We start from the raw sequence: 56,549 nt of genomic DNA on the forward strand, positions 1-56,549 counted from the left end.
ATGCGGCCGGCGATGTCGCCAAGGGCCTCGATCAGATCAGTCATGCGATGGGGGAAGCCGGCGTCGCGGCGACGACCATTCGAAACGATCTCGCCGCCAAGCAGCCGCTGCTGCGCTGAGCGTGCTCGGCAGTGATGAGTTCGCCCTCGCCGGCATCCCATTCGTTGTGGGGCATGGCGCCGATTTGCCAGCCCCGCTTCTTTTACGACATAACCGCTGGCATCTCTGGCAAAATGCCTAACCGGACAGTTACGTCGGGCGCGAACCAGCAGAAATCAGGCCATAGGCACAGCAGGCCGGGGCCCCTCGCCTGACCTTCGAGCAACTCGATGAGCTAGGTGTCGGGCGCCAGAGATCGCGCGCAGGACGGCCGCCGCATCCTGCAACGCACGCATTGCGGTGTCTACCGCGCGCATTGGACCGGCTAAAAGCGGTCCCGATCACCTCGGCGTCATCCAGCGCCAAACGCCCGAAAAAGAGTTCCGGACAGCAGCACGCAGGATCGGCAGCCGGGCACGGCCATCTTGCTCGCACCCATGAATGCTTCGGAGACATATCGCGAACCAGCGTTGCGGGGACAATCCATGGTTCAAGCAGCTCAAGGGAACAGTCATCGTCGCAGGGCTCGTGCTGAAACACGACAACACTCTGCGCTGCAATGTGGTTCCGTCTATCGCGCTTCTATCCGACTTTGGGGGAATGCTGCGGTGTCGGATTGATCATGCACTGAACTGGTCAGCGGCAGCGCAGAGCCGCCGAGCCGGATTCTGCCGCAATCCTTTCATAAATCTGCGCATCGCGGGCGGCGACTGCCGAAGCCGGCTCCCCGGCCGCCTTGTTGATGAGGTCTGCGCTTGCCTGCGCGAAGCGCGACCATATTGTCGACCGGCCTCGCGCATAGGCGCGTTCCTTCAACTCGGCCAGAGAATATGGGTGATCGAGAAGATCGTTGACCGCCGCCGATATGGCAGATGGTTTTTCTGGCGGGACGAGGCAGCCAACCCCATTGGCGAGAAGCTCGCGGGCGTGGATATACGGGGTGGAAACGACAGCCTTTCCGAGAGCTACAGCGTAGCTCAGCGTGCCGGACGTCGACTGCTGGAGGTTAGGATAGGGGGTAAGATAAATGTCGCAGGCCTCGATCTGATCGAGCAGTTCCTCAGTGTCGACAAAGCGATTGTCCCATTGCACATTGTCTTCGACCCCGAGCTCCGAGACCCGCGTTTCGAGGAGTTTTCGGTATGCCTCGCCCTGCTCGCGGAGGAGATTGGGATGCGTGGCACCGACAATCCGGTAGAGCACATCGGGATGCGCGGCGGTAATCGCCGGCAACGCTTCGATCGCATGCTCGAGGCCCTTGCCCGGCCCCAATAGACCAAATGTCATGAGAACGGGGCGACCTGCTACGCCGAGGCGCGCTTTGAACCCCGCCTCTCGGCCAAAGGGTCGGTCGGGAGCTCCGTGGGGAATCATCGTGATACGATCCGGCGAAAAACCATACAGCTCGGTGAGAAGGCTGCGACCATGCTCTGACATGACCATGGCTTGGTCGGTACGCGCCAGAATATGTCCGAGGACTTCACGCTGACCAGCGGATGGCTGAGAGAGTATCGTATGGAAGGTGACGATGAGTGGTACCTCGATCCGGTCGACCAGTTCGGTCACGAGAATTCCGTCGGGCCCGCCGAAGATGCCGTACTCGTGTTGAAGCCAGACGGCATCGACGCCGGAACGGTTGATCTGCCGGGCCGCTTTCCGGTAGCTCTCCGGTTCGTCAACGTTGATGAGGTTGACGCGATCGCCGTAGAGCGGTGCCGCCTCGTGCAGGTCGAGTGCATAGACGTCGAAACTCGTGCGAGGATAAAAAGTCTCGACTTTCGTCTTGAGGTCCTCGGTAAATGTCGCAATGCCGCATTTACGCGGTGCGTATGTGCCAATCACGGCAACATTGAAGCTTTTGTTGTCGGGTTTCGGCAAGAAAGATTTCTGGGCCAAAGATGTGAATGGGACCAGCTGAGAGAAAGCGTTCTGCGAATTGATCATGCCGTCACCGTGATGGAGGGTTCGAACAATTAACGGATGGGGCAGGCGCGCGTTCCACGATTCCGCCGCGTTTCAAAGTGCGGGAATCTTGGCCTTGTCCGCGAGGCGACGTTGCAGAAAAGCGAGGACCACTGCCTCCTCGGGGCGAAGCCGAGACAATTCGTCCCGCAGCTCTTTTTCCACCGCGTCCCGCGCCTCAAGCACGAGTTCGTCGCTCAAGTAGCTGTCAAACACCTCGGGGTGAATGTAACATTTTCGGCAGACCGTCGGCGTGTTGCCCAGGCGCGAGGCCACCGCTTCTATAGCCGCGCGTACGTTTCGCTTGGCGGCGGCTTCGTTATCCACCTTTTCGTATTCGGCAAGAGCCAGCGCAGCGAGCACCGTGCCATTCCAGGTACGGAAGTCCTTCGCTGTGATGTCTGCCCCTGAGATTTCTTTCAGATAGCTGTTGATATCGTTCGAGGTGACTTCGTACTGCTCGCCGTCCTCGCCGATGTACTGGAAGAGATGCTGGCCCGGCAGGTCCTGGCTAGCCTTCACAATCTTCGCGATGCGCCGGTCCCTGAGCCTTAGCTTCCACTGCTTGCCGCTCTTGCCCTTGAAGTTGAAACGAAGCTCCGCCCCTTCGACCGCGACATGGCGGTCCTGGAGCGTCGTAAGCCCGTAGCTCCTGTTCTGCTTGACATAGTCCGCGTTGCCAACGCGGATCATCGTGGTTTCTAGCAGGTGGACGACCGCAGCCAGAACCTTCTCGCGTGGCAGACCGCGCTTCTGGAGATCGGCGTCAATCCTCTCGCGCACGGCTGGCAGGGCTTTGGCAAAATCGAGCATGTGCTCGTACTTCGTGCTGTCGCGCACCTCGCGAAACTTGGCGTGGTAGCGATACTGCTTGCGGCCCTTGGCGTCGCGGCCGGTCGCCTGGATATGGCCATTGGGTTTGGCGCAAATCCACACATCCGTGTATGCCGGGGGGATTGCCAGCGATGCAATGCGTTTCAGAGTCTTGTCGTCCTTGACGACGTTACCGCGCGGATCGCGGTAGCGAAACCTGCCACGATACGTTTGGCGGCTCATCCCGGGGCTGTCATCAGTGACATAGACAAGGCCCTCGCTTTCCGCCGCCTCCTGCGCATCGACGATAATTCCTGCCTCGCCGGCCTGGGCCAGCGCGTCCTCTCGCGTTTTCATACCGCCTGAATCGCACGAAGCCGGATCGCGTTCCCCGACCTCTGAACGTGCATCTGCTCGTCACGGTCTTTCATAATATTCCCGGCGCCGGAAAATTTATCCTCCTGCCGGCGTGCTCCGGCGCTGATAGACATAAGGCTGCCTTGCCTATGACTGCGCCGATGTGCGGTGATTCAAGCGCACAAAAGAAATCTATACGCAGGTTGACGTTAAGCAGACTGAGTTTTTTTATCGCATCGAGAATACCGCTCATGACCTTGGAGCTCTTGGGCTGGCCGCTTTCCCATGCGGTCTATGTCCCAGCAATTCTCCGGCAGCATGCGGGCCGCTCCATGATGGTGCATCTCCAATCCTCGATGCATCTCGTTTTTCCCAGTTAACAGACTTTACTTGGATGCTGCCCCTGCAGGGATGCAGGCACACATCACTACCGACCGCGGAACGAGAAAATGACCTCGCGCCTCGACCAGCAACTAGGCGATGGCCTGCTGCTGACCAAGGCTCCCGGCGATGTCGAACCAATCAGGATAGCCGACGCATGGCCAGGTGATTGGCCACGCATTTCTCGGCCGAGATACCGCCGGGCGCGTTTTCCCGAGCCGCAGCGGTCACCCCAATAACCCCTCAATTGAGTCTTGAATCGAATCGCGGTTCTGAAGATATTTCATCCGACAGGTCACTCCTGTCGCAACGAGGAGAGTTGGAAGAAAGGAGGCAACGCAATGTCCCTCTCCAAATTTTTTCATCCCTTCGAATTCATGGAACATCCCCAGCTTGAGCCCGAGGTAAAGCGCGCGATCCTTGCATCGTGGGCATCGGATGCCTCTGCCGTGGAAGGTCAACCAGATCTGAGGCGACCGGCAGGCGCTTCGGAACCAGTTCGGTTCGACGACATTATGTCTGCCATGCGCACACTTGATAATCGCGAGGCATGATCATGGCAGACAAACTGTTCAGCCTGCTGCGCAAAGAACGAGAACGCCTCGAGCTCGCTATCCAGCGCGCTGAAGCACGGGGCGAGGCTGGTAAGCCGGACGTGCGCCGGCTAAAGGCTCTGCACCGTGCCGTGAATGATCAAATCCAAAGTTGGATGCGTGATCTTTACGCCGACGATCTCGACTGCTTGCGGACGGCGGCGTAACCGGAAGGGACCGGAAGCGATGCTTCCGGTCCTTTTCTTTGGCTACCCGGCGGCGCCCACGCCCTGGATCGCTTTTGGAATCGCATCGGCCAAGGCCGCGCTCATCCTGTGGTTCTTCATGGAGCTGCGACAAGAGGGCGGTCTGGCCCGACTTGCGGCGATCGCGGGCTTCGTCTGGCTGGCGATCCTCTTCACACTGACGGCGGCGGACTACCTCACCCGGTTCTGGAAAGGGTGATCCTGCCCTCGCGCGAAGCGTTTCGAATTGTCTGCTATCGGGTCGCCGGTGCCACTCGCCAGACGGTGTTGGAAAGATCGTCGGCGACCAGCAACGCATGGCTGACCGGATCATAGGCTACGCCGACAGGCCGGCCCCGGGCGTGGCCATCCTTTATGAACCCGGTCAGGAAATCCTGGGGTTTTCCCGATGGCCGTCCGCCCGCAAAGGGAATCCAGACAACCTTGTAGCCGGCGAGATCCTGACGGTTCCAGCTGCCATGCTCGCCGACGAACGCGCCCTCTGCATATGGGCCGCCAAATCCGCCCTGCGCCACAAATGTCAGGCCCAATGTCGCGACGTGTGAGCCTAGTGCGTAATCGGGGCGTATCGCCTTGCTGACGAGATCGGGGCGTTGGGGATAGACGCGCGGATCGACGTTCTGTCCCCAATAGCTATAGGGCCAACCATAGAAAGCCCCGTCGCGCACCGAAGTGAGATAGTCGGGCACGAGTTGCGGACCCAGTTCATCGCGCTCGTTGGCCACGGCCCAGAGTTGCGCGCTGGCGGGGTTGATCGCAAGCGCTGTGGGATTGCGCACGCCTTGCGCATAAGTCCGATGGGCTCCGGTCTGGCGATCGATCTCCCAGATTTCCGCACGGTCCTGTTCAACGTTCAGACCGCGTTCGCCGATATTGCTGTTGGATCCTATTCCCACGTAGAGTTTCGATCCATCGGCCGAGACTGTCATCGCTTTGGTCCAGTGATGGTTGATGCGCGAGGGCAACTTCACCAATTCCTGGCCCGGCCCCGCCGCGTGGGTCATCCCGTCTCGATAAGGAAACCGGATTACCGCGTCCTGGTTCGCGACATAGATATTCCCGTCGACATAGGCGAGACCATAGGGAGCATTGAGCCCCGTCGCGAACTCCGTGCGCAAGTCCGGTCGGCCGTCGTGGTTCGTGTCACGCAGCAGAGTTATGCGGTTACCGCCCTTCACCGATGTCTTTCCGAGGGATTTTATATAGCCTGCGATAAAATCCTTGGGACGCGACTTGGGCGCATTGGCGCCTCCCATCCCCTCGGCCACCAGAACATCGCCATTGGGGAGCACCAGGATCTGACGCGGAACCTTCAGATCCGTCGCAAAGGCCGTCACCGTAAAACCGGCGGGTGCCTGGGGCGCTTCACGCCCCCACCCTGCCGGTGTCGCGATGTTCATCGGCGGCAGGAGCGTTTGGCGCTGCTTCGGCAGATCGGGCTGGGAACCTGTCTGATCGAGATTGGATTCGCTCCTCCCGCAGGATGCGAGAACGAGCAAGAGTGCTGCCGTGCAGAAGGCAAAACCGTGAAAATTCATGGAGCCGTCTCCATCGTCTCGATCCGAACACCCGAATAGGCGATCCATCCTGCCGCCAGCGCAAGAACGGCGCTGATCACGGAAAGCACGAGGCCGAACGTTCCTACAGACGCCCATCCGTCATGGCTGTGCTGGAACGCGTTGATGAGGCCCGCTAGCCAGGCGAGAGCGAGCAGTAACGCGTGCAAACGATAGCGCCTTTGAGACTGAGATGGCCCCTTCCTCAACGCGGCAATGAGGGCCCAGAGCAATGCAAAAGCGCCGATCATCAGGGCCGCGGTTATCAGCCACGCGGAAAAGTTGCTCCACTGGATGTCTGCCGTCTCGAGATAGGCAATGTCGGTGAGTAACGCGGTAGGAAAAAGGGCGACCGGAAATGCCAGCAAAACCGCCTGGAGCGGATGAAGCGGCATGCGCGTCTGGCGCATGTGCCGGCCAAATGACTGGGGATTGGGCAAATTGGCTCTCCCGTTCGGAGATGAAGTCTTGGTATTCCCAATGCCCGGCCCACCATTTTGTTTCTTGTCTTGTCGGGCGGATTCAACCGGTCGTCGCAACACCTGCTTCTTGCTGCGGGGCGATAAACTGGTCGAGGTCTTCTGCAGGTGTCTTCCATCCAAGCATCTTTCGCGGGCGCGTGTTCATGGCGTGAACAACCGCTTCGAGTTCCCGTACCGAGTACCGGCTGAGATCGGTGCCCTTCGGGAAGTACTGGCGGAGCAGGCCGTGGATGTTTTCATTTGAGCCACGCTGCCACGGGCTTTGCGGATCGCAGAAGTAGATTTCCAGTCCACTATCGACCCGGAGCGTTGCGTGCTGGGCCATCTCGGCGCCTTGGTCCCACGTTAGCGACTGAGGGAGTTTCTCTGGCAGCTCCCGCATGGATTCGGCGATGGCCTTGCGGACGGCTTCGGCTCCATGCCCGGCAAGCGGCGGACCATTCTTGACCCCTTGCCCGCGCTGATACCCTTCCTCGCGCGGCAGGTGCAGCAGCATTGTAAATCGCGAACTGCGTTCGACGAGAGTGCCGATCGCCGAGCTATGCAGGCCCAGGATGAGATCACCTTCCCAGTGTCCGGGAACTGCACGATCTTCCACTTCCGGAGGCCGCTCGCTTATCATGATGGCGTTCCCCACGAAGGATTTTCCACGACCGCGAGTTCGTTCGCAAGGGACGCGAAGAGCTCGCCGGGAACGCAGGCAAGCCGTCAGTTCCCGGCGTAGGGAACCACGTCCCTGGACGTAGAGGGATTGATAAATAGCCTCGTGGCTGATGCGCATGGCGCGATCCTCTGGGTAATCGATCCGCAGCCGATGGGCGATCTGCTCCGGGCGCCATGCAATCGACCAGCTCCGACTTTGTCGAAGCACGGCGCGTCGTTTCTTCCATACCACTTCAGGGCCGGCAAAGCCGATACGATCAGCATTCGTGACCCGACCAGCAAGACGCTCCTCGACATAAGCGCGTAGAGCAGGAATGCTGGCCAGCTGCTCGGACGCGGACCTGCGCGTTCAGCGTGCCACTGCGCGACGCTGGCACGGTAATCCAGATTGCCGCCACGTGTGGCAGCGTTGCGCCGTACTTCGCGCGAGATCGTGCTGGGCCTCACAATCGAACTTGTGCCGGCCGGGCGCATCCGCTGCCAACGTCGTCACGATGTCATCGACTATCAGGCCCTCTGGTTCCCGATAGGTCTAAACGCTGATCGTTCTCAGTCAGATTGGACACCGCAGCGCATCAAACCACTTGTGTCTCTATATGGCTTCTCTGTCACTACCCGTCTCATTACGCAGTCTATTGATAAAACTCTGCTGGCGAAGAGCCGCCTCAAGTTGCCAAAGATCCAAGAATATTCCCGGTGCTGCTTCGTCCATCAGCCTCTGCGATGCATGCTGCATAATCACGAGCGCCTGCCGGAGGCGCTCAACCTCCTGCTTTCCCTCATCGGTCAGCGCGATAATCGACCGCCTGCGGTCGCGAATATCAGTCTGGGTTTCGATAAAGCCCAACGATGTGAGTTGACGGCACCAGTCGATGACCAGCGGATGGGACTGCTTCAGCAACGCCGCGATCTCGGTAACCCCAAGCGGGCCTCGTTCGTCGAGTGCCAGAAGTGTAGAGGACGTCCGCGGCGGCGCCGTTACGCCCACCTCCGGGTACCATTCACTGCCTCCACGCACGAGTTCGTCCGCAAGCCGTCGCAGAAGATGGGCGAGATAGGCAGGCCCCTGCGCGCGGATGAAATCGCGGGAAGGTTCCTTCTTGGAGTGACCGTTTGACATTATATGTAAAGCTTTACATAAATCGGAGCGCAAAGCCACCTGCTTCATGAGGAATGTGCCATGAGGCCCGTATTACTGCCATTTTTGCTCCTCCTCGGGGCAGCCGCTCCCGTGAGCGAGAATTGCGCGATCGGAACTTACAAATTCGCGAATGGCGACTTCATCGTCATTGAACCCGGCACAGGTGAGCATCTGCGTTGGCGACAGCCCGACGGAACGACCGGGGAGCTTTCCAAGACGGCAGGCGAGCGTTGGAAAAGTACATTGGGCTGGACGGGCCGACCGGATGGTCATCGAATTTCGTTCGACTGTGATGACGACGGACTGCGCTTCGACGGTCAACAGGGGGAACGGATCGCGTTCGACGTGACCGAGACCCATTTCGAAGTGGATGGGGCCATTCTCGCGGGGCGCCTCGTGATGCCCAGAAGCAATGGGCCGGTCCCTGTTGTAGTCCTCATACACGGCGCCGAGCACTCTTCCGCGCGTCAGGACTATGCCCTTCAACGAATGTTTCCGGCAGCGGGCATTGGAGTATTTGTCTATGACAAGCGTGGCACAGGCGCATCGGCGGGAGAGTACACGCAGGATTACGCCACGCTGGCAACGGACGCCGTCGCCGCCCTTCATGAGGCTCGGCGGATTGGCGGCCCCAGGATTTTGCGCATCGGCTATCAGGGCGGCAGCCAGGGGGGATGGGTGGCGCCGCTCGCCGCGCGTATCGAGCCTGTCGATTTCGTAATCGTGAGCTTCGGCCTGGCGGTTTCTGTCGTAGCGGCAGAACACGAGCTGATTTCGGCTGAACTCTCCAAGCACGGCTTTGGACCGGAGACGGCCGCCAAAGCGCTTGAGATTTCGCGCGCCGTCGAAACACTCGTCGATAGCAATTTTCAAACCGGTTACGAGCAGCTCGAGCAAGTTCGCGCGCGGTATCGTAATGAACCGTGGTTCGGCTATGTGCGGGGCAGTTTCGTAGGAATGATCCTCGACATGTCGCCGGACCAGCTCCGGCACGAGGCTTCTGCATTGGCACCGAACATCTCGCTCTATTACGATCCTATGCCGGTCTTGCGAAATCTCGATGTCCCGCAGCTATGGCTGCTGGCTTCGGACGACGTTATTGCGCCAAGTGCCGAAACGGCCAGCCGCCTCGCAAAGCTGAAGCAAACGGGTCGCCCAATCACGACGGTGGTCTTTGCGGGTGCAGATCACGGCATGTACAGATACGAACTGGCGCCGGACGGGTCACGCGTGTCGACCCGCACGCCTGAGACATACTTTCCCATGATGCGGGATTTCATCCTGACGGGGCGGACCGCGCCGCAGTAAATCCAAGCAAGCTAAAGCTGGAATTGGCGTCACCTCAGCAATCTTTGCCCAAAATTTCAAAATCAGCACCGGAGCCACATGCTGCTCCGTGAATCCATACGGGGCGGGTTATACAAAAATCGCCAAAGAGCTAACTGCCATTAGGAGGCAGGGAGAACACTCCCTCATCTCGGATATGGCCAGCTTGGTGGTCTGGCCCAACCTCTTTGAGGCACACCGGAATATCCTGCTCGGGGGATCGATGTTAGGCCAGCGCGTGCAAGTGCAGAAGTAAGGCGAGGTCATTCATGCCATAGCCCAGCGGCTTGACGATCTTTCTCCGCTTCTTGCCAGTGTGGGTCAGCGCCGAGACCTCGCCAGCGACTACCAGATCCGCCGCGCCGACATTGTCAGGAGCCCGATGGCGCCGGATCCGCGAGACCTTACCAATCATCGCCTCGGGCAGAGCGCGTGTGATCTGTACGACCAGGCTTGGCTCAGGGATCATGCCAGGCCTGCCTACAGACGGTATCAAAATCACGACTCGCGACCCTCGCTAAAATGTCAAAGATCGTGCTCACGAGAGGTGGTGTCGCTTGGGACTTCTGCCTTTCCGGCATCAGGCAGAGCCGGTCATGCGCCAGGTGCTGGCGACTACATGAGAACGGGGTTGTCACGAGAGGTGCCATGGCTTCAGGCCTCATGTACCGCACGCGCTGAACGAATTATTCGTAGGACAGTTCCATAAGCTCTGGCCGGGATGGGCCGAGTGCTGCAAATGGTTGTCTCGCTCTATGCGCGCCAAAATGCGGAGCCGATTGCCCAACTCATGCACATGACGCAGACAAGGCCGGAACAGCGTACAGTACGCGTAGCCGGCCTTCAGCAATCGGGTGTGGTATCCATCACCTTTGGCAAAACCGCCAGCAGTTCGCGCGCGAGGTAGCCCACTGGACCGATCGTCTCCTCGCACTGCCGTCCAGCCTCACCGTGCAGCCATACCGCCCAGAGCGCAGCTTCCCACGGGGCTAATCCCCGAGCCAGCAATGCCCCGACGATCCCCGCCAGCACATCGCCTGAACCGCCGGTCGCCAGGCCGATGTTTCCGCCAGTATAGGCGAAACAGTTGCCTGCAGGGTTGGCAACCAGCGTAGTGCCGCCTTTCAAGACGACGACGGCATGGAACCGCTTCGCGGCCTGCCCCACAGCGGCGATCCTGTCACGTTCTATCTCGCTTGGCTCGCACCCCAGCAGGCCTGCCATCTCGCCGAGGTGAGGCGTGACTATGCAAGGCGTCCTGCGTGCCTGCAAGCGCGCGGCGTGATCGCCCAAGGTCATCAGCGCAGAGGCATCGATCACTAGACCCCGCTCCCCGGCACCTGACACGGAGCCGGCCATTACGTCGAGAACCGCGCCGATCAGGCGAGAAGCGTGGCGTGCACATGCCATCGCCGGTCCGACGACGACTGCGTCGCAGCGCGCCAGATCGGGGGCCAGCACTTCGGCATCAACGTCGATCTCGCCCGTAAAACCCTCTGCCAGAGGCAACATGCCCGCCTCCGGAAACAGCACGCCGATGGATATGACGGCCGAGGCTATAGTGCCGATGCGTACTTTGCCGGCACCGGCGCGCAAGGCCGCCTCCGCCGTCAACCGAATGCCGCCGGGAACCTGCAGGCAGCCGCCAATGACCAACACCCGCCCGCGCGCGTTCTTGTCGACATCTCCCGACGGCATCGGCATGGGATGGGCGCGAATCCACGCCGCATCGAGCGGAGGGCAACTGATCTTCTCGTCGATCCGCTCAGCCACGGGCTGCGATCATCGGATCCGGCTCGTGGGTGGCGGGGGTTCCCTCTCGCTCCAACGGCGCGATGACATTGTACCGCTCCAGCGTAAGCCGCCCGGCTTGCGCATCGAAGCGGTACTGGGTGACGCTGCAATTGGCGACGTCTCCCTCCGCATCGATAGCCAGGATTTCCGCTTCGCTCATGTTTTCGATAACATAGCGCATGCAGAGCACGACCACCTGATGAGCGACAATCATCACTCGCCGCCCGGCGTAGTGCAATGAAACCGTATCCAACAGCGCGCGCAGGCGGAAGATCACATCCACCCAGCTCTCACCGCCCGGCGGCCGGTGGTAGAATTTGCCTAGCACCTTTCGGAAATCAGCCTGCTCGGGCTGCAAGGCGCGAATGCCCGCGGTGGTCAATCCGTCAAGAATGCCGAACTCCTTTTCGCGCAGTCGCTCATCCAGGCAAATCTTGAGATCCAGCGCGCATCCGCCTGCCTCTCGGAATATCTTCCCGGTTTGCAGCGCACGCAAATAAGGGCTGGAGAGTATAACTTCGGGTCGGTGGCCCTCTTCGCCCTGCGCGAACCAGTGTCCCAGCGCTCGCGCTTGATCCATGCCCAGCGCCGAGAGCGGCACGTCCACATCGCGATGGTCCAGCGCGATGCGGTGCATTCCGTTTGCATGGGCCATGTCCCGCGCGACATTGCCCGCGCTCTGGCCATGGCGGATGAGCCAGAGGACAGTGGGCCAGCGGGGCGATCGGTTTGCCGGGCTCTCCATCTCCCCTAAACGGAGGCCCAGCGAACTGGTTCCGACCCATAGCCTTGATCGTCTGAGTTGATCCCGCGGCGGCAATTGCTGCCTCACTTTGGCCGTGTGGCTGGCGGGGGTCCCGGCCAACTATTTATGCGACAGGCAGAGCGATATTTCTGAAGGCGGCGAGAGCAGAGTCCGCGTCTTGTGCGTTTGACATGCGTATCCGATTTCAGAGGAACGCACTCATGACGAAGACGCTCAAGGATCTTTCCGAAAAGATGAAGGACATCGACTTCGCGATGCTGGCCACGCATACCCAGAACGGCGCGATCGCCGCGCGGCCCATGAGCAACAACCGGGACGTCGAATACGATGGCGATGCCTGGTTCTTCACCGAAGAGAAGACCCGGATGGTTTCCGATATCGCAAGCAATGCCGCGGTCACGCTCAGCTATCAGGGCAAGTCCGGATTTCTTGGCCACCGTCCTTTCTTTCTCGCCGTCGAAGGTCGCGCCACCCTGATCCGCGAAAAGTCCGCACTTGCCGAACACTGGACCGAAGGCCTCAACCGGTGGTGGCCGGACGGTGTGGAAACGCCCGGCCTCGTGCTGATCAAGGTCAGCGGCGAACGCGCGCACTACTGGGACGGAGAGGAAGAAGGCGAGGTCATGCTTGCCCCCGCCTCTTCGTCCGCAAGCTAGGGATACCGACATGAGGTTTTTGACAGGAGGCTGTGCATGCGGCGCGATCCGATACAGGCTCCTGTCGACACCTTACGACACCGGCTGGTGTCATTGCCGGCTCTGCAGGCAAGTCTCGGGTTCGATCGGCATGGTCTTCACCACTCTGCCGACGGTCGACCTTGTCATTGATCTGGGCTCGGAAGTTATCGGCAGTTTCGCCTCCACTCGCTTCGGCCGGAGACAGTTTTGCAGGCTTTGCGGAGCGCCGCTGACCATCCACGTGCGTTACCAGCCGGACGAGATCGACATCGCAGTCGGTTCTCTCGATCAGCCGGAAGCGGTACAGCCCGGCTTTCGTCTATACGTCTCGCAAGCGCCGGCCTGGGCGCTGGCGAACGACGAGTTACCCCGGTTTTCCGCCCTGCGGCCCAATACCCGAGGCCTCGAACCCGGCCAAACCGAAGCGTAGCGGCTCGCGCTTGAACTGTGCCGTGACGATGCACGCCGGGATGCGCTGTAAAGACGATCAGCACCACATCCCGAGCGAACCCACGGCACCATGAGGCGTTGAGACGAAGCAAGGCCCGGAGATGAACAGGGAGAGGATCCATGGCGCATTTCGGATATAAGCTAATGAGCGAGGAGCACGGACCCAAGGCCCTCGTCAGCAACGCTCTCGCCGCCGAACGGGCGGGTTTCGATTTCGTGTCGATTTCCGATCACTACCACCCGTGGCTCTTCGATCAGGGGCATGCGTCCTTCGCCTGGAGCGTGCTCGGCGCGATTGCGCACGCGACCTCCAAAGTCGGAATCACGACCGGGTTGACTTGCCCCATCATCCGGTACCACCCGGTAATCGTCGCGCAGGCTGCTGCGACCATCGCGGTGATGAGCGACAATCGATTTTCCCTTGCCGTTGGCGCAGGCGAACGTCTCAACGAGCATGTGACGGGCGATCTTTGGCCATCAATCCCTGAACGCCACGCCATGCTTGAAGAGGCCATCGACATCTTTCGTCTCCTGTGGACGCAGGGCGCGCACAATTTTCAGGGCGCCTACTTCACGGTGGATCACGCACAGGTTTTCGATCTGCCGAGCAAACCCGTTCCCATTGTTCTTGGCGTCAGCGGCCCGGCATCGATCGAGCTGGCCCGGTCCAAAACCGACGGTATCATGACGACGGATGCCGATCCGGAAATTGCGCGCGGATTCCCGAATGGCACCAAATACGTCGAAGTCGCCCTCGCCTACGCGCCAAGCGAGGAAGAGGGGCGAGAGACCGCGCATAATCGCTTTCGCTTTTCGGCCTTCGGCTGGTCGGTCAACAGTGAGATACCGACGGTCGAAGGCTTCGAGACCGCGACGAGGTTCGTGCGGCCGGACGATCTTGTCGACAAGATCCCTGCAGGCCCCGATCCAGACCAGCATCTGGAGGCCATCGGCAAAGCGATCGACGCCGGTTTCGATCACATAGTGCTGACCGGCATCGGGCCGGATCAGGCAGGCTTCATCCGCTTTTTCGAGGAAAAACTGCGCCCGCGCCTGCGCGGTTAGCCGTTTGCATCAGCGGTTTGCGCGGTCGCCGGGGTGGCAAGGAGCGCTGGCCCAAACCTCGTTCCTGTCCAGCAAATCCCGGGCGGGATGGAGGTTGCCGCTGCCGACCTTCAAGGCAGCGTCGAGGAAAACGTCCGGGTTGTCTCGTCCGATTGTCGTTGCGCCGCCTTTCGCCAACGATCGAAAGATGGGCCGCCAGGCATCCCCGCCTCGTCTCGCGCGTTACCGCCGATGGTGACTAAGCAACATATGGCGGACATCGATGGGTGCGGATTTTTCCGAGGCAAACCCGGCACCGGACCAGCACGATAACCAGCATGACTGGGCATCCCGGCATGAAGTGGCGCGGCGACTGGCGGGTTTGTGCCGCGGCGTTTCTTGCCAAGAGCATGACCGGATCACCTGCTTTGACGGTGAGGGTCAACCCAGACCCTATTTCATTCCCAGCGACACTCTTCTTACCACTCAAGCCGGCGAACTGGGCATTGCGTGTGAGGGCGATCTCTATGGCGGCGTGGTGCCTTTCCGTTTCATCGCGACAAAGGCCGTCGGCCATCCGCTCGTGCGGGGCGCGCGCGCAGTGCCCGAAGGTTGGAACGAGGGTTTGGGTAAAGCCTTGGGTGAAACGGTGCTTCCGGGCTTTTCCACGTTCGATCTGGCTGACGCTCTAGCCGCGGGAACCGCTCTGCTGGAATCCGGCCCCGTCCGCATCAAGCCGGTGGAAGCCACCGCAGGGCGTGGACAAGTGGTGGTCCGTAGTCCGGACGAACTGGAAGCCGCGCTGAGCCGCCTGAACCCCGGTCAGGTCCGCCGAGAGGGGCTTGTGCTGGAACAGAACCTTGTCGATGTAAAAACCTTCAGCATCGGATCGAGCAAGATTTTCGACCGCAGCATCGCGTATTGGGGAACTCAGGCGATCACTGTCGATCGCCGCGGACAGACCGTTTACGGCGGCACGCGCCTTCATGCTGTCCGCGGCGGATTGGCGGAACTTGCCGCCCGCGATTTTTCCCACGAACTGGCCGAAGCGATCGAGAAGGCCCGTCATTACGACCGGACGATCTTTGAAGGCTTTTCAGGGATGTTCGCATCGCGACGGAATTACGATGTTGCCAGCGGACGGGACCATCTGGGTCGCAGCCGCATTGGCGTGCTGGAACAGAGCTGGCGGGTCGGCGGAGCGACACCGGCAGAGATCACCGCGTTTGAGCGCTTCGCCGCAGACCCGCAGTGCGATGACGTGATTTGCGCCACCGTCGAAGTCCATGGAGACTGTGACGCTGCGCCGCCGGGCGCCATCGTCTACTATGCGGGGGTCGACCCGGTCGCCGGCCCGATGACGAAGTATGTGATGGTGATCGAATGAAGACGAAGCATCCAGTCAGGCTCGAAATCAGTGGCCAGACGTTGGACGGAACGGTCCTGACCCCGGCGAAGCTAACCCCCGGCGTACTGTTCATTCACGGCTGGGGTGGATGCCAGGAGCAGGACCTGGCGCGGGCGGAAGAAATCGCGCAGCTGGGATGCGTGTGCTTTACCTTCGATTTACGCGGTCACGCCCGCCATGATGAGGACCGAAATCGCGTCACTCGTTCTGATGGTCTGGCAGACGTGACCGCAGCCTACGATTTCCTCGTCTCGCAACCGGGTGTCGATCTATCTGCCATTGCCGTGGTCGGCACCAGTTACGGGGGATATCTGGCGGCTTTGCTGACCGCCGAACGCCGTGTGGCGTGGCTTGCCCTGCGCGTTCCAGCACTTTACCCGGATTCCGAATGGGATGTGCCCAAGGCTCTTCTCGATCGCACCGAAATCGATCGTTATCGCAGCCACTTCCGCAGCGGCCATCAGGACCGCGCGCTGGCCGCGTGCGAAGCGTTTGCCGGTGATGTCCTGATCGTGGAGTCCGAACACGACGATTACGTCCCGCACGCCGCGATCAGTTCGTACATGGCTTCGTTCCGCCGCAGCCGTTCGCTTAATTACCGCATTTTGAAAGGGGCAGATCACGCGCTGCAAGATGAAAAGCAGCGCAAAACCTACAACACGCTGCTGATAAACTGGGTGGAGGAACGGGTCCGCGAAAGCCGGCGTCCATCCTGACGGGCCGTTCTCCATTCTCGTCCGCTCTATCCAAGACGCACCGCCCGGTGCAGATCGTGGACCAGCCTCGCGTGTTCGGCCGCCCTGTCATTCGCGCCGCGAATGCGCAGCAGGAAACTGGGATGAACGGTAGCGACCAGACGGTGCCCTTCCCACTCCCCTACTTCGCCGCGTAGCGAAGCGAGCGTCTGCCGCCGACCGGTGACGGCCTGTAGCGCTACGGCGCCGAGTGTGACAATCGTGGGAGCGTCGACCAGCCGAATTTCTTCCGCCAGCCACCATCGGTAGTGGGCAATCTCGTCGGTCTTGGGGCGCTGATGCAATCGGCGCTTGCCCCGCTGCACGAACTTGAAGCGCTTGACGGCATTTGTGACGAAGACCTCGTCCCAGGGCATCCCGGCTTCCTGCAGGCATTCGTCCAGCAATCGGCCGGCGGGGCCTACGAAGGGATGGCCGGTGCGATCCTCGTGATCTCCGGGTTGCTCGCCGACTAGCATCACGCGGGCATGGGGCGGTCCTTCGCCGGGCACGAGATGGTCGGAAAACTCAGCGGAAGGGGCAACGTCCTCCCGCGCCAAAGCGCGATAAAGGCTTTGGAGGTCATCGAAATGACGCTCAACCGGGAGTTCCTTCGAGCGGAGAAGCGTTGCCCTTCCCGGTTCGCCGGCTCTTGCCCGGAAGGCATCAGGATTTACCCTTGTCCCCTCGCCTTCATGAATGTTGCCCGGCGGTGCCGCACCCTCCTTGCTTTCCCCCATCCCCTCGCTGTTACCATGCGGGTCGGTCGCGGACCTCGGTGGTTTACCCTTGGTCACCGGGGGGCGGATCATCTCGTTTTCCACTTCCCGGTTCTTCGGCCGTGTCTTGGCTGCATCACCGGGCCGGTCCTCATTGTCGCTCATATTGCATCTCCTAGGGAAGAGTGCAGAAGCGCGTTACATCTCCCTGCAGTTCGGTAGGTCGGGCCAAAGCGTCAGCCGCCGGCACGCTTTCGGCGTGTTTCCCACCCCTTCTTCGCGGCGGCGGACCGGTCAGCGTGGCTTTGCGAAGAACCTCCAATGCGGCCGCCCTTGCGCGAAGACGCGTGACTTTCCTTCTTACCGCGGCCGGAGCCGGACTTTTTCCCGCCACCAGATTCCTTGTTCACGGTCGCCCAGGCGCGGCGTGCCGCTTCCTTTTCGCTGACGCCGCGATCTTCGTAGCCTTCTTCGATATGTTCGGCTTTGCGCTTTTGCTTGTCGGTGTAACTCGACTTGTCGCCTCTCGGCATGATGTCTCTCCCACTGGGTTTGCAGGGAGAACGCATGTCCTGCCCGCCTGGATTCAATCTCAATGGGGCTCGCAGGTTCCCACCGATCACCGCGAGGGAACCCGCGGCTCCGGTCTCGGTTGATCACGCGAGAGGATGCGCCGTGGCTACAGTCTCCGTCCCAGACGACCCGCACCGTGAAGAGCACAGCTTCGATCCACCGTCTAACGCGGTTGAGTTCTATGCGCACAGCCTGCAATTGCTGGCGGGCTGGGATATTCCCTACCTGCTTTCAGGTACTTACGCCCTGACTTGCCACACCGGCTTGGTTCGCCCCACTAAGGATATCGACATCTTCTGCAAGCCCGGCGATGCGCCGCGCCTGCTGGCGCGCTTCAAGGCGGAAGGCTACCGCGTCACGGTTGAGGACGAACGGTGGATTGCCAAAGTCTGGTCTGGCGAAGCGTTCTTCGACGTGATCTTCAACATGTCTTCCGCATCGATCCCGATCACGGATTCCTGGTTTGGCGAGATTTTCACCGCGCAAGTCTACGGCACGCAGATACGTATAACCCCGCCCACCGAATTCATTGTTTCCAAGGCCTTCATCCAGGACCGCTACCGGTACGACGGCGCCGATGTCGCCCATACAATCCTTCGCCGGCACGAAGATATCGACTGGCACCGCCTGCTGTCACTGATGGAACTCCACTGGGAAGTGCTGCTGCTTCATGTGCTCAATTTCCGCTTCATCTATCCGACCGAACGCGATCTGATCCCGCGCTGGCTGTTCGATACGTTGATCGAGCGCATTCGCGCGCAGGCGGAACTGCCACCCGCGGAAGTGCGCATCTGCCGTGGCAGGCTGTTCTCTCCGCGCGACTACCTCACCGACATCAGCGAGTGGGGATTTGCCGATCTTGTCGGGAAAGGATTGGACGAGAAGCATGAACGCCACCACTGAACCTGCGCCCCCGCTGCGACTGGCCGCCATCGGCGACCTTCATGTCACCGACGACGACACCCGGCGGTATCGCGACCTGTTCCAGGAAATATCCCGCAATGCCGATGTTCTGGCGCTTTGCGGCGACCTCACCAACTTCGGCAAAGCGAGCGAGGCGGAGCGGTTGGCAGAAGATCTGCGAGGCTGCTCGATCCCGATGGTGGGGGTGTTGGGAAACCACGATTACGAATGCGGCATCCCCGAAACGGTAGCGCAGATCCTGTGCCAGGCAGGAGTCAGGATCCTGGACGATCAGGCGGTCGAGATCGAGGGCGTGGGATTTGCCGGGGTCAAGGGTTTCGTCGGCGGCTTCGGGCGCGGCGAACTGGGTGCTTTCGGAGAAACGGCAATCAAGACTTTCGTGGATGAGGCCATCGGCGAAGCTCGAAAGCTGGAGAACGGCCTGCGGTCGCTGCGAACCGATCGCGCCGTTGCCGTCCTGCACTATGCACCCGTGGTGGAAACCGTCGCGGGAGAACCGCCAGAGATATTTCCGTTTCTGGGCTCATCACGTCTGGCCGATGCGGTGGACCGGTTCGAGAATGTCAAAGCCGTCGTCCATGGCCATGCCCATCGCGGCACTTACGAAGGGCATACGATGCGCGGCATTCCGGTCTACAACTGCGCGCAGTTCGTGGTCTCCGAACGGTTCGGCCGGCCCTATGCGATTTTGGAAATCTGACGATGACGGTGGCTGCATCGCGATTTTCCTGACTTTTACTGGCCCGAGACCTAGCTTCAGAGCTAATACAGTCAGGCGATCCTCTCCGAGCAGCTTAACGTCTTCGCTTGGTTCGACGAAGCACGCGCAGTTATGTCGCTCGGATCTGAGGATCATCGCGGCATGAGCGAAACTTCTCCGTTTGGGGTCTGAGGCGAAGAAGAGGCCAAGCGACGCTTAAAGATGAACGAATAGGCCAGCCCGGCGTTTCCGCTTCAGTTACATCATCGCAGCTTTACAGCGAACGTCGATAGGTATTCGTCCCGCAATTACATACAAGCGATGGTCAAGACATGGATGGGCGCCAAAATGCTTGAAGATGATCTGGTCACCACACTCATGCGGCTCGGCCTCGCGACCGTGTTGGGTCTTGCGCTTGGATTTGAGCGGGAGCGACGAGGTCATGATGCAGGCCTGCGAACGCACGGCTTGGTGGCGCTCAGTTCGGGCATGCTTACCCTTTCCGCGCTAGAACTGGTTGAAACGCATGGCGAGGGCGATCCCGTCAGAGTGATTCAGGGGCTCGCCCAAGCCATCGGATTTATCGCCGGCGGCCTTATTTTCGTGCGCGGGGGAGACGTGCGCAATATGACGACTGCAGCCAGTCTCTGGATGGCAGCTGCCATTGGAATAACCGCCGGCGCCGGCCAATACGTTCTGGTTCTGGCCGGCACCGTATTGGCGCTGACGTTACTCGCGGCTGTGACCGTCGTGGAACGGTTTTTCCCACATCGCAACAGCGACTCCAACTGCTCGGAAGAAATACAGATGCCGAACCGCCGCGGCTCCTCTTCGCAACCCTCCCAGCCTGATGGCAGCGAACAGAGGCCATCGGCGCGCGACGAACGATAGCTTTGGTGCGGATCAGGCCAAAGATCCTATGAGCACAAGAAGCTTCAAGGGCATGAGAGCTGCATCCGCTGCAGCGATCCGACGAAGCAGTCATGCTCGATCTCGGCTAGCAACCCCATCTCATCCCTGACGTTTAGTATTCCATGCGAGGCTAGGAGCTGAGGCACCGCAATGAAGCCTCCGGCGGAGAAAATCATGAAATGCGCAGCCGCAGAGGAGCTAGACGCGGCTTTCGAACTCTCAGTCGAAGGATCTGGGATCATGCGTTGTAGAGAAGATTGCTCGACTTCCGGCAGATCGCGTCAACGAGGTGATGTCCTCGGCAGTGCGGGAAAAGTCGATGGAACTTCAATTCGTCTGATTGCGACTTAGGTCAACTGCATGGGGTTCGCCGGCAAATTCCGCGTCCATCCGCACGACACAGTGCACCTTGGCGCGCTCGGGACCCGAGCTTGCCGCAGCATGGAGCGAATTCCTACCAAGGCAAAAACCAGGCGACTGGTCGAGAGTATCGGCGATTCCCAGTACCTTCTCTATGCAGGTGCCGATCGGTCGCTACTGATTGTGCTGCAAGGTCCGGACGCGTCGGGAAAAGACGGTCTGATCCGACATGTATTTTCTGGCGTGAACCCGCAAGGCGTCAAAGTCACGCCCTTCGGCGAACCAAGCGAGGCCGAGGCACGTCATGATTTCCTGTGGCGGGTGCATCGGCGGGCACCCGCAAAAGGCGAGATCGCGATATTCAATCGCTCACATTACGAGGCGGTACTCGCAGAGCGGGTGCGCAAATTGGTGCCGCGGGAAATCTGGGCCGAACGCTATGCGCTGATCAATTCATTCGAAGCACTTCTCGCCGAAAATGGCACTGAAATCTGCAAATTCTATTTGAACATCTCGGCCGAGGAACAGCTCATGCGTTTCCGCCGCCGGTTGGAGGACAAGTCACGGCAATGGAAGATCGACGAGGCCGATTACAGCGACCGAAAGCTCTGGCGGGAATATCAGGCGGCGGCCGAAGAGATGCTACGGCGCACGAGTACGAAGATCGCGCCCTGGTACGTGATTCCGTCCGATCATAAATGGTTTCGTAATTATGCCGTCTCACGGATCATACTCCGATCGCTGCGACGGATGCGGCTTCGCACACCCCGGGTCCAGGCGGACATTGCGGAGATCAAGCGCAAATTTCACGATGCGGCGGGCGGATGAAGGAAGGTCAGAAGCTTTACCAATTTGGTGTCACCCTCACCGAGCTCGAGGCTGCCCGATCGCGGCCGCAAGGACGTGACTCCACCAGGCCCAGTGCCGCAAATGTGCAAAAGCCGGGCGCTCAGCCCGTCCGCGCGTAGCAAAGAGCGCGTTCGCGCCTGAGGGGGGGCCCTACCCGTTCTGCCCGCTATTCCGGGCCACCCAAGCGACTGAAAACTGCCCCCTCCGACCACTCCCGCACATCGGCTCGGCTTCAGACCCGACTTTAGATCGCAGCCTTTCCGCTGGAAGTATTGCACGTCAGCACATCGCGGCCCAATTGCCCCCGCCCGGATCCCGCCGCCCCCCCCCTTTTGCCCTCCTGTCAGCTCACCGTACGCTCAATTCAAAAAGTTCCCGAGATTTCTAATAATACTTGCCGCACCGTGAACACAACGAGACCTAATGGTCACTTTTGTTCACAGGATCCAAATCGCTTCTCGTGCAATTAGTATTCACCACGCACAAGCGCGGAAGTCGACTTCTGGAGACAACCATGAGTATCGAAGGCAAAGCCAAGGAAGCAGCCGGCTACGTCAAGGAAGAGCTGAACGAGCACGGCAAGTCGCCCGAGGCGCAGAAGAAGGCCCAGGAAGGGCGTGACCTGCGCAACGAGGGCCGCCTCGAGGACGGCAAGGCGCCCAAGACCTCGAAGCCGGGCGCCGAGAAGAGCGAATAAGCCAGGACGGGCCGGAGTGCTAGCCGCGCCGGCCCGGTCCCTACCCGAAAGAAGACGCCCGCATGTTTACGCAGCTCAATCCCACTGTTCCCCTTCACGTTGTCGGCAAAGGCGACGGCTACGCGATTGGGATCATCGACTACGGGCAGGAACACAACCTGATCTGGGTCACTGCGCTCGACAATTCGGGTGAGATATGGTGCGCGCCCAATGCGACCGTGCGACTGGGCAAAAACTGGACCATGGGCCGGCAGGAAAATCCCCTCATTACCCAGCACAAGCTCGCCGAAACCCCAGGTGAGCAGCGTTCGGCCTGCTGATGGTCTTGCGGCCGGAAGCACCAAGAGTTTCGATCGAGTGCTTAGAGCCCGCTTTTTTTTATCCTCTCTGGCCTGCGCGTCGCTGCAAGTTTCAACGCGAGGACAACTTTGCCCGAGAAATTCGCGGGTTAGGCCTTTTGGTCACTTGTACCGGCACCGACATGCCTCATAGTCGAGGCCTTCGTAAGAAGGGACAAGGGGACCGGCAGGTGCTACCCGAACCCGGCAACGGCGCCTGGCCTTCTCGCCCCCTTGGCTGGCGCCGTCCCTACCCCTTCGAAATCGCCCTCAGGCAGGTGACCGGGCTTACGCGTAGATACGGAAACCCGCGAGTTCATGCAACTACCGAACGTATCGTCAATGACGCTTTTGCGGAGAAAAAGCCGACCCTCCAGCTCCTGCCGTTGATCCCGTTCGGAGCGGTTCTCAAGCTCGAGCGCAGGATTAGCCACGAAGGCATGGTGAGCGTCGGTGGCAACTATTATTCGGTGCCCAATGTGACTCGCAAGCAGGTGGTCGCGGTCCACAGTTTGGCGGACGAGATCTGCATCTTCGAAGATGATCGGCTGATTGCTCGTCACCCTCTTCTCGAAGGGCCCGGCAGAGCTCGCTATTGGAAGGTCACCGTCGTCAATATCGGCCTAAAGACGAAAATCCGATTCCGCACGGCTTCAGCGGTGAACTTGTGTCGCGCCGCTCGCTCGACTTCTACGCCGCGGTCGCTCACCAGATGGCAACGACGGGAGCCGGCGCATGAACTCGCTGCTTCCCGATCCGACTGCATCGCTGCTTGATCGCATCAAGATCAGCATGGTTGGCCTCAAAATGCCGCGCGCCATCGAAGTGGTCGATACCTGCGTATCCCGTCTCGACCGCGGTGAAATTACCGCACTCGAAATGATCGAACAGCTTCTCCTCGAAGAACTTACGTTCCGCGAGGAACGACGCATCCGCACCGCTTTGCGGATGGGCCGGCTGAACACCATCAAGACACTCACCGGCTATGACTTCTCGTTCCAACCTTCGCTCGACAAGGCCCGTATCCTGGCGCTTGCCGAACTGAACTTCGTCGCGCGATGCGAGGTCGTTCATCTGCTTAGGCCCCCGGGCACCGGCAAGAGCCATCTTGCGAGCGCGCTCGGCCTCGAAGCTGTCAAAGCGGGAAAGAGCGTCTCGTTCATCACGCTCGCGGATCTGATCGGGGCGCTTGCAAAGGCGGAACGTGAGGGCTCCTTGCGGGAGCGGATCCGCTTCTACTGCAGGCCTTCCTTGCTGATCGTCGACGAGATCGGCTAACTTCCGGTGGTCCCGGCGGCGGCAATCTGTTGTTCCAGCTCGTCAATGCGCGATACGAAAAAGGGGCGATGATCCTCACCTCAAAACCGGGGCTTCGCGGAATGGGGCGAAATCTTCGGCAGTCCCGTGGTCGCCACCGCGCTGCTCGATCGATTGCTTCACCATGCCATCGTCATCCAGATCGACGGGTCAAGCTATCGCCTCAGGCACCACGCAGACCTGCTGCCCGAGCAAATCCGCTCGACCGCACGAATTACCCCGCCCGAACCAACGGAGCCTCAGCGTCGAGGCCGTCCGCCCAAATCAGGAGGTGCCTCCATGCCGTCTTGAACACTACGCCGCAAAGTGGGGAATTTTACTTTGCCCGTTTCGGGGAAAATTACAGTGTCGTTGACAACCGGTCATTAACCGGCCGCGGCGCTAATCAAACTGGTTGAGAATAGCCGATAGTGCCGGACGCAGACGCTGGATCTCGTCACGGTGCGCGGCAGACAGCTCTTCCAGGATCCCGAGAGCCTTGTCCGTCAGGCGGAGCAAGGCACGGCGACGGTCATTTTCGGTCGTTTCCCGCGTGATCAATCCCAGTGCCGCCAGCCGGTCGATCAATCCCGTCGCGCTGTGGGGCTTGAGCACCAGTTGCTCGGCGACATGCCCGACGGTCGCCTGATCGGGGTGCGCGGCGCGGATTGCCAGCAAGGCCTGATGCTGCTGCGGCGTCAACCCGACACGCGCGGCATGCGCCTCGCTGAACGCCAGAAACCGGCGGATCGTGTGCCGGAATTCTGCCAGCGCCGCGTAGTCGGCGTCCTCCAATGGGGTATCCATCGCCGTCACGGCGGTCTCCAAGGTTGTATTATATCGCATTGCGATATATCTGCTCCGCCAAGCGCGGCAGTAAGGCGATAGCAGAAGATGTCAGGTACACCCATTCGCTCCGGCGAAAGCCATCCCCTTGGCGACCACAGCGTCGATAGCCGAATGCCGCGGCTGGCCGTGATGGCCACGGTGGTTGGCGCTGGCGGAGCACTGGGTGCCTGGGTTCTGGTCAAGCTGATCGCCGTGGCCACGAACCTGTTCTGGTTCGCCCGCCTCTCGGCCGATACCGTTTCCATCACCGACGCCTCGGTGGGACTGATGGTGATCGCGATCCCGGTGATCGGCAGCCTGATCATCGGCCTGATGGCCCGCTTCGGCTCCGACAAGATCCGCGGCCACGGCATTCCGGAAGCGATCGAAACCATTCTCTATGGCGAAAGCCGCCTGTCCCTGAAGGTCGCCATTCTGAAGCCGCTCTCTTCGGCGATTTCGATCGGCAGCGGCGGCCCCTTCGGCGCGGAGGGGCCGATCATCATGACGGGCGGCGCCATCGGCTCCCTCTTCGCCCAGTGCTTTCATCTGAGCGCCGCCGAGCGCAAGACTCTGCTGGTCGCCGGCGCAGCAGCGGGCATGACCGCGATATTCGGCACACCGCTCGCCGCGATCCTGCTGGCCGTGGAAGTCCTGCTGTTCGAATGGAAGCCTCGCAGTTTCGTCCCGGTTGTGGTGGCGGCGATCATCTCCTATTCCTGCCGTCCCTATCTGCTCGGCGCGGGGCCGATGTTTGCCATGACCGCCCCTCTGCCCGGAACCTCCTGGGATCTGTTTGCCTCGGCCGCGCTTGGCATCGTGGTGGGCATCGAAGCCATGCTGCTCTCCACCTCGCTCTACCGCGTCGAAGACTTGTTCCACAGGCTGCCGCTGCACTGGATGTGGTGGCCGGCGATCGGCGCGATAGCGGTCGGCCTAGGCGGCCTTGGGGACGCCCGCGTGCTCGGCGCCGGTTACGCCAACATCGATGCACTGCTGAACGGTTCGCTGGCGCTGAAACTGGTCGTTTCGCTGCTGGTCATCAAGGCGCTGGTGTGGCTGATCGCCCTGGGTTCGGGCACATCGGGCGGGGTGCTGGCACCGCTTCTGATCCTGGGCGGCGCGGCGGGCTACCTTTTGGGACAGTTCCTGCCCGGAGAACCGTCGTTCTGGGCGATGATCGGCATGGCCGGCATCATGAGCGGCGCAATGCGCGCGCCGCTGACCGGCGCGCTATTCGCGGTCGAACTCACGGGCCATTTCGAGGCTATTCCCTGCACGATCGCCGCTGCCGCCGGCGCCTATGCCGTCAGCGTACTGTTCATGCGCCGATCGATCCTGACGGAAAAGATCGCCCGGCGCGGGCGGCACGTCCTTCAGGAATATACCGTCGATACGCTCGACTTGCTGCAGGCCGGCCAGATCATGACCCATGCCCCGGAAACCCTGCCCGCCTCCATGACGACCGCGCAGGCCGTGAGGTTCTTCGCCGAAGAAGCCCGACACCGCAGTTATCCCGTGGTGGACGCGGACAACCGTCTGGTCGGGATCGTTTCCCGTGCCGATGCGCTGCGCTGGCAAACAACAGCAGGCACGCAGGACGTTTCCCTGGGCGAGACGATCTCCGACGCCGACTTGCCTGTGGCTTTTCCTGAAACACCTGCTGGTTTGGTCGCTGACCTTATCATCGAGACGGGAATCGGCCGAATTCCGATCGTGGACCAAAGCAGCCGTAAGGTGGTGGGGCTGCTCTCACGGCAAGATCTCCTCAAAGTTCGCAGCGCATCCCGAATGGCGGAAGTTGGACGCTCACGCTTCGCTTGATTTGTCCGTCGATTCACATGGAACTGGCCGTAATGCGCGGTGGATTCAGCGGGTCACCGCAACACCTGCAATCTGAGAGGATTAGCAGACAGCGAAGGTAGTTCCACGAATCTGTTCACGTCGACACAGAAGATCGATTGTGGAAGCGGTGCAGGCGGGGGCCAGTGAGTAAAGTCGCGTCAGCCGGTTCGGCTGGCAAAATCGGGTGAAAAAGGGATCTCGGGAACTCGATAAACGACTCGCGCTTTTGACATTTATATCGTTCTCCGATATAAATGTCAAAAGGAGGGAGGCCGCCACAGCGGCTCTGGCTGGAGAGGAGCGTGCAATGTTTCTCGTAGGCGAAATGCTCGGGGCGATCGGCCTCGTTTTAGGAAGCCTGCTCGCTGCCGGACTGGTGTGCTGGATGGCGACAAGTGTTGCAGACCGATTGCATCATCATAATTGGGCGGGTTTTTTCGTACTGGCAATTCTGGCCGCAACATTGCTCGCGGGTCTCGCGCACAGCGACTTTATCAAGCTGGGACTTACCTACGGCGTGTTCGGCGCGCTGGCGCTCATTCTCGCTAGCCGCATGAATAAAGGCTCATCCAACCACCCCAACCAGGATAACAAGTAATGGAGGGGCGTTACTGGAACTATCCTGCCCTGCTTAGTGAAGTGGGAGAATGCCACAGACCTGGGCGATCGGCACTTCGCACTCTTGTCCGACGCATCCGGCTAGAAGCCTTTCCTGAGATCAATGATCCAGCGTTGAGGAGACGCCAAGTCAGACGAGCGATCGAAGCGGCCATTCGAACGCCCCAGTAAGGATTAGGACGGACCGCTGAGCCAAATCAATAAAAAAACCCTAAAATGCACCACACCTTCCTACCTTTGGTAAAATTATCATTGGCGGAATTTCACTACTCAACTTCAACCACAACTGAAGCCGCCGGACAAAATTCACGCGGCCAGAGTAACATCAACGTTTTCGCAACGATCCTTAGAGACAATGCCTTGAAAATTCTTAGCCGTTGAGATGACGGTTGGCGCGCGAGAAGGATCGATCGCTAATTGCTATTCGGAACCAAAGCTGCCGATCTCCTTAGGGTCATAAGTTGATGGATCGTCGCACTTGAGCTCCGGTCGGCAAGCGCCCTCATTCCGGTCATTTTGGCGGTTGATTTGACAATAATGGAAGCCGCCGTCCGCTTCCCTTGTACCGAATGGCCATAGTAGGACCCGGAGTGGTGCTGGCGCGCTCTTAGCTCAGCTAGAAGTTGGCCTAGTTGAGGCTATTCTCTCGGGAACACGATAGAGCCGAACGCGGGCGGCTCCCATGACACCGCGCTCGAGGGTTCCGCCTGAAAGTGTCGCAGTTATGCGCGTGCGAGCGACGTAATCGGGATCTCGGCTAGCTTTGCGCATGAAGCAGACCGTAACGCTTGGGGACAACCGCTCACGCGCCATCTGCGGTTTGCCGGGCGTCAGGGTTAGCCCCTCCATTCCAGAGCGAAATTCCCGGGATCTGCCTTGACGTGACCCCATGGTTTCCACCAGCAGCGATTAGAGCCTGGCGGCTTTGTTGCGCATGAGCGCGGGTTGAGCAATGGCCTGCGCAGCGGAGCCCGTAGGGCGTAGTGAAGCAGGCCATTGCTTATGCAGTTCAGCGGCGAACGCCGCTGGTGTTTCGTATCCAAGGGCTGAGTGCGGGCGCGCCTGGTTGTAGTCCTTCGCCCAGGCGGCGATCACGACGCGGGCATGGTCCAGACTGAGGAACAGCGTCTCGTTGAGCAGTTCGTCGCGCATTCGCCCATTGAAGCTTTCCACGTAGCCGTTCTGCATCGGCTTGCCCGGCGCGATGTAGTGCCACTCGACACCAATCTCTCCGCACCAAGCCAGCACCGCGTTGGAGGTCAGCTCGGTGCCATTGTCGCTGACGATCATGCCCGGCTTGCCGCGCTCGGCGATCAGATCGGTGAGTTCGCGCACGACCCTGCGCCCTGAGATCGACGTGTCCGGCACCGCGCGCAGGCACTCCCGGGTCACGTCATCGACGATGTTGAGCACCCGGAACCGGCGGCCCGATGCCATCTGGTCATGCACAAAATCCAGGCTCCAGCGCTGGTTGGGCAGCGCCAGCACGGGTGCTGGCGCCCGCGCACCGACGGCACGACGGCGGTTCCGTCTTCGTCGGACTGCCAACTTCTCCTCGCGGTAGAGCCGCTGGGTCTTCTTGCGATTGATCACCACGCCTTCGCGCCGCAGCAGGATATGTAGTCGGCGATAGCCGAAACGGCGGCGTTGCTGAGCCAACTCGCGCAGCTTCGACCGAAGATCGGCATCATCGTCCCGCTGCGACCGGTAGCGCATGCTCTTCCGATCGGCGCCGATAACACGGCACGCCCGCCGCTCGCTCATCCCCAGGGCCGCCTGGAGACGCGCGACCGCCTCTCGCTTGGCAGCGGGCGTCACCAATTTTTTGCGAGAAGATCCTTCAGGCCGGCATTGTCGAGCATCGCCTCGGCCAAGAGCCGCTTCAGCTTGGCGTTCTCATCCTCGAGCGCTCGTAGCCGCTTCGCCTCGGACACCTCCAGGCCGCCATACTTGGCCCTCCAGTTGTAGATCGTCGCTTCCGATACGCCATGGCGCCGGGCCAGATCGCCGGTCTTCGCTCCGGCCTCGGCCTCCTTCAGCACGCCGATGATCTGCTCTTCCGTGAACCTTGCTCGCTTCATTGTCCGTCCTTCTGTTGGGCCGGACTCTAATCATACCTGGAGGAAAATCAGGGGGTCACGTCACCGGCGTCAAACCTCGGCGGCGTAAGCAACTGGAGCCGGACTGGCCGGTGGTAGCGCGCGAACTGAAGCGCAAACACGTGACGCTGCAGGTGCTTTGGGAGGAATACCGCGCCGAGCATCCAGACGGATATCGCTATAGCCGGTTTTGCGATCTGTTCCGCCGCTGGGAAGGCCGCCTGCCGCTGGTCATGCGCCAGAGCCATGCCGGCGGGGAGAAGCTGTTCCTCGACTACGCTGGCGACACGGTGCCGGTCGTGGTGGACCGCAGGACCGGAGAAGTCCGCGGTGCCCGCATCTTCGTCGCCGTAATGGGCGGCTCGAGCCTGTCGTTTGCGCTGGCGACGTGGACCGAGCAGTTTCCTGACTGGATCGCGGGCAACAATGCCGCCTTCGCCTTCTTCCGCGGCGTTCCCCAGTTGCTGGTGCCCGACAATGCCAAGGTGGCGGTGATCAAGGCCTGTCACTTCGATCCTCAAGTGAACCGCAGTTACACCGACATGGCCAGGCATTACGGTACGGCGATCCTGCCGACGCGGCCGCGCAAGCCGCGGGACAAGACCAAGGTCGAAGCCTGCGTCGGTATCGTCGAACGCTGGCTATTGGGCCGCTTACGTAACCGGATCTTTTACAGCCTCGCCGAGGTCAACGCGGCGATCGCCGAATGCCTTGCCGATCTCAATGATCGGCGCGTGCTGCGCCAGTTCGGCAAGACGCGCCGCCAGCTGTTCGACGAAGTCGATGTTCCAAATCTCAAGCCGCTGCCGGCAGAGCCGTGGGTTCACGCCGAATGGCGTCGCTGCCGCGTCGGGCTCGATTATCATATCGCGATCGGGCGGCATCACTACTCCGTCCCGCACCGCTTCGCCCGCCGCGAGGTCGAAGCCCGCTTCACTGCCAGCACGGTCGAAATCTTCCTGCGAGGAGAACGCATCGCCGTGCACATGCGCGGCAGCGGGAATGGCAGACACATCACAGTCCCCGAGCACATGCCCTCCAGCCATCGGCGCTACGGCGAATGGACGCCGGCGAAGATCCGCGAAGAGGCAAGCCGGATCGGGCCGATGCTGTCCCTGCTGGTCGAAAAGGTCATCGATGCAAAGCCTCATCCCGAGCAGGGCTACCGCTCCTGTCTGGGCATCATCGGGCTCGAGAAACGCTTCGGCGCCCAGCGGCTCGAAGCCGCAGCGCTGCGCGCGCTGGAGATCCAGGCGCGCAATTACCCGTCGGTCAAATCGATCCTTGAGAAGGGGCTCGACCAGGTGCTCGTTCCTCAATCCCCTGAGCAAGAGCCGATTATCCACTCCAACATCCGCGGCTCAAGCTACTACAACTGAAGGAGCAAGAATGCTGAAGCATCCCACTCTGGACCTTCTGGGCCAACTCGGTCTCGCCGGCATGGCCAAGGCCTTCGCCGAGATGGAAAGCAACGATGACGCAGCCAGTCTCAGCCACCCAGAATGGCTGGCGCTGCTGCTCGACCATGAGGCCACCTACCGAAATGACAGACGCCTCGCTCTGCGTCTGCGACATGCCAAGCTACGGCACCGCGCCGTGCCCGAAGATGTTGATTACCGAACGCGGCGCAGCCTTGACCGCCGGCTCTTCGAAACGCTGCTCGCCGGCGAATGGATCGCCAGGCACGAGAACTTGGCCATCATCGGCCCGACCGGCATCGGGAAAAGTTGGTTGGCCTGTGCAATCGGCCACAAGGCCTGCCGCGATAACCGTTCGGTTCTCTAGACCCGGCTGCCGCGGCTGATCGACGAACTCACCCTGGCCAAGGGTGACGGCCGTATCGCCGCCCGCATGAAAAGCCTTGCTCGGGTCGATCTGCTGATCCTGGACGACTGGGGACTTCAGCCGCTCGACGGAAACGCCCGGCACCTTCTGCTCGAAATCCTCGAAGACCGCTACGGTCAGCGCTCCACGCTGGTCACCAGCCAGCTTCCGGTGGCCCGCTGGCATCAGACCATAAACGATCCGACCTACGCCGATGCCATCCTGGACCGCCTCGTTCACAACGCACACCGGCTCGAACTCGAAGGTGAATCCATGCGCCGGCCTGCGACCCAAACCGCCGCTTGACCACCGCCAATCCCTAATGCCATCAAGCGAAACGATCTGGCTTCTACCCGGCCGGGATCAAATCGGAATGATGGCCGGGATCAGATTGGAACAGGCGACCGGGATCATCGGAATCCGCATCCCAGGCCTCCCGGCCGGAGATCGTCGCCAGGTTGCTTCCCGGTTGCCGCGTCCGCGCCTTGTAGCGCCGCACGATCACCCGGCGGAACAACGGCCCCTCGTCAATCTCCGCCGCCACAGTCCACGCCGCCACCGCTCGTACCGTCCGCGGCGACAGGTAGGCAGTGGCCCCCTCGCCCTCCGGATCGCACTTGCTGCGCGCAATACTCAACCGCGCTTCGGGATCGATCGCCTCCATCACATCCTCAAGCTGAACCGCCACCAGCTCGCGCACGTGAAGGCCGGTGTCGTAGGCGAGGCTGAGCAGCGCCCGGTCGCGTAGCCCGGTCAGGTCCTCGCCGCAGGCATCGAGTAACGCGCGGACATTGAGCCCGCGCGCCGGATCGCGCTCAACATCGCGAACCGGCCCCTTGAAGCGCAGCGGCGCGGCCTGGCACTGGGCAACGCCCTTGCCGCGGCGGATCGCCGACAGCGTCAGCTTGACCAGCGGCACGGCAGTGGGATCCGCGAGGCCCAGCAGCTGGTGCAGCTTGGCGATCGAGGCCTTGTAGCGCGACAGCGAAGCGGGCCTGGCGCCCTCCCCTGCCCGCGCCTGCAGATAGTCGGCCACGTCTTGCGGCTGCGCCGGCAGCGTGAAGCGCCCCGCCTGACGGCACCACAAGTCGAAGGCGGCGAGATCTGAGCGCAGCGCCAACAGCGAATGCTGCGAACTGGCGGCGGCGTAAGCGGCGAGGAGCGCGGCATCAATCGTGACCCGTTCGAACGCGCGCAGCGAGACGAAGGACGCCGACAGCTCCTTTCCCGGATCAGCTGTGGGGGGCCCGATCGCGGCCCCGTCTCCCGGCATTGCGGCAATATCGCGGATTTCCGCCATTTCGCGTTCCTGGGCCGCGCGACTGTGCGGGGCGGCCATGCTTATAGACCCACGTTATATGAATACGCAATAAGGGCAATTATCGCGTGTACACAACTGATGTTATCCTAGAGAGATACCGACAACACGATCCTCTTAATCTGCATATTAACCCGTTATTCATACCTCATATCATTAGCTCTGGACGAGCGATTTTCTCAAAAATGTAAAACTACAGCCTACTGCCTAGTGATTGCATGGACGACTGCCCGCGGATCAATTTAACTGTAGCACCGCTTAGTAATCGCGCTGCTGCACGACGGGTAGGGAGCCCTCGTAGCGTACAAGATCGCCACCGACCTGAGCTCGCAGCGAACGGCATGCGTGGGCTCTTCCAACGCAACTCATCAAAACGCCAACCAAGCGCCTCAGTTCAGGCGAAAAGGCATTGGTTGACTCTGCCCCACATGAATGCCTGCTTTCCTGCTTGAGCGGATCTCAACATCACCCTCGGCCAGGTAGCGGAAAAAAATTTCTGCATACGGGCAACACGATCGTGGACGCCCTGGCACTGTGATGGACGACGCACAGGATTTGCCCCATTTTGGAGCCCCTTGAAGTACAGTTGCAGACCCCCATTGCTGTCAGATCGCCCCGTCAGACAGCAGGTTCCTCATGTCCGATCCGCGCACATGCCCCGATACGATCGCCCTTGTCAGAGCGTCTCCCGACGTCCGCCCTGCGTTTCGCGTGACTTTGTCTCTCGACGCTGAAGCCCCCCGGCATTCGGATAATTTGACCATAGACCAGCGCGTACAGGCGGACGCAATCCCGCATTCAGCTTCCAGGCTGCAAGCATGCCGATTGGCGCGTTGAACCCGCCCGAGGCTGCCGCGGATGGCGATGCCGTCCTCCAACCTGCCGAAGGGCGCCAAACCCGAACCCAGGACGCACTGGTTTGCCTTGCACGCCTGCTTGGACGTCAGATCGCCCGCGAGCTGAGCGCGACGCCACCACCCCCTCAAAGCCAAGAGAATCCCGAGATCACTAAAGCGTAGGGTGAAAGGGAGGCACGGGCGTCATGCGAGCATGACGGCCTTTCGCTGTCGGGAGTTTTTTCATGATCCGCACTGCCCTCTATGCCCGTTACTCCACCGATCGGCAAAGCCCGTCATCGATCGAAGATCAACTGCGCATTTGCCGAGAACAAGCTGCCCGCGAAGGCTGGCGAGTGGTCGCGAGCTACAAGGACGCCGCCATTTCGGGTTCAAGCGTCACACTGCGCCCTGGCATTCAGCAGTTGCTCGAGGATGCGAGGACAGGAAAGTTCGATCTCCTGCTAGCGGAAGCGCTTGATCGCATCTCCCGCGACCAAGCCGACATTGCGACACTCTTCAAACATCTGCAGTTCGCGGGCGTAACCATCGTCACGCTCGCCGAAGGCGAGATCTCCGAACTCCACGTTGGCCTCAAGGGCACGATGAACGCGCTGTTCCTGAAGGACCTCGCCAAGAAGACCCATCGCGGCCTGCGCGGCCGCGTCGAGAAGGGCAAAGCGGGCGGCGGCCGGTCCTACGGCTACGATCTGGTCAGGCGGCTTGACGGCGATGGCGAACCGATCCGCGGCGAGCGCACCATCAATGCAGCGGAAGCCGAAGTCATTCGTCGCGTGTTTCGCGACTACGCAAACGGCATCAGCCCTTTGGCCATATCCAAGCGTCTTAATACCGATGGTATTCCCGGCCCGGAAGGCAAGCTCTGGGCACCCTCCACGCTACGAGGCCACATCAAGCGCGGCACCGGTCTGCTGAACAACGAACTCTACGTGGGCCGGCTTGTCTGGAACCGGCAGCGCTACCTCAAGGATCCGCGGACCGGGAAACGCGTTTCGCGCGTTAACCCTCAGTCCGAATGGATCACGACAGAGGTACCCGAGCTACGCATCATCGACGATGCGGTTTGGCAAGCGGTGAAGGCCCGCCAATCCTCGCTGCAGATCCAATTTGCCAATTCGATCGAAGGCAAACGCCGCGGTGCCAACCTTCACGCGATGCGCCGCCCCAAGTCGTTCCTGTCCGGCCTCGTCGAATGCGGCGTCTGCCATGGCCCCATGGTCCTGCGCGGCCAGGACCGCTTCGCGTGCTCTGCGCGTATCAATCGCCGCACGTGCAGCAATGGCCACACCGTCAAGCGTGAAGATCTCGAAGCCCGCGTTCTCGACGGCTTGCGCAACCGATTGATGGCCCCGGAGATCGTCGACGAGGCGGTGCGGGCCTATGTCGAGGAGACCAACCGCCTGAACCAGCAGCGGCGCGCAGCAGGAGCCGCTGACAAGGCGGAACTCAAGAAGGTCGTGAAGGCCATCGATCGTCTGGTGAACATGGCAGCCGATGGTCACGCCACGCGAGGTCTGGTCGACAAGCTACGGGTATTGGAGGCGCAAGAAGATGTCATACGCGCGCGGATAACCGAGACAGCGCCGATAGCGCCCGACATCCACCCGAACATTGCAAAATTCTACCGCAATAAGGTCCAGCACCTCTCGCTGGCGCTGCAGCACCCCGCCGAGCGCGACGAAGCGGCCTGCGCCATTCGCGGCCTCATCGAACGGGTCACGCTGTTCCCCGGCGCCAAGCGCGGCGAGATGACCGCCACGCTGCACGGTGAGTTCGGCGCGATTATGGAATGGGTTTCGCAGCACCAGGAGCCCGGGGGATCTAGGTCAGGTGTTGCGCCGATGTCGATAACAATGGTTGCGGGGGTAGGATTTGAACCTACGACCTTCAGGTTATGAGAAAGAAGGCTGTATCATATCCTGCTGATTTAAAGGACTTCTTTTTTCATTGTTATGCTATGTGCTAAAATTTGTGCTAAGATTTGGAAAATGCTTAAGTCCTGCCATGTTTGGTTCGGTCGTAGGCTGTATTCGCTGTGCATGCGGCACCCGCTCGTTTCAACGGCATATTCGGCTGGGAAGTTGCCATCTGGCAGGCACCAAGCTCATTGGCCGCAACGCGCCCACCCAAGCCGTTCGCTTGAAAACTTGGCACACCTATGAGCGGACATTCAGTTCACGACCTAGGCAAAAGGCAATGCCGCTGTCAAACGTGCCGCTCCCAGGCTTCAGCTGTCCAATGCTGAAGCCACCATGCCTGACAGTGCGGCAATAAAACGGCCATTAGCGCACTCATCACGGGCAAGTGCCAGAAAAGTCAGTCGGGGGCGAAAACCTCCAGAATCCGACATTCTGCCATCGTCCCGCCACTGCAGCTTGAGATGGCCCCGGACAGCTCCCGGCGCAGTGCCATAAGATCGGCGATCTTGCGGTCAACTTCCGCCAGATGGCGCGCGGCGATCTCGTCGACCGATCCGCAATCGCGGTCCTTCTGGCCGGACAGGTCAAGCAAAGCGCGGATTTCGTCGAGCGAGAACCCCAAGTCGCGTGTGCGGCGTATGAAACGCAAACGGCGCAGATCATCGGGCAAGTAGGAGCGATAGTTCCCTTCCGTCCTGGCAGGCGATGCGATCAGACCCGCGCGCTCGTAATAGCGGATGGTCTCCACCGTCGCTCCTGTCGCCTTGGCAAGCTTGCCGATTGTCAGCGCCTTCATCTCTTGACCCTGTAGTTGCTACAGAGTTTATATAGGGTGTCGCACACAAATCGCGAAGGGCGACGAACATGGCTTGCAGCAGCTGCTGCGCTTCATCGAACACGGGAGCGACGAACGATCCTCGCTGGCGGCGAGCGCTCTGGATTGCGCTTGTCGTGAACGGCGCAATGTTCGTAGCGGAGATCATTGCCGGGGTAGCCGGTGGATCGAAAGCGTTGCAGGCTGATGCCCTCGACTTTCTGGGTGACAGCGCCAATTACGCCATCAGTCTCGGCGTTGCGGGGCTCGCACTCGCGTGGCGGGCAAGGGCAGCACTGTTAAAGGGGCTCACTCTGGCAGTGCTCGGTATCTATGTGCTTTGTGCTGCGCTGTGGGGCGTGTGGCATGGCAGCACACCACACGCGGAGCTCATGGGCCTCGTCGGTTTCACCGCGCTTGTTGCCAACGCCGTGGTCGCCTTCATGCTCTACCGCTTCCGTACCGGTGACGCCAACATGCGATCAGTCTGGATCTGCTCACGCAACGACGCCATCGGCAATGTAGCGGTGCTGCTCGCCGCTGTCGGCGTGTTCGGCACTGGAACCGCATGGCCGGACCTCATCGTAGCGGGCATCATGGCGATGCTCGGCATTTCCGGCGGCATCCAAATCATCGTGCAGGCTCGAAGTGAGCTCAATTCAGGCCGAAGGGGTTACACCGCCGCGGCGGAGTGATAGGGGACGGATCGATGCGCAACCTGTTGCCCTTTTTTGCCTGCCTGATGCTGATTCTGGTCAGCTGGTCCGGCATGGCACACGCTGTGGAAGCAGCGGGCAGCAGCGACGCCGGGTACGATTTTTCCTATCATGCGCCCGGTGACGGTGACGAAGTACCTGGCGACGCCGACAACGGCCTCCCTCACCATCACGGTGCCTGTCACAGTCATGATCTGGGCACACCCTTGATGACAGTGGCGCCGCTCATTGCCGAATCGACCGGGCAAGTTCGCGGATTTCGGCGAGCTGCTCCGCTATGCCCGGCGGACGACAGCGTGACACCGCGCCCTCCACGGACCTGACGCTTCCGCCGGCCGACTGATGTCGGCCAGGAATCCTCCGTCAGGAATTTCACATCATGAAGACCATACTCGGGGCGCTTGTCGCCGCGGCGTCCTGTGCCGTAACGGTGCAGGCGCAGGAAGCACCGAACGCGCCTTCTGGCGCCGCAATACTAACTCTCGACGATGCCGTCGCTGCCGCAGGCGGCTCCGCTCCCGCGATGGATGCGGGCCGTGCAGGTATCGATGCTGCCAAGGCAGGTCGAACGGTTGCAGGACTTCGCCCCAACCCGGTCGCCCAAGGGCAGATCGAGAACATCATCGGCACCGGCCCTTATTCCGGTGTTCGCAGCAACGAAACCACGGTCGGCTTCATGCAGACCCTGGAGCTGGGCGGCAAGCGCAGCGCGCGCGTCGCGGTCGCAAGCGCCGAACTGTCCCGCGCGGAACTGCAGGCGGCGATCATCGCGGCCGACGTACGGCTGCAGGTGACCCAGCTTTACGTTGAGGCCGTTTCGGCCGAACGGCGGTTTGTCACGGCCAAGGACCAGGCTCGTATCGCCGGCGATGCCCTGCGCGCTGCCGGTGTCCGGGTGCAGGCGGGGCGCGCTTCTCCTCTGGAGCAGCAGCGTGCTGACGTGGCCCGGGTCAACGCGGAAGCCAATGTCGAACGACAGAACCGCCTTGCCAGTGCCGCTCGCGCCAACCTTGAACGACGCATCGGGCGAGCCTTCAACGGTCCTTTGGATGTTGCTTTGCTTGATCGGCTGCCCGCCACTTCCGCGTCCTACGGGCCGTCTGAACCGATCAGCCCGCAAGGGACGCTGGCACTGGCCGCTGCCGATGCGGACCTTGCCATCGCCGATGCAGGTGTACGCCTCGCCAAGGCAAACCGCGTGCCGAACATTGATGTCGGCCCATCGGTGCGCCGTCTGGAAGCCACGAAGGACTTTGCCGCCGTCTTCACGGTGTCGATCCCGCTCCAGGTCTTCAACAACGGCCGTGCCGCTCTGGCCCAGGCAGGAGCGCAACGTACGCAGGCCGAGGCCAATCGTCGGGTGACCGCGCTCGATATCGAGCAGGCCATTACCAACGCGCAGGCTGACGCTGACAATGCGGCGACCACCGCGCGTGCCGCATCCGGGCCCGCCCTGCAGGCGGCCCAGGAAGCCGCACGGATCGCCCGTATCGGCTATCGTGAAGGCAAGTTCAGCCAGCTCGATCTGCTCGATGCCGAACGCACGCTCGCCGACACACGCGTCGCCGCCATCGATGCTCTCGCGTCCTACCAGAATGCCCGTGCGCAGCTCGAGCGCCTGACCGCGCCCGCCGTCGCGCCTCAAGGGGGAAACTGATTACCATGAAACTGAACACGCTCACTTACGCCGCACTGCCGCTCTCATTCGCCCTTGCGCTTGCGGCGTGCGGCGGCGGTGACAAAGCCGCGGAAGCCCCGGCCGCCGAAAAGTCCACCGCTGCGGATGCCAACCCGGCCGAAGGCAAAGTCGACATGAGCGCCGAGCAGATCAGCTCGGCCGGGATCCAGCTCGGTCGCCCCATGATCGGCGGTTCGGGAACCGTGGAAATTCCCGCAATGATCGATGGCGATCCACAGGGCACGCAGGTGGTTTCGGCCGCGATCGGGGGCCGCGTCGTTTCGCTGACCCGCAACCTTGGCCAGTCGGTCGGACAAGGCCAGGCCATCGCCGTGATCGAGAGCCGGGAGGCCGCCTCGCTCAATGCCGAGATCGAAGCGGCACGGGCGCGACTTTCCCTCGCCAACTCCAACCTCAACCGCGAACAGCGCCTGTCCGCCCAGAAAGTCTCGCCGGAGCAGGACCTGATTGCCGCGCGTACCGCTGCAACCGAAGCCCGAATTGCCCTGCGCCTGGCGCAGCAGCAGGTGTCCGCAGCAGGTGCTGGCGGCGGTGCGTTGAACCGCATCGCCATCACCTCGCCGATCTCCGGGCAGATCATCGCGCGCAGCGTCGTGCTGGGCCAGACCGTCGCCGCCGATGCCGAACTATTCAGGGTCGCCAACCTGTCCAGCGTGTCGCTCTCCCTCAACCTGCAACCCCAGGATGCGGGACGCGTGCGTCCGGGCAATACTGTCACCATCAAGGCCGCAGGTCGCGAAGCCACCGCGCGTGTGACCTTCGTCTCCCCTGCTCTCGACGCCAATACCCGCCTCGTGCCGGTGATCGCGACGATCGACAACCGCGCGGGCCAGTGGCGGGTGGGTGAACCGGTCACGGCGTCGATCGCGCTCTCCGACAGCGGCGGCGGCAATGCCATCAAGGTGCCCACCACCGCCGTGCAAACCGATGAAGGCAAGACCGTCATCTTCGTTCGCACGAAGACCGGCTTCCAGGCCGTGCCCGTCACCTTGGGCGACAGCGCCGGCGACATGGTCATCGTGAAGTCAGGCCTCAAGGGCACCGAGGAGATCGCTACCGTCAACAGCTTCACGCTCAAGGCCGAACTGGGCAAGAGCGAAGCGGTGGAGGACTGAGCCATGATCGCCCGCGTAGTCACATGGGCGGTCGAGAAGCGCTGGCTCGTCCTGCTGCTCACCGCCATCGCCGCCGTCATCGGTGCGGCATCGTTGTCCCGCCTGCCGATCGACGCAGTGCCGGACATCACCAACAACCAGGTCCAGATCAACGTGCGCGCGCCTGCCCTCTCGCCCGAGCTGGTGGAGAAGCAGGTTTCGTTCCCGATCGAGACGGCGCTGGCCGGTATCCCCGGTCTCGAATTCACCCGCTCGCTCAGCCGCAACGGCTTCGCACAGGTGACGGCTGTCTTCTCCGACTCCACCGACATCTACTTCGCCCGCCAGCAGGTCGGGGAACGACTGCAGGGTGTCGCGGAGAACCTGCCGGCCGGCATGAACCCCGAAATGGGGCCAATCGCCACGGGTCTTGGCGAAGTCTACATGTGGACCGTCAAGCTTGAACACCGCAAGGATGACAAGCACCGCCCTGGGGAACCCGGGCAGCAGCCTGACGGCAGTTACATCACGCCCGAAGGCGAGCGGCTGACGACCGAGGCCGAGAAGGCGACGTATCTGCGCACCGCGCAGGACTGGATCGTCACCCCGCTGCTCAAGAGCACGAAAGGCCTTGCAGGGGTCGATTCCATCGGCGGCTATGCCAAGCAGTTCCTCGTCGTTCCCGACGTTCAGCGCCTCGCTGCGCTCAACCTATCGCTGACCGATCTTGGCAATGCGCTGGAGCGCAACAACACCAGTGTCGGGGGCGGCTTCGTCGATCGCAATGGCGAGGGCCTTGCCGTGCGTTCGGACGCCCTGATCCGCAATGCTTCGGAACTCGGCCGCACCGTTGTCGCCACCCGCAATGGCGTTCCGATCACGCTTGACCAGGTCGCCTCGGTCCGTTCGGGTCAGGCCATCCGCATGGGTTCGGCATCCGAGAACGGCACCGAGGTCGTCGTCGGCACCGCGATCATGCGGATCGGCGAGAACAGCCGCACCGTTGCGACCGCAGTCGCCGACAAGCTGCAGTCAATCAATGCCTCGCTGCCGCCTGACGTCGTGGTTCAGCCGGTGCTCAACCGCACCGCACTGGTGAACTCGACTATCAAGACCGTCGCCAAGAACCTCGGCGAAGGCGCGGTCCTCGTCATCGTCGTGCTGTTCCTGCTGCTCGGCAACTTCCGCGCAGCGCTGATCGCCGCGCTCGTCATCCCGGTGACGATGATGCTGACCGGTTTCGGGATGCTCAAGGCCGGCGTGTCGGCCAACCTCATGAGCCTCGGTGCGCTCGACTTCGGCCTCATCGTCGATGGCGCGGTCATCATCGTCGAGAACGCCCTGCGCCGCATCGCCGAAGGCCAGCACCATCATGGTCGCCTGCTCAGCGTGAAGGAGCGTCTCGCTACCGTTGCTTCGGCTGCACGCGAGATGATCCGCCCCTCGGTCTACGGCCAGGCGATCATCATCCTCGTCTACGTGCCATTGCTCACGCTCACGGGCGTCGAGGGCAAGACCTTCGTGCCGATGGCGCTCACCGTCATCATGGCCCTGGCTTTCGCTTTCGTCATGTCGCTCACCTTCGTTCCCGCGCTGATCGCCATCTGGCTGTCCAACCGAGTCGAGGAAGAAGACGGCCGGATCGTGACCTGGCTGAAGAAGCGCTACGAGCCGGGTCTCGACCGGGCGATGAAGCGTCCCACCCTGACAATCGGTGCTGCTCTGGGCAGTCTTGTGGTTGCAGCCGCTGCCTTCACCTCGCTTGGACAGGTCTTCCTGCCCCAGTTGGACGAAGGCGACATGCTGATCCAGGCCCTGCGAATTCCGGCGACGTCGGTTCAGCAGAGCCAGGCCATGCAGGTGCCGATCGAACGGATGATGTCGAAGCAGCCGGAGGTGAAGTTCGTCTTTTCCAAGACCGGTACGGCGGAACTCGCATCCGACCCGATGCCGCCGAACGCCACCGACATGTTCGTAATCCTCAAGCCCCGCGAGGAATGGCCGAACCCCAAGCTGGACAAGGCCGAACTCGTCTCCCGCATCGAAGGTGAACTCGCGAAGTTCCCCGGCAATGCCTACGAAATCACGCAGCCGATCCAGATGCGCTTCAACGAACTGATCGCGGGCGTTCGCGGCGATATCGCCGTCAAAGTCTTCGGGGACGACTTCAATACCATGAACCGCACCGCCGAGCAGATCGCCAGCATCCTGCGCAAGACTGAAGGCGCCGCTGACGTAAAGGTCGAGCAGACCACCGGTCTGCCGATGCTCGACATCAAGGTGAACCGCGATGCCATGGCCCGCCTTGGCGTCACCGCGCAGGACGTGCAGGACACCGTCACCGCCACGCTCGGCGGCCGGACCTCCGGCATGATCTTCGAAGGCGATCGCCGCTTCCCGGTGGTGATCCGTCTTTCCGATGCCCAGCGTGCCGACATCAATCTGCTTCAGCAATTGCAGGTGCCGGTTCCCAGCGGCTCCTATGTGCCGCTCGCCAGCGTTGCCGAGATCAAGGTCGTGGATGGTCCAAACCAGATCAGCCGCGAGAACGGCAAGCGCCGCGTCGTGGTGCAGGCAAATGTGCGCGGGCGTGACGTCGGCAGCGTGGTTGCCGATGCTCAGGCAGCCATCGGCCAGAAAGTACGGCTTCCTGCAGGCAGTTACGTCGAATGGGGCGGCCAGTTCGAGAACATGAAGTCGGCCAGCGAGCGCCTGAAGCTCGTGATCCCGGCCTGCTTCGTTCTCATCCTGCTGCTGCTCTATGGGGCCCTCGGCAGCGTTCGCGATGCTGCGATCGTCTTCACAGGCGTACCCTTCGCCCTGGTCGGTGGCGTTCTCCTCCTCCTCATGCGGGGCATGGACTTCTCGATCTCGGCGGCGGTCGGCTTCATCGCGCTGTCCGGCATCGCGGTCCTCAATGGCCTCGTCATGGTCAGTTCGATCCAGGATTTGATCCGGTCGGGTATGGAGCGCGCCGAGGCCGCCCGGACAGGTGCCATGCAGCGCCTGCGCCCGGTTGCGATGACGGCTCTCGTCGCCAGTCTCGGCTTCGTGCCGATGGCGCTGGGCGCAGGTGCCGGTGCCGAAGTGCAGAAGCCGCTCGCGACCGTCGTCATCGGCGGCCTGATCTCGGCCACATTGCTCACCCTGTTCGTTCTTCCGACACTCTATGCCCGCTTCGGGCAGAAGCGGATCGGACCCAACGAGCACTACAACGAGGAGCATGAGGGCGACGACTTCCGCCACCCGCATTCCGTTCAGAACGAGGAGGTGACCCATGGCGCATGATCACAGCCAAGCCGGCCACGCACACGACCATACTGCCGGCGCGAATGCAAAGATGTTGGGGTGGGCGCTTGCGCTCACCTCGATCTACCTCATCGCCGAGGTCATAGGCGGCATCGTCTTCAACAGCCTGGCCCTGTTGTCCGACGCAGCGCACATGATGACCGACGTTGCCGCCCTGGCCATCGCTCTCATGGCGATCAGGTTGGGTCGCAAGGCACCCGACGAGAAACGGACCTTCGGATACCGGCGGTTCGAAATCCTTGCCGCCGCATTCAATGCCGTCCTGCTGTTCGCCGTGGCGATCTACGTCTTCGTCGAGGCGATCAAGCGGTTCAATGAACCTCAGGAAATCCAGTCCTGGGGTATGCTCATCGTGGCGACGATCGGTCTTGGCGTGAACCTCGTTTCGATGCGGCTGCTGACGGCAGGCAAGGATGCCAGCTTCAACGTGAAAGGTGCCTATCTGGAAGTCTGGGCCGATATGATCGGTTCGGTCGGCGTCATACTGGGGGCGCTGGCAATCCGCTTCACTGGCTGGACATGGGTCGATCCGGTGGTTGCGGTGGCGATCGGACTCTGGGTGCTGCCCCGCACCTGGATTCTGTTGCGCGATACGACCAATGTCTTGCTCGAAGGCGTTCCCGCGGGGCTGTCGCTCAAGGAAGTTCGAGCAGCGATCAGTGAGGTTGAAGGGGTTCAGAGCCTGCACGACCTGCACATCTGGTCGGTCTCCAATGACGAGGTGAGTTGCACCGTGCACGTGGTCCTGACGAACGACGCTGCTGCAGAACCGGTACAACAGGCCGTGCTGGAAGTGATCAAGGACCACTTCGACATCAGTCATGTGACCATTCAAACCGAGGAGAAGGATCAATCCTGCGAGGTTGATCACTCTCATAAGTGAACGCCCGTTGCAGGGTGGCTGCGCCCGTCGGTCAACCTGCAACGCCAAAAGCCGAGCAATCATCGGCTTTATAACGCAGATTCACGACAATGACACCTTCGGTGGAACAAACTGGGTCTGATCGCGAACTGTCCCGGTGCAAGTGTCAGCTATCCGACCATTCCAGCTCCGAACCGGAAATTCTCCTATCGGCCAGTTGCGACCAACATACGCCGCTCACTGATCGACTATCTAACGGTCGCTTCCGTTGGAAGCTGCCGTTCAAGTAAACTCGGAAAGGAGAATCTCTCAACGAAGCTGACCGGCCCCCACCGAGTGGTCCGGGTTGTTTGTTAGTGTAAGATTGCCTCCGGCGCCATGGCTGGCCGTAGGTGCAGCGTAGCGGAACCGGAGGGCAGCCATGGCGCCGTCGCCGTCTCCGGGGCCGGCGGTCGATACCCCAGCGAACTATGAGGCCTGACGGTGTTGTAGTGCCGCCGCCAGGCCTCGATCAGGATCTTCGCCTCGGCCAAGGTGTAGAAGATCTCCCCGTTCAAGAGCTCATCACGCATCGAGCCGTTGAAGGACTCACAGTAGCCATTTTCCCATGGGCTGCCGGGTGTAATGTAGAGCGTTTTCACGCCGATCTTCGCCAGCCATTGCTGCACGGCATTGGCGATAAATTCAGGGCCATTGTCTGACCGTATGTGCGCCGGCGGCCCCCGTGTGACGAACAACTCGGCGAGAGTCGCCAGCACGTCCTCGCTGCGCAGCCGTCGCGCGATGGGTAAGGCGAGGCACTCGCGGCTGGCCTCGTCGATGATCGACAGGATGCGGAACTTGCGGCCATCATGTGTGCGTCCCTCGACGAAGTCGTAAGACCACACATGGCCCGGATATTCCGGTCGCAGGCGGATACATGATCCGTCGTTGAGCCAGAGCCTTCCACGCTTCGGTTGCTTCTGCGGCACCTTGAGCCCTTCACGGCGCCAGATGCGCTCCACCCGTTTGCGGTTCACATGCCAACCGGCATCGCGCAGCAAGGCCGTCACCCGGCGATAGCCATAGCGGCCATACTGCCGGGCAAGCGCGATGATATCCTCGGTCAGGGCTGCTTCGTCATCCGCCCCACGCGGCGTTTTGCGCTGCGTCGATCGATGTTGCCCGAGCACGCGGCAGACCCGCCGCTCGGACACCGGCATCATGCCCCGGATATGATCGATACAGCGCCTGCGGCGCGCGGGGCTCAGAAGTTTCCCCGCGAGGCCTCCTGTAGGATCAACTTGTCCAGCGTCAGATCTGACACCGCCCGCCGCAACCGAGCGTTTTCCTTCTCAAGCTCTTTCATGCGCCGAGCCTGGTCCATCTTCAGGCCGCCATACTCCTTGCGCCAGCGGTAGTAGCTCTGCTCGGTGACGCCGATCCGGCGACACGCATCCGCCACCGTTCCGCCCTGCGCCAGCACGATCTCCGCTTCACGCAGCTTGCCGATGATCTCTTCCGGCTTGTGCTTCCTCGCCATTCAAGTCCTCCTTCGTGGCCAAATCTAAAACAGATTTTGGGCCACTCAGAAGGGGGCAGATCACTCGCGCGCTACTACGCTCTATACGGACATCCCGCAGTCGCGCCCATGTTGGAGACGGAGTTCGGGATGACGCCGACCGAGCTGTTCCAGATGGTCCTCCTACTTATTGAGGAATTGCAGCACGCTCCAACTCTGCCCCTCGTCTTTCTCGGGGAAGCCGAAGGTTCGTTCGAGGATCCCATTCGGGCTCTGTTTGGCCGGCTTTCTAATTCGGCGTCTGGCCTGCGGAAGCTGATTGGGGAGACCCAGTCATATGACGTGAACTGGGGTTTCGGCGTCAATCCGGTTCGGCAATATCCGCTTATTCACGCCGGGGATGTGCGGAAAGTAATGTGTCCAGCCCCCCCCCATGCTTCTTCAGCGTCTCACCGATGGGCTGTACTACGACCTGATCAGAGCCGACCCCCGCTTTGGTGGAGCTATCGGAAAGGCCTTTGAGGATCATGTGGGAAACGTCGCTGCGCGAATTGGCCGGGGCAGGTTCGAAATCCGAGCAGAACAGTGCTGGGGGAAACCGGAACGGCGCAGCGTGGATTGGATCATCTCCGACCTGAGTGCCTCCCTCTTTGTCGAGTGCAAGCTTGGCCGGCTCGACCTCGCATCCCAAACCGAGATCGCCGACCCGCCACCGTTTGTCGCGGCGATCGAGCGTCTGTCACGAGCCGTCGGTCAGGTTTACGCAACGCTGACGGATGCGCTCGCCGGAGCCTATCCGCATTGGCGGGATGACGGCCGTCCAATTTTCCCGCTCATTGCCACCTTCCACGAATGGTTCGTGTTCGGGCCCTTTTTCTATGCTCACCTCGATAAACTTGTTCAGAAGGAGTTCGCGCGGCGCGGGCTCGATCATGCCTTGTGCGAACGATACCCTTTTACGATCTGTTCGATTGCCGAGTTCGAGGGCATGCTTGCTGCTTGTCATGACCATTCGATTGGCACCGTCATGTCCGCAAAGCTTGGCAGAGAACATCGACAATGGCTGATGCGCGGCTTTCTCGCCGAACGATACCCCGGCAGCCTGACAAAAGCGGCTGCCATGTTTCAGAAGGGGATGGACCCGGTGATCCACGGTAGGACCCGGCTAACCGGAGGCCAATAGTGTCGACGCCTCAGGTGGTCGCCTGTATTGGCCGCGGCTACCGAACCGATCATGGCCAGCGTCCTCTAAAGCTTCACGGTAACGACGGAAGAGGGCACCTTGACACTTGCGACCCAAACTATTCGGATTCGGGAGGACAGCGCGCGTTAAATGCGCGACTCCCAAAACATCCCTGTCTGCGGGCCTCTAATCGTCCTCATCAAGCTCATCGAAAGATTGGACTATCACGGCGGTCGTGACCTCATCCCTCACCGCCTCCATTTCCGCCGTTGGTCCCGCAGAGAAATGGTCGGCAAGCGCAAGCGAAGCCCTGAACGTTTCGACCCGCGAGGACACTGTTTTCATCTGTCGAAGCGCGGAATGATGGCGATCGTGGTCTCCAGCCCGTACCATCTGTGGCAACATTTCAATTGCGGGGAGCGATGGGCCTTCGCCGGCCGCCGACTTGTGGGATACTATCTGTCCAAGGACGCCGCACAGAAAGCCGAGGTCGGGTGCAATCCTTATCGCAAATCGGCGCGCTCGCTGCGCAGTCGCCGACCGATTTGCTCTTTGCTTGACCTGCCCTTCGTGCTTCCGGACGTAGGCCAGCAGCCAATCCTCGATCTCTACCAAGGTACAGCCGCCACACCACATCGACGTCAGATGCTGCAGTGCTCCCAGAATACGCTTTGCTGTCGCCTTCGGCTTGGTCGAGTTAGTGTAGGCCCGACCAAAAACAGATTCCAGCGCGGTCTCCCTGACGAAGATGCCAAGGTCCAGCGGGTGCTCTGCTACCACGCCTAAGAGCCAACTGATCCAATCCTCAGTGGCATCCTTGTCGACGGGCGCCTCATCCAGCGCCTTGCCCAGTCGCTCGACGAACGTTGGCGGTACGCCGTTGCGGACTGCGATCTCACGCTGCCAGTCCAGGACAGGAGGATCCTCCAAGTCCGCTTCTGCAGCCTTCAATGCGGCCCGCCTTCTTTCAAGCCATCGGTCCGCAGCTTGGGCATTGGCTTCTTTGCGCCGAAAGAAACCGAGAGAGCGCCCCACGATGTCATCGAATCCGCTTTCCCCAGCGGCCGTGACGGCGGACAAGCGTCGGACGATGGACTGGGCCTTGGCATCAAGGCCAGCAGAAACCTCGATCCTGTCGAGCAACTGCTCGATAGGGTCATGGATCTCCTCACAGGCATCCTGCTCAGAGAAAACGGTCTCCAGAATCTGTAATTGCGGCAGGTCAAGATCCTCCAGGTCGAGGATGATTGGGTTTGCAGGCACGACGATTGCCAAGCCGGTGGCGGCATATGCGGCCCGGCCGGCTCTTCCGAGCGCATTTAGGATCTCGTGAGGCCGTAGATCGGTGCGAGGATTGCCGTTGGGATCGTCGGCCGCGCTCCGGTCGGTGCCTGCCAAGATTACGACGTCGCAGGGAAGGTTCAACCCTTGCGCGATCGTCGATGTCGCAGCGATCACGTCAAGCCCGGTCTCATCGCCTCCCGCCTCCCGCCTGACTCTGAAAACGCTTTCGACGAGCCTCCTTTCCATCGGAAGAAGATCGCCATGATGCACCGCGGCTCGACTGTCGCCCGGGTCGAACATCGCGTCCTGCGACCCGACATCTTGCAGCACGGCGTCCCGCATTGCCTCTTGGCTCTCGTCGAGCGCGACCGTCGCGGGCCCCAATAGGCTGTTTACCTGCCGAGCAACGCTACCGCAGGCCCTTGTATCGTTGCAAAATACGATCACGCGCTTACCGAAACGCGCGTAGTCAGCGGCGAGCTGACCAGCGACTTCGTTGCGATTGGATGTCAGCTTCTTCTTCGCATTCCTGACCAGCGGCGGGCGCTGATCGGAAAGCGCCTGCACAACGAGTTTCTCAGGCCGCTTTGGGTGCCATCCGGAGATAAGGGAAAAGAGCCCATGGGGGCGGGAAGGTACTCGGTTCTGCGCCGCCTTGGTGTGTGCCTCTGCCGCTTCCTCTGTTCCCTGAATTACGTCCTCACGATCATAAATCACACAGGAACGCAGCTGCCGGGTCGGCTTCCAGGGATCGTCGAATGCGTCGACTTCCCTCGCGGTAACCCCTCGCAGCCAACGTGCAATGTCGCTGCCTTTGGCCACCATGGCGGACAAGAGGAGCAAGTCGGCATCCTTGCGGTGGCGCGTGAAAGTCAGGAGCGCAAGCATGGCGTCGATTGCTCGCGCGCTCACCTTCGTCGAAGTGGCAGGGTCGTCCGCACTGATGAGGTGAAACTCGTCGAAGACGAGGAGGCCAACCTTTCCGAACAATTCGGGCGCGAAACCCATGAGGGCGAGGCAGCGCTCAGGCGTCATTACGGAGAAGGGTGGCAGTCTGTCGCCGAGCTCGTCGAGCGAAACATCCTCCACGACGCTGACATCCTCAAGCTCGCCGATCTGCGCGGACATATCTGCCTCGACCTGATCGACCAGGGCGTGTGTTGGAGCGAGGTAGACCACGCTTTCGCCAGCACAAAGCGTCGCAGCGATTTTCAGGATGGACAACGTCGTCTTTCCTGATCCGGTCGGCGACGTCATAACCATCGACCTCCCCCGGTTAAGGTAGCCGGTCCTGATGGCCTTGAGGTGATTGATCCAGAGGAAGGGACGCGACTGCGCCTGCGAGTGCAACCACCCGGACCATGCCTCCGAATTGGCCCCAGACGGCGCCGGTATTTTTACAAGCATTGCTTCCTGGACCCCGTCGATGAGACGGCTGAGGAGCGAGGCAAGGTGGTGCGGGCCCGCGAACTGGAAGTGGGCTGCCCCTCCTATTCCATGGCTGAGATCGACGATGGCGGCCTCGGAAAGACGGATGACGCGTTCCAATCGTCCTCGGATGTCGATGTCGAGTTCCGCTTGGCCCCGTGCCTCATGCCCGAGTGCCTGTACTACACGGGCACATTCCCGAAGTAACAGGTCGGCGGCAACTTCACGGCTGTCGTCCTGGACGATGCGATCCTCGTCGAGATTTCGTTCAACCAGTGGGCCAAGGTTGCCAGTCGCAAGTTCACGGATGCTGAGAATCAACGACCGTCGGACGGCGCGAGGCTCGCCTCTCGCTCTGAGCGCACCGGCAACTTCGGCTGCGTCGGCGGCGCGATCAGCTATGAGAAAGAGGAGCGTCGCGGAGATTGTCGAGCTAATTGTGTCGCTCGATACCACCGTCAGCCGGTGAGTGCCGCCTTCGCGGATGCGGCCGAGCACCTGATGGGCGCTTGCCGCGACGAAAGCAGCTGCCCGCGTCTGTTCAGGGCGCAAGTCGAGCGCAACATATGCCTCGAAAGTCGAGGCGAGGCGTCTGACCCGATCAATCACCTCGCTTGCGGCGCCCGGCTCTCCTTCTCTGGCCAGCAGGCGTATCGTCGACAGTTCGATGTGGGCGGCGGTGAGAAGTTCATCCAATGCCTCAGGGTCCAGGCCGGGCAGATCCGGCGCCTGCCTCAGGAGCGCGCGCGAGGTAGGGTCAAACATCGGTGATCTCCACCACCTTGGCAGCTACCTCTTCAGCAAGAAGAGCAAGCCCCTTTCGGACCTCATCGAACGCTAACACTGCGGCGGATCGGGACGATTTCAAGCCGCCCGCTACGGCTTTGAAGCCGGCGACGATGTGCTGGAACTCACCATCCTTGCGTTGGTTTTCTCCTGTTGCCACCGCGACCCTGAACTCGCGCGCCCCTTCCCAGAACACCTCATCAACTGCGGTCTCGGCGTCGATGCCCGGCACGCTCTTGAGAAGCGTCACGAGGTCGGCGAGGATCTCGTCGTCACGTTCACCGCGCAGGATCGCTTCAATATCGGTCCAAACGTTCGAGGTGATCAGGCCGCGTGGCGATTTCGAGGCCTTGTCCTCGCACAGCACGATCCGGACGATTTCTTCGCCGTCATCGTCCAAATCCACAATGAACCCGTCAAATCCCTTGTCAGCCTGCCGCACGTGTGGCGCCGTCATGTATCCGTTCGGAACGGCCATCCTCGCTGCGACCCAGGACACATGCTGGAACAGCAAGCCGTCCCGATGGATCATCGAGGTATGCATCCTTTTTTTCGCGGATTCTTTCTCCTTGTCTGTCCCGTTTCGAAAGAGTTCGACATCCTCAGCATGTGGCGCCGTAAGTTTCCGCACGACGTTCTGTGCGACCTTGCCCTTTGGAGCACGCCGTCGCGGTTCGAGAGCGCCAATAACGCGCATCGCATTTTCCTCCTGCCGCAAATACAGGTAAGCGATTATCTCGATGAGTTTGTGCCGGTTTTTCGTGGTTATCGACCACTCAGAAAAATGGCACTCCGGCGTTTGGGAGGTCTCAATCGTTAGAGGCATTCTGATGACTTCCGTGCCGGTTATTTACAGTAGTGGGGTATCGAGCTTCCAACCCAAATCCGCCAGCCACATGTTGCTCGCGCGCTGCACCATCCTCGCCGATGGCCGTCGGTGACGGCTGCTCCAATCGGTTGGACCGTAACGAGAATAGAGTCGCACCGAAGCCATCAAGGGCAGGCCGGCATATGCGCGGCGTCAAGCCGGCGATGGATTAAAGAAACAATCGTCAGCAGATCCTCGGCATCGTCTTTCGTCATCGTCCAGTGGATGCGCGCTTCATGGGCAGTGGGATTGCGGAACATGCCGAATGCTCCTTTCACGAGATTTGCAAAGCCGCTCTGTTCGCTCTTCTCGCTCACCGTAGAACGCGCGTTGATTGTGATGCGCGGGGCATCGCCGCCAAGCGACTTGTCGACCAAGGCACCGCCGTCATCGGTGAGTCCCGAAAGTCGGCGCATTTTGTCCGCTACGCTCTTCACGGCTTCCTGCACGGCATGAAAATAATTGTCGGCGAGAAGCTCAGCCCGACAGAAGGCAAGAACATCGGGATGAACGCCGCGCCCTTCCATGTCAGCCCGCAAGTCTCGCGCCCGGCGTTGGGCCTCGGGCAGGGTTGTTGCAGCCTCGGCGCTGGATAGCTTACCTGCCTCATCGACGACGAGCCCCGCGAAGGCGAGTGACTGGTTGAGAGCCGCCCGCATCGGTTCAAAGCGTTGAGGCTCGCGACTGTGGCGTGCTGGCGCCATGGCAAGACGGATGAATTCGAGGACGTGGGTCCGGTTTCTCTTGCTGTTCTGGCTTTCGACAAAAGCATTGTAAATGCGCACGCGCTTGGTGGTCTTGCCGGGGTCGACCATCTTCGCCGACCGGATCAGTAGCTCGATCTCCGGATTGGACAGCCCGATGTCCGTGTGGCCCAGCGCGTCCGCAATGGCTTGAAGTTCGCCTTGACTGAAAAACTTAGCTGCAGTCATGCTGCGGACTCGCCCTTGCTGCGCTGTTGGATCCGCCACGCATGGGCGCGGTCCAGCCGGCTGTCGATCCACTCCGCCAAGGCGTTAACCTCGTCGATCGCTCGCTCAAGGCCTGTGACGGTGATCCGGATGGACGGCATAAGGAACGATCCCAGCGAGCCGTCTTCTGCGGTCAAGGCCGACACTTCGTCCTCGGTGACGAAGAAGGGTTGCGGATGTTTCTCCAGCATCTTGGCGTCCAGTGTGACCGTAAAGGTCGAGAGTTCCTCGCCGTGCTGTCCACGGTTTCGAACCAGAACGATCTGCTCGATCAACCCGCGATCGATCGGGCAGTCGCTCCAGTCGGTGGCGAGAATCTCGCCCAGCGCGGCAAAATAGGCTGGCACGAAGCCCTCCCTGAAAGCGGCCTTTCGATTTTCAAACGAGAAGCCGATCACGCGATCAGCGAGGGTGTTGAGGTACAATTTCAACGAGTCCGAGAGCATCGACAGGGACGCCATCCCAAGAATGTCCAGGGAGGTCTCGGCATCCATCCATTCGGAGAGATAGGGAGGTTCGGGATCTTCACTGTACGGCGGATCATCGAACGGAGGCTCTCCCGCCTCGATCTTCGCCTTCAGCTTGACAAAGCCCTGCGCCCCGGTCGCATAGAAGGTACGAATGAGCGCAGTTCGGTTCTTCAGGAAATACGTCGCATCCATAATGTCGCTGCCCCTCTTACCATCACCCGGTCAAGCCGGCGGTTTCGCCGCGAAATGCTTCGAGAAATAGTCGATTACATCGGCCGCTTGCGTGCCCCGCCGAAATTGCTTCTGCGCTTCGAAGTCCATGCTGGGCACGAGATGGATGAACTGATCCTCGGCATAGAGCGGCAGGAGTTTGTCCGGATCCAGTCCTCCCGAGCGTCGGCCGGCCATCGTGTTGCCAGCCTCGATCGCTGCGCCGATCATCACGTCCGCGAGCTGTACGGCGGGGCTGACCTTAGAGTCGACCTGGCGCACTTCGGTCAGCTTCAACGGAAATTTGAAACTTGCGACCTCTGACTGCCGAAGCTCGATTTCCCCTTCATGGTCGATGAAGCGCTGGATGAGATCGTTATAGGTGCCGAGGTTCTTCGACTGGTCGTGCTCGACACGATAAGGGCCGTCGCTCATCACCTCCATCCGGGTGATCAGCGATTGCAGCACCACCATAGCCGCGTCGGTTGTGACGCCGGGAGTTGCAATCGCTGCGAGGCAGTTCGGGCAGGCATCTCGTGCAAGCGGTCCAAGTCCCTCGCGGAATTGCTGCCAGTCTGTCCGGCGCGCGGCCGCGACTAAATCGCTCAACGCCTCAGGGGATTTCTCCCGCACCGCGCGCTGAAAGGCAGCGAACATTGCGGCCAGTTCTGCTTTTCCAAGCAGAACTGGCCCGGCCATCGCGAGCAGAGAGGCCATCGAATAGTTCTGGCCATCCTCGTACAAATTGGCCCCACGGGCATGATACCAGGGTTCAATCGCATAGTCGCAGAACATCAGGATCAACAGAAAGCGCTTGTCGCAGACGTAGGTCACGCTCTGATACCCGCGGAACAGGTCGCTCAGAAGGGCCAGCAGCCGGGGGTGGTTGGCGGGTCGCCGCGATAAGGCCCGATATTTCAACTCGGCCGCCTGAAGGGTGGGAAAATGTTCTTTGATAAGGCGGGCGGCATCATCATCGTCAATCGCAACCGCCGTCGCTCCCTGAAACGGCTGATCGGTATTAAGAAGGTCGAAGCCGGTGTAGCCGCTCTCGTCGATGCGGAAGCACTTCATGATGCGGGGTCAGCCATAAAGCGGTGTTTCGTATCGGCACTCGTGAACGAACGGCGACGCCGTATTATTCAACTCGGCCCGCATGACATGAATGTCCGGTGCATTAGAGAATGGCTTTGAGCTATCCCACCATCGCGCGTGGACGCGCAACTCGATACCCGAACCGTCGGTGTAGCTGTAATTCCAGCGCTGGCTTATGGTTTGAGGCTCCTCGCTGCCAACCATGCCGGCCGCTTCCGCGGCTCTGGGAACGGCATAAATGTCTTCGTCCGCAGTCGCCTTATCGATGATGGCAACGAAGCGATAGTAAAGCTCGAGCGATGTGATCTGGGTCATTGTGAACAAATAACAATCGCGGTTCCCACGCGGAAGTGGTTTGTCGGTTCGGAGGGCCGATTTACCCTATTTTAGAGCAGAGCGGTTGGACAAGACGTGAAGGAGGGCGAGGCCGCGCCGAGGTTTCGGAATAAGGAACACCCCAAAACACAATCATGCGAGACGGCTGCGCGTGTCAAGACACCGAGCGCCACCGAACAGGTATTTTTAGCCCGCCAATTTTCTGTGCATCAAGTTCCGACAAGCGCGCTGCGAATCGCCAGAAAGTGGTTCGTACTTCAATTGCCAAAAGAGGCGGACAGATGACGAAACTAGACCCGACCGAATTTTGCGAAGCAATCCTGCGCAGCGAAATCGCCTACAATACCGAAAACAACGTTGTCCCGAGCGAGAGCGCTGTCGCCGAGCGGCTACTGGGGCGGCGCATCGAGATGATACCCGTTTATACGGAGCTACACAGGAAGCTCGCCCCCGATGAGCAGGCGATCCGCGTCTTTCTCAGTGTTATCCTTTCGGCCACTTTCTGGGATCTTGAGGCGATCGCCGAGGCTCGCGGCGCTCGCGCACGCCTGGAGGAAGTCAACGCCGAGATCGCCGACACTGCCGCGGAGCTCGTTCAGCTCCTTCGCGAGCGCGAGAAATTGCACAATCAGTCCGGCTTCTATTCCAATACCGAATACCATCCGCTCAATCTGATCGATCGGGCCGGAGAGGACGTTTACCTCTACAAATCCTACGTGAGGGAACTGCTGAAGGCGATGCGCACCTATGACCTCAAATATTGGCCACGGATCGCGGATTGCATCGCTGTTCTCGGGCGGGACGCCGAGGATGCGGAGATCGAGGCGAGCGACGAAATAACCGAAGCGGCAACCAACGCCAGCCGCAAGGGTCTCGCCGACTATTTGAAGGCGATCTTTGCAGCGATTGAAACGCGGCGCCAAGGACTCCCGATCCTGCTGCCGCTCGACTTCAAGCTGAGCGACGCAAGCTTCGCCGCGTTGGTCAACTGCTCGCTCGATCTTGGTGCCGACGACGGGGTCGGCGCCGATTTCGTCAAAGGCGTCCGTCAGCGCGAGAGGGCGCGCAACGGAGCGGGCGCCTGAATCGCGAAGGCCTCGATCTCATCCGGCCGCAAGGGCGCAGGCTCACCGTCAGTCCTCTTCGTCCCATTCAGTCATCCAGACGATTTCCACGACCCGGTGAACTGGCACCGAACGGCATTTCACGAACTTGGTTACTGGGCAGGCGGGAGGCGCTATAGCCCGCTTAGCCGATCGGACCTTGTTCGTGGCCCCCATCAGAGCCAGCAGTCTACGCCGACTGCATAAACAGGCCGGACAGACGACTGCACCCGGCGGAACTTCAGATCATAACTTTATGCTTGCAATCCGGGAGCCATCCACAGCGGACGGTCCGGACCTGCGGATGCGAAATTGGCAGCTGAATGGCGACAAAGGGGCGGTCGTGATAGGAAGGGCTTGGGACTTGGACGAACCCGCTCCGCGGGAGGGGTGTTTGGGGTGAGGTCGCGCCGTAATTGCCAGACGTTGGTTGGGGCGGAGTCGCCATGAGATTGTGAGGTTCCTTCAACGCAAAGGAACTCACCATGGACACTACGATTATGTCGGCCCCCACCGGTTCGCTGCGCCAGCGGATGCTACAGGATATGAAGCTTCGAGGACTCGGGGTGCATACGCAGCAGGACTACATTCGCCACGTACGATCCTTCGCCGCGTTTCTGGGCCGCCCTCCCGACACCGCCAACGCAGAAGACCTCCGGCGATTTCAACTCGACCAGCATCGGCGCGCCGTTGGACCGGCGACCATCAACGCCGCAGTATCGGCTCTGCGCTTCCTCTTCACCATGACGCTCAAGCGGCCGGAGATTGCGCTGGGTCTTTCCGTCATACGGTGTGAACCCAAGCTTCGAGATGTCCTGAGCGTCGAGGAGGCCGCACGACTGATCGAGGCAGCCCCAGGCATCAAGTACAAGGCCGCCTTCAGCGTGGCTTACGGCGCAGGTTTGCGCGTGTCCGAAGTCACCCACCTCAAGGTTGGAGACGTCGACAGCGAGCGCATGATCATCCGTGTCGAACAGGGCAAGGGACGCAAGGACCGTAACGCCATGCTCTCACCGCATCTGCTGGATCTGCTCCGGCAATGGTGGCGCGAAGGCAAGCGCCGCGGAGTGATGTTGCCCCATGGATGGCTGTTCCCGGGTCGCAATTGCACGGATCCGATCTCGGCGCGCCAGTTGAACCGCGCCGTGCATGAGGCGGCGGAGTTCGCCGGGATCCACAAGCGAGTGAGCCCGCACACATTGCGCCACTCGTTTGCCACTCACCTGCTTGAGCAAGGTGTGGATATCCGCGTCATCCAGGTGCTGCTAGGCCACACAAACATCGACACCACCGCCATCTATACCAAGGTTTCGAGCAAGACCATGCGGGCGGTGGCCAGCCCGCTCGACCAGATTGTGGCCTTGATGGAAGGTAGAGCACCTCCCGGTTAAGCCGGTGCGCATCTCGCTCGAGGTCGCCGATATCTTCCGTTGTGCCGGGTCCGCGTATCGCGCAGCCCATGCCGGGCATCTCAGTCTCGGCCAGCTCAAGGTCATGACGGCCATCGAGAACTGTCGCACCGCCGCGCTGGGCGGTCACATCGAGGCCTGCGACGACTGCGGGCACTGGCGGGTTGATCTGCCCCCTTCTGAGTGGCCCAAAATCTGTTTTAGATTTGGCCACGAAGGAGGACTTGAATGGCGAGGAAGCACAAGCCGGAAGAGATCATCGGCAAGCTGCGTGAAGCGGAGA

The 56,549-nt window shown here is 61.0% G+C and carries 51 protein-coding genes and 6 pseudogenes (2 of these 57 only partly in view); 34 read left to right on the plus strand and 23 right to left on the minus strand.

Features of this window, described 5'->3' with window-relative positions; genetic code table 11:
• On the plus strand, positions 1-119 hold the final stretch of the coding sequence (locus ACLIMP_RS22775; RefSeq protein ID WP_185999024.1) for an NAD(P)/FAD-dependent oxidoreductase. It extends 808 nt beyond the left edge of the window; the window shows 119 of its 927 coding nt (coding positions 809-927); its start codon lies off the left edge, out of view; the stop codon is at positions 117-119.
• A 616-nt stretch (positions 120-735) separates the two neighbouring features.
• Here ACLIMP_RS22775 and ACLIMP_RS22780 read toward each other — a convergent pair.
• The 3 genes from ACLIMP_RS22780 to ACLIMP_RS22790 all read right to left on the minus strand — a co-directional run bounded on the left by ACLIMP_RS22780 (position 736) and on the right by ACLIMP_RS22790 (position 3,484).
• On the minus strand, positions 736-2,043 hold the full coding sequence (locus ACLIMP_RS22780) for a glycosyltransferase family 4 protein (protein ID WP_443478416.1): 1,308 nt from the start codon (positions 2,041-2,043) through the stop codon (positions 736-738).
• A 72-nt stretch (positions 2,044-2,115) separates the two neighbouring features.
• The gene (locus ACLIMP_RS22785) at positions 2,116-3,231 is read right to left on the minus strand and encodes a DNA topoisomerase IB (protein ID WP_185999026.1); all 1,116 of its coding nucleotides are present in this window, start codon (positions 3,229-3,231) and stop codon (positions 2,116-2,118) included.
• Between the two features lie 70 nt (positions 3,232-3,301).
• Positions 3,302-3,484, minus strand: coding sequence for a hypothetical protein (locus ACLIMP_RS22790; protein WP_185999027.1), 183 nt, complete (start codon positions 3,482-3,484; stop codon positions 3,302-3,304).
• Between the two features lie 469 nt (positions 3,485-3,953).
• On the opposite strand from ACLIMP_RS22790, the gene ACLIMP_RS22795 reads away from it, so the two are divergent.
• Genes ACLIMP_RS22795 through ACLIMP_RS22805 form a run of 3 tightly spaced genes read left to right on the plus strand, consistent with a single transcriptional unit; the run spans position 3,954 to position 4,610 of the window.
• Positions 3,954-4,166, plus strand: coding sequence for a hypothetical protein (locus ACLIMP_RS22795; RefSeq protein ID WP_185999028.1), 213 nt, complete (start codon positions 3,954-3,956; stop codon positions 4,164-4,166).
• 2 nt (positions 4,167-4,168) lie between these two features.
• Positions 4,169-4,372, plus strand: a complete 204-nt coding sequence (locus tag ACLIMP_RS22800; protein WP_185999029.1) for a hypothetical protein — start codon at positions 4,169-4,171, stop codon at positions 4,370-4,372.
• Positions 4,373-4,391: 19 nt separating this feature from the next.
• The gene (locus ACLIMP_RS22805) at positions 4,392-4,610 is read left to right on the plus strand and encodes a cytochrome C oxidase subunit IV family protein (protein ID WP_185999030.1); all 219 of its coding nucleotides are present in this window, start codon (positions 4,392-4,394) and stop codon (positions 4,608-4,610) included.
• A 34-nt stretch (positions 4,611-4,644) separates the two neighbouring features.
• On the opposite strand, the gene ACLIMP_RS22810 is transcribed toward ACLIMP_RS22805, so the two are convergent.
• The 4 genes and pseudogenes from ACLIMP_RS22810 to ACLIMP_RS22825 form a co-directional block, all read right to left on the minus strand.
• Positions 4,645-5,949, minus strand: coding sequence for a PQQ-dependent sugar dehydrogenase (locus ACLIMP_RS22810; protein WP_185999031.1), 1,305 nt, complete (start codon positions 5,947-5,949; stop codon positions 4,645-4,647).
• Entirely contained in the window at positions 5,946-6,377 is a 432-nt protein-coding gene (locus ACLIMP_RS22815) for a DUF2231 domain-containing protein (protein WP_186000029.1), read from the minus strand. The genes ACLIMP_RS22810 and ACLIMP_RS22815 overlap by 4 nt, the downstream gene beginning before the upstream one ends.
• 112 nt (positions 6,378-6,489) lie before the next feature.
• Positions 6,490-7,550: pseudogene (locus ACLIMP_RS22820) on the minus strand (IS30 family transposase); the annotation flags it as partial.
• 154 nt (positions 7,551-7,704) lie between these two features.
• A complete protein-coding gene (locus ACLIMP_RS22825; protein WP_185999033.1) occupies positions 7,705-8,280 on the minus strand; it encodes a MarR family winged helix-turn-helix transcriptional regulator in 576 nt (191 codons plus the stop codon).
• Positions 8,281-8,343: 63 nt separating this feature from the next.
• Here ACLIMP_RS22825 and ACLIMP_RS22830 point away from each other — a divergent pair, with 63 nt between their 5' ends.
• Positions 8,344-9,561, plus strand: coding sequence for an alpha/beta hydrolase family protein (locus ACLIMP_RS22830; RefSeq protein WP_221937248.1), 1,218 nt, complete (start codon positions 8,344-8,346; stop codon positions 9,559-9,561).
• A 244-nt stretch (positions 9,562-9,805) separates the two neighbouring features.
• On the opposite strand, the gene ACLIMP_RS22835 is transcribed toward ACLIMP_RS22830, so the two are convergent.
• From ACLIMP_RS22835 to ACLIMP_RS22845, 3 genes are all read right to left on the minus strand, one after another.
• Positions 9,806-10,048 carry a hypothetical protein gene (locus tag ACLIMP_RS22835; protein ID WP_185999035.1) on the minus strand — a complete coding sequence of 81 codons (243 nt, stop codon included), beginning with the start codon at positions 10,046-10,048 and terminating at the stop codon, positions 9,806-9,808.
• Between the two features lie 374 nt (positions 10,049-10,422).
• Positions 10,423-11,352 carry an NAD(P)H-hydrate dehydratase gene (locus tag ACLIMP_RS22840; protein WP_443478417.1) on the minus strand — a complete coding sequence of 310 codons (930 nt, stop codon included), beginning with the start codon at positions 11,350-11,352 and terminating at the stop codon, positions 10,423-10,425.
• Positions 11,345-12,118, minus strand: a complete 774-nt coding sequence (locus ACLIMP_RS22845) for a histidine phosphatase family protein (RefSeq protein WP_186000031.1) — start codon at positions 12,116-12,118, stop codon at positions 11,345-11,347. The genes ACLIMP_RS22840 and ACLIMP_RS22845 overlap by 8 nt, the downstream gene beginning before the upstream one ends.
• A gap of 221 nt (positions 12,119-12,339) precedes the next feature.
• On the opposite strand from ACLIMP_RS22845, the gene ACLIMP_RS22850 reads away from it, so the two are divergent.
• The 5 genes from ACLIMP_RS22850 (at position 12,340) to ACLIMP_RS22870 (ending at position 16,434) form a co-directional block, all read left to right on the plus strand.
• Positions 12,340-12,795, plus strand: a complete 456-nt coding sequence (locus ACLIMP_RS22850) for a pyridoxamine 5'-phosphate oxidase family protein (protein ID WP_185999036.1) — start codon at positions 12,340-12,342, stop codon at positions 12,793-12,795.
• Positions 12,796-12,805: 10 nt separating this feature from the next.
• Entirely contained in the window at positions 12,806-13,246 is a 441-nt protein-coding gene (locus ACLIMP_RS22855) for a GFA family protein (protein WP_185999037.1), read from the plus strand.
• A gap of 164 nt (positions 13,247-13,410) precedes the next feature.
• Positions 13,411-14,331 (plus strand): TIGR03557 family F420-dependent LLM class oxidoreductase, encoded by a 921-nt coding sequence (locus ACLIMP_RS22860; RefSeq protein ID WP_443478418.1) that lies wholly within the window; start codon positions 13,411-13,413, stop codon positions 14,329-14,331.
• 262 nt (positions 14,332-14,593) lie between these two features.
• Positions 14,594-15,697, plus strand: coding sequence for a DUF3182 family protein (locus tag ACLIMP_RS22865; RefSeq protein WP_185999039.1), 1,104 nt, complete (start codon positions 14,594-14,596; stop codon positions 15,695-15,697).
• Complete coding sequence (locus tag ACLIMP_RS22870) at positions 15,694-16,434, plus strand: alpha/beta hydrolase family protein (RefSeq protein WP_185999040.1); 741 nt, start codon at positions 15,694-15,696, stop codon at positions 16,432-16,434. Before ACLIMP_RS22865 ends, ACLIMP_RS22870 begins: the two co-directional genes overlap by 4 nt.
• Positions 16,435-16,460: 26 nt before the next feature.
• Here the strand turns inward: ACLIMP_RS22870 and ACLIMP_RS22875 are convergent, their stop codons facing one another.
• Entirely contained in the window at positions 16,461-17,336 is an 876-nt protein-coding gene (locus tag ACLIMP_RS22875) for a UdgX family uracil-DNA binding protein (protein ID WP_185999041.1), read from the minus strand.
• 71 nt (positions 17,337-17,407) lie between these two features.
• Positions 17,408-17,704: a plasmid stabilization protein gene (locus tag ACLIMP_RS22880; RefSeq protein ID WP_185999042.1), complete on the minus strand. Its 297-nt coding sequence runs from the start codon at positions 17,702-17,704 to the stop codon at positions 17,408-17,410.
• A 142-nt stretch (positions 17,705-17,846) separates the two neighbouring features.
• On the opposite strand from ACLIMP_RS22880, the gene ACLIMP_RS22885 reads away from it, so the two are divergent.
• From ACLIMP_RS22885 to istB (ACLIMP_RS22920), 8 genes and pseudogenes are all read left to right on the plus strand, one after another.
• Positions 17,847-18,647 (plus strand): nucleotidyltransferase family protein, encoded by an 801-nt coding sequence (locus ACLIMP_RS22885; RefSeq protein WP_443478419.1) that lies wholly within the window; start codon positions 17,847-17,849, stop codon positions 18,645-18,647.
• Positions 18,631-19,368 carry a metallophosphoesterase family protein gene (locus tag ACLIMP_RS22890; protein WP_185999043.1) on the plus strand — a complete coding sequence of 246 codons (738 nt, stop codon included), beginning with the start codon at positions 18,631-18,633 and terminating at the stop codon, positions 19,366-19,368. The genes ACLIMP_RS22885 and ACLIMP_RS22890 overlap by 17 nt, the downstream gene beginning before the upstream one ends.
• Positions 19,369-19,716: 348 nt before the next feature.
• Complete coding sequence (locus ACLIMP_RS22895) at positions 19,717-20,259, plus strand: MgtC/SapB family protein (RefSeq protein ID WP_443478420.1); 543 nt, start codon at positions 19,717-19,719, stop codon at positions 20,257-20,259.
• A 381-nt stretch (positions 20,260-20,640) separates the two neighbouring features.
• The gene (locus tag ACLIMP_RS22900; RefSeq protein ID WP_185999045.1) at positions 20,641-21,468 is read left to right on the plus strand and encodes a PPK2 family polyphosphate kinase; all 828 of its coding nucleotides are present in this window, start codon (positions 20,641-20,643) and stop codon (positions 21,466-21,468) included.
• 535 nt (positions 21,469-22,003) lie between these two features.
• Entirely contained in the window at positions 22,004-22,186 is a 183-nt protein-coding gene (locus ACLIMP_RS22905; protein ID WP_185999046.1) for a hypothetical protein, read from the plus strand.
• Positions 22,187-22,248: 62 nt separating this feature from the next.
• Positions 22,249-22,506, plus strand: coding sequence for a hypothetical protein (locus ACLIMP_RS22910; RefSeq protein WP_185999047.1), 258 nt, complete (start codon positions 22,249-22,251; stop codon positions 22,504-22,506).
• A gap of 209 nt (positions 22,507-22,715) precedes the next feature.
• On the plus strand, positions 22,716-23,300 hold the full coding sequence (locus tag ACLIMP_RS22915) for a Mu transposase domain-containing protein (protein ID WP_185999048.1): 585 nt from the start codon (positions 22,716-22,718) through the stop codon (positions 23,298-23,300).
• 31 nt (positions 23,301-23,331) lie between these two features.
• Positions 23,332-24,132 (plus strand): annotated as a pseudogene (gene istB, locus ACLIMP_RS22920) (IS21-like element helper ATPase IstB).
• 90 nt (positions 24,133-24,222) lie between these two features.
• Here the strand turns inward: istB (ACLIMP_RS22920) and ACLIMP_RS22925 are convergent.
• Entirely contained in the window at positions 24,223-24,627 is a 405-nt protein-coding gene (locus tag ACLIMP_RS22925) for a MarR family winged helix-turn-helix transcriptional regulator (protein ID WP_186000033.1), read from the minus strand.
• Between the two features lie 87 nt (positions 24,628-24,714).
• On the opposite strand from ACLIMP_RS22925, the gene ACLIMP_RS22930 reads away from it, so the two are divergent.
• Entirely contained in the window at positions 24,715-26,472 is a 1,758-nt protein-coding gene (locus tag ACLIMP_RS22930; RefSeq protein ID WP_185999049.1) for a chloride channel protein, read from the plus strand.
• A gap of 328 nt (positions 26,473-26,800) precedes the next feature.
• Positions 26,801-27,091, plus strand: coding sequence for a hypothetical protein (locus ACLIMP_RS22935; protein WP_185999050.1), 291 nt, complete (start codon positions 26,801-26,803; stop codon positions 27,089-27,091).
• Positions 27,092-28,020: 929 nt separating this feature from the next.
• Here the strand turns inward: ACLIMP_RS22935 and ACLIMP_RS22940 are convergent.
• A protein-coding gene (locus tag ACLIMP_RS22940; RefSeq protein ID WP_185999051.1) for an IS3 family transposase occupies positions 28,021-29,192 on the minus strand; the annotation gives its coding sequence in 2 pieces (ribosomal slippage) (positions 28,021-28,940 and positions 28,940-29,192; 1,173 coding nt in all).
• A 65-nt stretch (positions 29,193-29,257) separates the two neighbouring features.
• Between ACLIMP_RS22940 and istA the strand changes: the two are divergent.
• Positions 29,258-30,589 (plus strand): annotated as a pseudogene (istA, locus tag ACLIMP_RS22945) (IS21 family transposase); the annotation flags it as partial.
• Between the two features lie 10 nt (positions 30,590-30,599).
• Positions 30,600-31,340, plus strand: a pseudogene (gene istB / locus ACLIMP_RS22950) (IS21-like element helper ATPase IstB).
• A gap of 118 nt (positions 31,341-31,458) precedes the next feature.
• Here istB (ACLIMP_RS22950) and ACLIMP_RS22955 read toward each other — a convergent pair.
• Positions 31,459-32,334, minus strand: a pseudogene (locus ACLIMP_RS22955) (site-specific integrase); the annotation flags it as partial.
• A gap of 1,099 nt (positions 32,335-33,433) precedes the next feature.
• On the opposite strand from ACLIMP_RS22955, the gene ACLIMP_RS22960 reads away from it, so the two are divergent.
• Positions 33,434-35,107, plus strand: coding sequence for a recombinase family protein (locus ACLIMP_RS22960; RefSeq protein ID WP_443478421.1), 1,674 nt, complete (start codon positions 33,434-33,436; stop codon positions 35,105-35,107).
• Positions 35,108-35,525: 418 nt separating this feature from the next.
• Here the strand turns inward: ACLIMP_RS22960 and ACLIMP_RS22965 are convergent, their stop codons facing one another.
• Positions 35,526-35,924 (minus strand): MerR family transcriptional regulator, encoded by a 399-nt coding sequence (locus ACLIMP_RS22965; protein ID WP_443478422.1) that lies wholly within the window; start codon positions 35,922-35,924, stop codon positions 35,526-35,528.
• Between the two features lie 68 nt (positions 35,925-35,992).
• Here ACLIMP_RS22965 and ACLIMP_RS22970 point away from each other — a divergent pair, with 68 nt between their 5' ends.
• From ACLIMP_RS22970 to ACLIMP_RS22995, 6 genes are read left to right on the plus strand one after another with little or no spacing between them, the layout of a single operon-like run.
• Complete coding sequence (locus ACLIMP_RS22970) at positions 35,993-36,637, plus strand: cation efflux transmembrane domain-containing protein (RefSeq protein ID WP_443478423.1); 645 nt, start codon at positions 35,993-35,995, stop codon at positions 36,635-36,637.
• Positions 36,638-36,651: 14 nt separating this feature from the next.
• Entirely contained in the window at positions 36,652-36,981 is a 330-nt protein-coding gene (locus ACLIMP_RS22975) for a hypothetical protein (protein WP_443478424.1), read from the plus strand.
• 56 nt (positions 36,982-37,037) lie between these two features.
• Positions 37,038-38,315, plus strand: a complete 1,278-nt coding sequence (locus ACLIMP_RS22980) for a TolC family protein (RefSeq protein WP_443478425.1) — start codon at positions 37,038-37,040, stop codon at positions 38,313-38,315.
• 5 nt (positions 38,316-38,320) lie between these two features.
• Positions 38,321-39,472, plus strand: a complete 1,152-nt coding sequence (locus ACLIMP_RS22985; RefSeq protein WP_443478426.1) for an efflux RND transporter periplasmic adaptor subunit — start codon at positions 38,321-38,323, stop codon at positions 39,470-39,472.
• Positions 39,473-39,475: 3 nt separating this feature from the next.
• On the plus strand, positions 39,476-42,739 hold the full coding sequence (locus ACLIMP_RS22990; RefSeq protein ID WP_443478427.1) for an efflux RND transporter permease subunit: 3,264 nt from the start codon (positions 39,476-39,478) through the stop codon (positions 42,737-42,739).
• Positions 42,729-43,643 (plus strand): cation diffusion facilitator family transporter, encoded by a 915-nt coding sequence (locus tag ACLIMP_RS22995; RefSeq protein ID WP_443478428.1) that lies wholly within the window; start codon positions 42,729-42,731, stop codon positions 43,641-43,643. Before ACLIMP_RS22990 ends, ACLIMP_RS22995 begins: the two co-directional genes overlap by 11 nt.
• Before the next feature lie 332 nt (positions 43,644-43,975).
• Here ACLIMP_RS22995 and ACLIMP_RS23000 read toward each other — a convergent pair.
• Positions 43,976-45,144 (minus strand): IS3 family transposase gene (locus ACLIMP_RS23000; RefSeq protein ID WP_443478072.1). Its coding sequence is split into 2 segments (ribosomal slippage): positions 43,976-44,883 and positions 44,883-45,144, totalling 1,170 coding nucleotides; the frame shifts between segments, so codons are not numbered across the junction.
• 412 nt (positions 45,145-45,556) lie between these two features.
• Between ACLIMP_RS23000 and ACLIMP_RS23005 the strand changes: the two genes are divergently transcribed.
• Positions 45,557-46,306 (plus strand): hypothetical protein, encoded by a 750-nt coding sequence (locus ACLIMP_RS23005; protein ID WP_443478429.1) that lies wholly within the window; start codon positions 45,557-45,559, stop codon positions 46,304-46,306.
• A gap of 186 nt (positions 46,307-46,492) precedes the next feature.
• Here the strand turns inward: ACLIMP_RS23005 and ACLIMP_RS23010 are convergent, their stop codons facing one another.
• The 6 genes from ACLIMP_RS23010 to ACLIMP_RS23035 all read right to left on the minus strand — a co-directional run bounded on the left by ACLIMP_RS23010 (position 46,493) and on the right by ACLIMP_RS23035 (position 53,733).
• Entirely contained in the window at positions 46,493-49,783 is a 3,291-nt protein-coding gene (locus ACLIMP_RS23010; RefSeq protein ID WP_443478430.1) for a DEAD/DEAH box helicase, read from the minus strand.
• Positions 49,776-50,630: a hypothetical protein gene (locus tag ACLIMP_RS23015; RefSeq protein ID WP_443478431.1), complete on the minus strand. Its 855-nt coding sequence runs from the start codon at positions 50,628-50,630 to the stop codon at positions 49,776-49,778. Before ACLIMP_RS23015 ends, ACLIMP_RS23010 begins: the two co-directional genes overlap by 8 nt.
• 167 nt (positions 50,631-50,797) lie before the next feature.
• Entirely contained in the window at positions 50,798-51,604 is an 807-nt protein-coding gene (locus tag ACLIMP_RS23020; protein WP_443478432.1) for a TIGR02391 family protein, read from the minus strand.
• Positions 51,601-52,305, minus strand: coding sequence for a hypothetical protein (locus ACLIMP_RS23025; RefSeq protein ID WP_443478433.1), 705 nt, complete (start codon positions 52,303-52,305; stop codon positions 51,601-51,603). Before ACLIMP_RS23025 ends, ACLIMP_RS23020 begins: the two co-directional genes overlap by 4 nt.
• Positions 52,306-52,335: 30 nt before the next feature.
• Complete coding sequence (locus tag ACLIMP_RS23030; RefSeq protein WP_443478434.1) at positions 52,336-53,397, minus strand: DUF3800 domain-containing protein; 1,062 nt, start codon at positions 53,395-53,397, stop codon at positions 52,336-52,338.
• A gap of 9 nt (positions 53,398-53,406) precedes the next feature.
• Complete coding sequence (locus ACLIMP_RS23035) at positions 53,407-53,733, minus strand: hypothetical protein (RefSeq protein WP_443478435.1); 327 nt, start codon at positions 53,731-53,733, stop codon at positions 53,407-53,409.
• 302 nt (positions 53,734-54,035) lie between these two features.
• On the opposite strand from ACLIMP_RS23035, the gene ACLIMP_RS23040 reads away from it, so the two are divergent.
• From ACLIMP_RS23040 to ACLIMP_RS23055, 4 genes and pseudogenes are all read left to right on the plus strand, one after another.
• Complete coding sequence (locus ACLIMP_RS23040; protein WP_443478436.1) at positions 54,036-54,839, plus strand: hypothetical protein; 804 nt, start codon at positions 54,036-54,038, stop codon at positions 54,837-54,839.
• 503 nt (positions 54,840-55,342) lie between these two features.
• Entirely contained in the window at positions 55,343-56,248 is a 906-nt protein-coding gene (locus tag ACLIMP_RS23045) for a tyrosine-type recombinase/integrase (protein WP_221937281.1), read from the plus strand.
• Positions 56,249-56,252: 4 nt separating this feature from the next.
• Positions 56,253-56,432 (plus strand): annotated as a pseudogene (locus tag ACLIMP_RS23050) (transposase zinc-binding domain-containing protein); the annotation flags it as partial.
• 62 nt (positions 56,433-56,494) lie between these two features.
• Positions 56,495-56,549 (plus strand): IS3 family transposase gene (locus ACLIMP_RS23055; protein WP_443478072.1); it runs 1,114 nt beyond the window's last position. Within the gene, positions 56,495-56,549 belong to an annotated coding region that runs on past the window's edge; the region does not span the whole gene.

The sequence above is a fragment of the Novosphingobium aeonii genome, assembly GCF_052279045.1.
Classification (GTDB): Bacteria; Pseudomonadota; Alphaproteobacteria; order Sphingomonadales; family Sphingomonadaceae; genus Novosphingobium.

Excerpts from the sequence above, each read along its gene's own strand:
- ACLIMP_RS22780 (WP_443478416.1), bottom strand. The coding sequence starts at position 2,043 with ATGATCAATTCGCAGAACGCTTTCTCTCAGCTGGTCCCATTCACATCT.
- ACLIMP_RS22785 (WP_185999026.1), bottom strand. The coding sequence starts at position 3,231 with ATGAAAACGCGAGAGGACGCGCTGGCCCAGGCCGGCGAGGCAGGAATT.
- ACLIMP_RS22790 (WP_185999027.1), bottom strand. The coding sequence starts at position 3,484 with ATGAGCGGTATTCTCGATGCGATAAAAAAACTCAGTCTGCTTAACGTC.
- ACLIMP_RS22795 (WP_185999028.1), top strand. The coding sequence starts at position 3,954 with ATGTCCCTCTCCAAATTTTTTCATCCCTTCGAATTCATGGAACATCCC.
- ACLIMP_RS22800 (WP_185999029.1), top strand. The coding sequence starts at position 4,169 with ATGGCAGACAAACTGTTCAGCCTGCTGCGCAAAGAACGAGAACGCCTC.
- ACLIMP_RS22805 (WP_185999030.1), top strand. The coding sequence starts at position 4,392 with ATGCTTCCGGTCCTTTTCTTTGGCTACCCGGCGGCGCCCACGCCCTGG.
- ACLIMP_RS22810 (WP_185999031.1), bottom strand. The coding sequence starts at position 5,949 with ATGAATTTTCACGGTTTTGCCTTCTGCACGGCAGCACTCTTGCTCGTT.
- ACLIMP_RS22815 (WP_186000029.1), bottom strand. The coding sequence starts at position 6,377 with ATGCGCCAGACGCGCATGCCGCTTCATCCGCTCCAGGCGGTTTTGCTG.
- ACLIMP_RS22825 (WP_185999033.1), bottom strand. The coding sequence starts at position 8,280 with ATGAAGCAGGTGGCTTTGCGCTCCGATTTATGTAAAGCTTTACATATA.
- ACLIMP_RS22835 (WP_185999035.1), bottom strand. The coding sequence starts at position 10,048 with ATGATCCCTGAGCCAAGCCTGGTCGTACAGATCACACGCGCTCTGCCC.
- ACLIMP_RS22845 (WP_186000031.1), bottom strand. The coding sequence starts at position 12,118 with ATGGAGAGCCCGGCAAACCGATCGCCCCGCTGGCCCACTGTCCTCTGG.
- ACLIMP_RS22850 (WP_185999036.1), top strand. The coding sequence starts at position 12,340 with ATGACGAAGACGCTCAAGGATCTTTCCGAAAAGATGAAGGACATCGAC.
- ACLIMP_RS22855 (WP_185999037.1), top strand. The coding sequence starts at position 12,806 with ATGAGGTTTTTGACAGGAGGCTGTGCATGCGGCGCGATCCGATACAGG.
- ACLIMP_RS22860 (WP_443478418.1), top strand. The coding sequence starts at position 13,411 with ATGAGCGAGGAGCACGGACCCAAGGCCCTCGTCAGCAACGCTCTCGCC.
- ACLIMP_RS22865 (WP_185999039.1), top strand. The coding sequence starts at position 14,594 with ATGGGTGCGGATTTTTCCGAGGCAAACCCGGCACCGGACCAGCACGAT.
- ACLIMP_RS22870 (WP_185999040.1), top strand. The coding sequence starts at position 15,694 with ATGAAGACGAAGCATCCAGTCAGGCTCGAAATCAGTGGCCAGACGTTG.
- ACLIMP_RS22875 (WP_185999041.1), bottom strand. The coding sequence starts at position 17,336 with ATGAGCGACAATGAGGACCGGCCCGGTGATGCAGCCAAGACACGGCCG.
- ACLIMP_RS22880 (WP_185999042.1), bottom strand. The coding sequence starts at position 17,704 with ATGCCGAGAGGCGACAAGTCGAGTTACACCGACAAGCAAAAGCGCAAA.
- ACLIMP_RS22890 (WP_185999043.1), top strand. The coding sequence starts at position 18,631 with ATGAACGCCACCACTGAACCTGCGCCCCCGCTGCGACTGGCCGCCATC.
- ACLIMP_RS22895 (WP_443478420.1), top strand. The coding sequence starts at position 19,717 with ATGCTTGAAGATGATCTGGTCACCACACTCATGCGGCTCGGCCTCGCG.
- ACLIMP_RS22900 (WP_185999045.1), top strand. The coding sequence starts at position 20,641 with ATGGGGTTCGCCGGCAAATTCCGCGTCCATCCGCACGACACAGTGCAC.
- ACLIMP_RS22905 (WP_185999046.1), top strand. The coding sequence starts at position 22,004 with ATGAGTATCGAAGGCAAAGCCAAGGAAGCAGCCGGCTACGTCAAGGAA.
- ACLIMP_RS22910 (WP_185999047.1), top strand. The coding sequence starts at position 22,249 with ATGTTTACGCAGCTCAATCCCACTGTTCCCCTTCACGTTGTCGGCAAA.
- ACLIMP_RS22925 (WP_186000033.1), bottom strand. The coding sequence starts at position 24,627 with ATGGATACCCCATTGGAGGACGCCGACTACGCGGCGCTGGCAGAATTC.
- ACLIMP_RS22930 (WP_185999049.1), top strand. The coding sequence starts at position 24,715 with ATGTCAGGTACACCCATTCGCTCCGGCGAAAGCCATCCCCTTGGCGAC.
- ACLIMP_RS22935 (WP_185999050.1), top strand. The coding sequence starts at position 26,801 with ATGTTTCTCGTAGGCGAAATGCTCGGGGCGATCGGCCTCGTTTTAGGA.
- ACLIMP_RS22960 (WP_443478421.1), top strand. The coding sequence starts at position 33,434 with ATGATCCGCACTGCCCTCTATGCCCGTTACTCCACCGATCGGCAAAGC.
- ACLIMP_RS22965 (WP_443478422.1), bottom strand. The coding sequence starts at position 35,924 with ATGAAGGCGCTGACAATCGGCAAGCTTGCCAAGGCGACAGGAGCGACG.
- ACLIMP_RS22970 (WP_443478423.1), top strand. The coding sequence starts at position 35,993 with ATGGCTTGCAGCAGCTGCTGCGCTTCATCGAACACGGGAGCGACGAAC.
- ACLIMP_RS22975 (WP_443478424.1), top strand. The coding sequence starts at position 36,652 with ATGCGCAACCTGTTGCCCTTTTTTGCCTGCCTGATGCTGATTCTGGTC.
- ACLIMP_RS22980 (WP_443478425.1), top strand. The coding sequence starts at position 37,038 with ATGAAGACCATACTCGGGGCGCTTGTCGCCGCGGCGTCCTGTGCCGTA.
- ACLIMP_RS22985 (WP_443478426.1), top strand. The coding sequence starts at position 38,321 with ATGAAACTGAACACGCTCACTTACGCCGCACTGCCGCTCTCATTCGCC.
- ACLIMP_RS22990 (WP_443478427.1), top strand. The coding sequence starts at position 39,476 with ATGATCGCCCGCGTAGTCACATGGGCGGTCGAGAAGCGCTGGCTCGTC.
- ACLIMP_RS22995 (WP_443478428.1), top strand. The coding sequence starts at position 42,729 with ATGGCGCATGATCACAGCCAAGCCGGCCACGCACACGACCATACTGCC.
- ACLIMP_RS23005 (WP_443478429.1), top strand. The coding sequence starts at position 45,557 with ATGCTTCTTCAGCGTCTCACCGATGGGCTGTACTACGACCTGATCAGA.
- ACLIMP_RS23010 (WP_443478430.1), bottom strand. The coding sequence starts at position 49,783 with ATGTTTGACCCTACCTCGCGCGCGCTCCTGAGGCAGGCGCCGGATCTG.
- ACLIMP_RS23015 (WP_443478431.1), bottom strand. The coding sequence starts at position 50,630 with ATGCCTCTAACGATTGAGACCTCCCAAACGCCGGAGTGCCATTTTTCT.
- ACLIMP_RS23020 (WP_443478432.1), bottom strand. The coding sequence starts at position 51,604 with ATGACTGCAGCTAAGTTTTTCAGTCAAGGCGAACTTCAAGCCATTGCG.
- ACLIMP_RS23025 (WP_443478433.1), bottom strand. The coding sequence starts at position 52,305 with ATGGATGCGACGTATTTCCTGAAGAACCGAACTGCGCTCATTCGTACC.
- ACLIMP_RS23030 (WP_443478434.1), bottom strand. The coding sequence starts at position 53,397 with ATGAAGTGCTTCCGCATCGACGAGAGCGGCTACACCGGCTTCGACCTT.
- ACLIMP_RS23035 (WP_443478435.1), bottom strand. The coding sequence starts at position 53,733 with ATGACCCAGATCACATCGCTCGAGCTTTACTATCGCTTCGTTGCCATC.
- ACLIMP_RS23040 (WP_443478436.1), top strand. The coding sequence starts at position 54,036 with ATGACGAAACTAGACCCGACCGAATTTTGCGAAGCAATCCTGCGCAGC.
- ACLIMP_RS23045 (WP_221937281.1), top strand. The coding sequence starts at position 55,343 with ATGGACACTACGATTATGTCGGCCCCCACCGGTTCGCTGCGCCAGCGG.